Annotated in this window: 50 protein-coding genes and 1 pseudogene (1 of these 51 cut by a window edge); 34 read left to right on the top strand and 17 right to left on the bottom strand. The window is 73.0% G+C overall.

Going from position 1 to position 56,403, the window contains the following annotated elements:
* Nucleotides 1–1,309 carry the 5' portion of a DUF885 domain-containing protein gene (locus AWQ70_RS10060; protein ID WP_067173286.1) on the bottom strand. 287 nt of this gene lie to the left of the window's left edge, so the window shows 1,309 of its 1,596 coding nt (coding positions 1–1,309); it begins with the start codon at nt 1,307–1,309; the stop codon falls past the left edge of the window.
* A gap of 57 nt (nt 1,310–1,366) precedes the next feature.
* Between AWQ70_RS10060 and AWQ70_RS10055 the strand changes: the two genes are divergently transcribed.
* Nucleotides 1,367–2,599: a DUF4032 domain-containing protein gene (locus AWQ70_RS10055; protein ID WP_174552374.1), complete on the top strand. Its 1,233-nt coding sequence runs from the start codon at nt 1,367–1,369 to the stop codon at nt 2,597–2,599.
* Between the two features lie 9 nt (nt 2,600–2,608).
* Here AWQ70_RS10055 and AWQ70_RS10050 read toward each other — a convergent pair whose 3' ends face one another.
* Nucleotides 2,609–3,097, bottom strand: coding sequence for a 2-thiouracil desulfurase family protein (locus AWQ70_RS10050; protein ID WP_067173283.1), 489 nt, complete (start codon nt 3,095–3,097; stop codon nt 2,609–2,611).
* A gap of 215 nt (nt 3,098–3,312) precedes the next feature.
* Here AWQ70_RS10050 and AWQ70_RS10045 point away from each other — a divergent pair, with 215 nt between their 5' ends.
* The 6 genes from AWQ70_RS10045 (at nt 3,313) to AWQ70_RS10020 (ending at nt 7,332) form a co-directional block, all read left to right on the top strand.
* Nucleotides 3,313–3,684, top strand: a complete 372-nt coding sequence (locus AWQ70_RS10045; protein WP_067173279.1) for a hypothetical protein — start codon at nt 3,313–3,315, stop codon at nt 3,682–3,684.
* Between the two features lie 3 nt (nt 3,685–3,687).
* Nucleotides 3,688–4,566, top strand: a complete 879-nt coding sequence (locus AWQ70_RS10040) for a MarR family transcriptional regulator (RefSeq protein WP_067173276.1) — start codon at nt 3,688–3,690, stop codon at nt 4,564–4,566.
* A 65-nt stretch (nt 4,567–4,631) separates the two neighbouring features.
* Nucleotides 4,632–4,970: a roadblock/LC7 domain-containing protein gene (locus AWQ70_RS10035; protein WP_245646885.1), complete on the top strand. Its 339-nt coding sequence runs from the start codon at nt 4,632–4,634 to the stop codon at nt 4,968–4,970.
* 28 nt (nt 4,971–4,998) lie between these two features.
* Complete coding sequence (locus AWQ70_RS10030; protein ID WP_067173273.1) at nt 4,999–5,370, top strand: hypothetical protein; 372 nt, start codon at nt 4,999–5,001, stop codon at nt 5,368–5,370.
* Nucleotides 5,371–5,467: 97 nt separating this feature from the next.
* Nucleotides 5,468–6,886, top strand: coding sequence for an MFS transporter (locus AWQ70_RS10025; RefSeq protein ID WP_067173271.1), 1,419 nt, complete (start codon nt 5,468–5,470; stop codon nt 6,884–6,886).
* Nucleotides 6,883–7,332, top strand: a complete 450-nt coding sequence (locus AWQ70_RS10020) for a MarR family winged helix-turn-helix transcriptional regulator (protein ID WP_245646883.1) — start codon at nt 6,883–6,885, stop codon at nt 7,330–7,332. The genes AWQ70_RS10025 and AWQ70_RS10020 overlap by 4 nt, the downstream gene beginning before the upstream one ends.
* On the opposite strand, the gene AWQ70_RS10015 is transcribed toward AWQ70_RS10020, so the two are convergent.
* A complete protein-coding gene (locus AWQ70_RS10015) occupies nt 7,329–8,036 on the bottom strand; it encodes a type 1 glutamine amidotransferase (protein ID WP_067173269.1) in 708 nt (235 codons plus the stop codon). The two genes, AWQ70_RS10020 and AWQ70_RS10015, sit on opposite strands and share 4 nt — an antisense overlap.
* A 158-nt stretch (nt 8,037–8,194) precedes the next feature.
* Nucleotides 8,195–9,322 (bottom strand): YncE family protein, encoded by a 1,128-nt coding sequence (locus tag AWQ70_RS10010; RefSeq protein WP_245646881.1) that lies wholly within the window; start codon nt 9,320–9,322, stop codon nt 8,195–8,197.
* Nucleotides 9,323–9,782: 460 nt separating this feature from the next.
* On the opposite strand from AWQ70_RS10010, the gene AWQ70_RS10005 reads away from it, so the two are divergent.
* Nucleotides 9,783–10,634, top strand: coding sequence for a hypothetical protein (locus AWQ70_RS10005; protein WP_157529979.1), 852 nt, complete (start codon nt 9,783–9,785; stop codon nt 10,632–10,634).
* Between the two features lie 553 nt (nt 10,635–11,187).
* On the opposite strand, the gene AWQ70_RS10000 is transcribed toward AWQ70_RS10005, so the two are convergent.
* The 3 genes from AWQ70_RS10000 to AWQ70_RS09990 all read right to left on the bottom strand — a co-directional run bounded on the left by AWQ70_RS10000 (nt 11,188) and on the right by AWQ70_RS09990 (nt 14,305).
* The gene (locus AWQ70_RS10000; RefSeq protein WP_067173259.1) at nt 11,188–11,502 is read right to left on the bottom strand and encodes a hypothetical protein; all 315 of its coding nucleotides are present in this window, start codon (nt 11,500–11,502) and stop codon (nt 11,188–11,190) included.
* 190 nt (nt 11,503–11,692) lie between these two features.
* A complete protein-coding gene (locus tag AWQ70_RS09995) occupies nt 11,693–12,940 on the bottom strand; it encodes a cytochrome P450 (protein ID WP_067173257.1) in 1,248 nt (415 codons plus the stop codon).
* 27 nt (nt 12,941–12,967) lie between these two features.
* Nucleotides 12,968–14,305 carry a glutamine synthetase family protein gene (locus AWQ70_RS09990; protein ID WP_067173254.1) on the bottom strand — a complete coding sequence of 446 codons (1,338 nt, stop codon included), beginning with the start codon at nt 14,303–14,305 and terminating at the stop codon, nt 12,968–12,970.
* 179 nt (nt 14,306–14,484) lie between these two features.
* Here AWQ70_RS09990 and AWQ70_RS09985 point away from each other — a divergent pair, with 179 nt between their 5' ends.
* The gene (locus AWQ70_RS09985; protein WP_157529978.1) at nt 14,485–15,300 is read left to right on the top strand and encodes an acetoacetate decarboxylase family protein; all 816 of its coding nucleotides are present in this window, start codon (nt 14,485–14,487) and stop codon (nt 15,298–15,300) included.
* Nucleotides 15,301–15,372: 72 nt separating this feature from the next.
* On the opposite strand, the gene AWQ70_RS09980 is transcribed toward AWQ70_RS09985, so the two are convergent.
* Entirely contained in the window at nt 15,373–16,857 is a 1,485-nt protein-coding gene (locus AWQ70_RS09980; RefSeq protein WP_067173246.1) for an APC family permease, read from the bottom strand.
* 178 nt (nt 16,858–17,035) lie between these two features.
* On the opposite strand from AWQ70_RS09980, the gene AWQ70_RS09975 reads away from it, so the two are divergent.
* The gene (locus AWQ70_RS09975; RefSeq protein WP_067173244.1) at nt 17,036–17,608 is read left to right on the top strand and encodes a MarR family winged helix-turn-helix transcriptional regulator; all 573 of its coding nucleotides are present in this window, start codon (nt 17,036–17,038) and stop codon (nt 17,606–17,608) included.
* An 89-nt stretch (nt 17,609–17,697) separates the two neighbouring features.
* Here AWQ70_RS09975 and AWQ70_RS09970 read toward each other — a convergent pair whose 3' ends face one another.
* Complete coding sequence (locus tag AWQ70_RS09970) at nt 17,698–18,396, bottom strand: gamma-glutamyl-gamma-aminobutyrate hydrolase family protein (RefSeq protein ID WP_067173242.1); 699 nt, start codon at nt 18,394–18,396, stop codon at nt 17,698–17,700.
* Between the two features lie 104 nt (nt 18,397–18,500).
* Between AWQ70_RS09970 and AWQ70_RS09965 the strand changes: the two genes are divergently transcribed.
* From AWQ70_RS09965 to AWQ70_RS09945, 5 genes are read left to right on the top strand one after another with little or no spacing between them, the layout of a single operon-like run.
* Nucleotides 18,501–19,955: an aldehyde dehydrogenase gene (locus AWQ70_RS09965; protein ID WP_067173240.1), complete on the top strand. Its 1,455-nt coding sequence runs from the start codon at nt 18,501–18,503 to the stop codon at nt 19,953–19,955.
* Entirely contained in the window at nt 19,948–20,889 is a 942-nt protein-coding gene (locus tag AWQ70_RS09960; protein ID WP_067173236.1) for a DODA-type extradiol aromatic ring-opening family dioxygenase, read from the top strand. The genes AWQ70_RS09965 and AWQ70_RS09960 overlap by 8 nt, the downstream gene beginning before the upstream one ends.
* Entirely contained in the window at nt 20,889–21,734 is an 846-nt protein-coding gene (locus tag AWQ70_RS09955) for a fumarylacetoacetate hydrolase family protein (RefSeq protein WP_067173234.1), read from the top strand. The genes AWQ70_RS09960 and AWQ70_RS09955 overlap by 1 nt, the downstream gene beginning before the upstream one ends.
* 20 nt (nt 21,735–21,754) lie before the next feature.
* A complete protein-coding gene (locus AWQ70_RS09950) occupies nt 21,755–21,943 on the top strand; it encodes a ferredoxin (protein ID WP_067173231.1) in 189 nt (62 codons plus the stop codon).
* A gap of 5 nt (nt 21,944–21,948) precedes the next feature.
* Nucleotides 21,949–23,139: an NAD(P)/FAD-dependent oxidoreductase gene (locus AWQ70_RS09945; RefSeq protein ID WP_067173228.1), complete on the top strand. Its 1,191-nt coding sequence runs from the start codon at nt 21,949–21,951 to the stop codon at nt 23,137–23,139.
* A 7-nt stretch (nt 23,140–23,146) separates the two neighbouring features.
* On the opposite strand, the gene AWQ70_RS09940 is transcribed toward AWQ70_RS09945, so the two are convergent.
* Both AWQ70_RS09940 and AWQ70_RS09935 read right to left on the bottom strand, forming a co-directional pair.
* Nucleotides 23,147–24,448, bottom strand: coding sequence for a phosphoribosyltransferase (locus tag AWQ70_RS09940; RefSeq protein WP_067173226.1), 1,302 nt, complete (start codon nt 24,446–24,448; stop codon nt 23,147–23,149).
* Nucleotides 24,438–26,192 carry a RecQ family ATP-dependent DNA helicase gene (locus tag AWQ70_RS09935; protein ID WP_067173223.1) on the bottom strand — a complete coding sequence of 585 codons (1,755 nt, stop codon included), beginning with the start codon at nt 26,190–26,192 and terminating at the stop codon, nt 24,438–24,440. The genes AWQ70_RS09940 and AWQ70_RS09935 overlap by 11 nt, the downstream gene beginning before the upstream one ends.
* 82 nt (nt 26,193–26,274) lie before the next feature.
* Here AWQ70_RS09935 and AWQ70_RS09930 point away from each other — a divergent pair, with 82 nt between their 5' ends.
* Together AWQ70_RS09930 and AWQ70_RS09925 are read left to right on the top strand one after the other, a co-directional pair.
* A complete protein-coding gene (locus tag AWQ70_RS09930) occupies nt 26,275–27,654 on the top strand; it encodes an SWIM zinc finger family protein (protein WP_067173220.1) in 1,380 nt (459 codons plus the stop codon).
* Entirely contained in the window at nt 27,651–30,242 is a 2,592-nt protein-coding gene (locus tag AWQ70_RS09925) for a DUF6493 family protein (RefSeq protein ID WP_067173217.1), read from the top strand. Before AWQ70_RS09930 ends, AWQ70_RS09925 begins: the two co-directional genes overlap by 4 nt.
* A gap of 301 nt (nt 30,243–30,543) precedes the next feature.
* On the opposite strand, the gene AWQ70_RS09920 is transcribed toward AWQ70_RS09925, so the two are convergent.
* Nucleotides 30,544–31,386, bottom strand: coding sequence for an SDR family NAD(P)-dependent oxidoreductase (locus AWQ70_RS09920; RefSeq protein ID WP_245646879.1), 843 nt, complete (start codon nt 31,384–31,386; stop codon nt 30,544–30,546).
* A 46-nt stretch (nt 31,387–31,432) separates the two neighbouring features.
* On the opposite strand from AWQ70_RS09920, the gene AWQ70_RS09915 reads away from it, so the two are divergent.
* Complete coding sequence (locus AWQ70_RS09915) at nt 31,433–32,059, top strand: alpha-ketoglutarate-dependent dioxygenase AlkB (RefSeq protein WP_245646878.1); 627 nt, start codon at nt 31,433–31,435, stop codon at nt 32,057–32,059.
* Nucleotides 32,060–32,062: 3 nt separating this feature from the next.
* Here the strand turns inward: AWQ70_RS09915 and AWQ70_RS09910 are convergent, their stop codons facing one another.
* Entirely contained in the window at nt 32,063–33,589 is a 1,527-nt protein-coding gene (locus AWQ70_RS09910; protein ID WP_169808644.1) for an alpha/beta hydrolase, read from the bottom strand.
* 104 nt (nt 33,590–33,693) lie between these two features.
* Here AWQ70_RS09910 and AWQ70_RS09905 point away from each other — a divergent pair, with 104 nt between their 5' ends.
* The 9 genes from AWQ70_RS09905 (at nt 33,694) to AWQ70_RS37475 (ending at nt 41,877) form a co-directional block, all read left to right on the top strand.
* The gene (locus AWQ70_RS09905; protein WP_067173211.1) at nt 33,694–34,248 is read left to right on the top strand and encodes an RNA polymerase sigma factor; all 555 of its coding nucleotides are present in this window, start codon (nt 33,694–33,696) and stop codon (nt 34,246–34,248) included.
* Nucleotides 34,245–35,159, top strand: a complete 915-nt coding sequence (locus AWQ70_RS09900) for a cupin domain-containing protein (protein ID WP_067173209.1) — start codon at nt 34,245–34,247, stop codon at nt 35,157–35,159. The genes AWQ70_RS09905 and AWQ70_RS09900 overlap by 4 nt, the downstream gene beginning before the upstream one ends.
* Before the next feature lie 60 nt (nt 35,160–35,219).
* Nucleotides 35,220–35,903, top strand: coding sequence for a hypothetical protein (locus tag AWQ70_RS09895; protein WP_067173206.1), 684 nt, complete (start codon nt 35,220–35,222; stop codon nt 35,901–35,903).
* Nucleotides 35,900–36,691, top strand: coding sequence for an ABC transporter permease (locus AWQ70_RS09890; RefSeq protein WP_067173203.1), 792 nt, complete (start codon nt 35,900–35,902; stop codon nt 36,689–36,691). The genes AWQ70_RS09895 and AWQ70_RS09890 overlap by 4 nt, the downstream gene beginning before the upstream one ends.
* Before the next feature lie 20 nt (nt 36,692–36,711).
* Entirely contained in the window at nt 36,712–37,581 is an 870-nt protein-coding gene (locus tag AWQ70_RS09885) for an ATP-binding cassette domain-containing protein (RefSeq protein WP_067173200.1), read from the top strand.
* 140 nt (nt 37,582–37,721) lie between these two features.
* A complete protein-coding gene (locus AWQ70_RS09880) occupies nt 37,722–39,575 on the top strand; it encodes a sensor histidine kinase (protein ID WP_067173197.1) in 1,854 nt (617 codons plus the stop codon).
* On the top strand, nt 39,572–40,216 hold the full coding sequence (locus AWQ70_RS09875) for a response regulator (RefSeq protein ID WP_067173194.1): 645 nt from the start codon (nt 39,572–39,574) through the stop codon (nt 40,214–40,216). Before AWQ70_RS09880 ends, AWQ70_RS09875 begins: the two co-directional genes overlap by 4 nt.
* 81 nt (nt 40,217–40,297) lie before the next feature.
* On the top strand, nt 40,298–40,900 hold the full coding sequence (locus AWQ70_RS09870) for a hypothetical protein (protein ID WP_067173191.1): 603 nt from the start codon (nt 40,298–40,300) through the stop codon (nt 40,898–40,900).
* Nucleotides 40,901–40,944: 44 nt separating this feature from the next.
* The gene (locus tag AWQ70_RS37475) at nt 40,945–41,877 is read left to right on the top strand and encodes a DUF8757 domain-containing protein (protein WP_174552373.1); all 933 of its coding nucleotides are present in this window, start codon (nt 40,945–40,947) and stop codon (nt 41,875–41,877) included.
* Here AWQ70_RS37475 and AWQ70_RS09860 read toward each other — a convergent pair.
* From AWQ70_RS09860 to AWQ70_RS09850, 3 genes are all read right to left on the bottom strand, one after another.
* Nucleotides 41,786–42,241, bottom strand: coding sequence for a DUF488 domain-containing protein (locus AWQ70_RS09860; RefSeq protein WP_067173185.1), 456 nt, complete (start codon nt 42,239–42,241; stop codon nt 41,786–41,788). The genes AWQ70_RS37475 and AWQ70_RS09860 overlap by 92 nt on opposite strands.
* 92 nt (nt 42,242–42,333) lie before the next feature.
* Nucleotides 42,334–44,928, bottom strand: coding sequence for a DUF7824 domain-containing protein (locus AWQ70_RS09855; protein ID WP_067173182.1), 2,595 nt, complete (start codon nt 44,926–44,928; stop codon nt 42,334–42,336).
* Nucleotides 44,929–45,136: 208 nt separating this feature from the next.
* The gene (locus tag AWQ70_RS09850) at nt 45,137–46,201 is read right to left on the bottom strand and encodes a hypothetical protein (protein WP_067173179.1); all 1,065 of its coding nucleotides are present in this window, start codon (nt 46,199–46,201) and stop codon (nt 45,137–45,139) included.
* A 193-nt stretch (nt 46,202–46,394) separates the two neighbouring features.
* On the opposite strand from AWQ70_RS09850, the pseudogene AWQ70_RS41100 reads away from it, so the two are divergent.
* The 3 genes and pseudogenes from AWQ70_RS41100 to AWQ70_RS09840 all read left to right on the top strand — a co-directional run.
* A pseudogene (locus AWQ70_RS41100) lies at nt 46,395–46,772 on the top strand (GNAT family N-acetyltransferase); the annotation flags it as partial.
* 113 nt (nt 46,773–46,885) lie between these two features.
* Nucleotides 46,886–47,005, top strand: coding sequence for an NADAR domain-containing protein (locus AWQ70_RS40445; RefSeq protein WP_084516769.1), 120 nt, complete (start codon nt 46,886–46,888; stop codon nt 47,003–47,005).
* A gap of 22 nt (nt 47,006–47,027) precedes the next feature.
* Nucleotides 47,028–48,656, top strand: coding sequence for an ABC-F family ATP-binding cassette domain-containing protein (locus AWQ70_RS09840; RefSeq protein WP_067173177.1), 1,629 nt, complete (start codon nt 47,028–47,030; stop codon nt 48,654–48,656).
* 56 nt (nt 48,657–48,712) lie between these two features.
* Here the strand turns inward: AWQ70_RS09840 and AWQ70_RS09835 are convergent, their stop codons facing one another.
* Nucleotides 48,713–51,115: a M48 family metalloprotease gene (locus AWQ70_RS09835; protein ID WP_067173175.1), complete on the bottom strand. Its 2,403-nt coding sequence runs from the start codon at nt 51,113–51,115 to the stop codon at nt 48,713–48,715.
* 228 nt (nt 51,116–51,343) lie between these two features.
* On the opposite strand from AWQ70_RS09835, the gene AWQ70_RS09830 reads away from it, so the two are divergent.
* The 4 genes from AWQ70_RS09830 to AWQ70_RS39795 all read left to right on the top strand — a co-directional run.
* The gene (locus AWQ70_RS09830; protein ID WP_067173172.1) at nt 51,344–52,078 is read left to right on the top strand and encodes a Crp/Fnr family transcriptional regulator; all 735 of its coding nucleotides are present in this window, start codon (nt 51,344–51,346) and stop codon (nt 52,076–52,078) included.
* A 98-nt stretch (nt 52,079–52,176) separates the two neighbouring features.
* Entirely contained in the window at nt 52,177–52,914 is a 738-nt protein-coding gene (locus AWQ70_RS38705) for a hypothetical protein (RefSeq protein ID WP_067173169.1), read from the top strand.
* The gene (locus tag AWQ70_RS09820; protein WP_067173166.1) at nt 52,911–55,784 is read left to right on the top strand and encodes a CHAT domain-containing protein; all 2,874 of its coding nucleotides are present in this window, start codon (nt 52,911–52,913) and stop codon (nt 55,782–55,784) included. Before AWQ70_RS38705 ends, AWQ70_RS09820 begins: the two co-directional genes overlap by 4 nt.
* The coding region (locus AWQ70_RS39795) for a hypothetical protein (protein ID WP_169808642.1) at nt 55,781–56,403 on the top strand (623 nt) is incomplete at its 3' end. The genes AWQ70_RS09820 and AWQ70_RS39795, both read left to right, overlap by 4 nt.

The raw sequence follows: 56,403 nt of genomic DNA, 5'->3' as shown, positions 1-56,403 counted from the left end.
CGCGGAAGATCCGGCAGTCCAGGTGGGCCAGCTCGGTCGCCGGGGTGTCGAAGTACCCCTGCTCGTGCAGCACGCCCTCCACGTACAGCGCCCAGCCCTCCGTGAAGTACGGCGTGCGGAAGATCTTGCGCGCCTTCCGCGGGTTGGCCGCCATCCACGCCAGGTGCCAGTGGTGCCCCGGATACGCCTCGTGGACCGCGATCGACGGCATCTGCGCCCGGCAGTTGGTGCGCAGGCGCTGCCGTACCTGCTCGGGAGTGAAGCCGTCCGGCGTGAACGGCACGTAGAACACGCCCTCCCTGGACGCGCTGAGCGGCGGCGGCGCCAGATAGCTGGCCACCGAGAGGATCGGCCGCTGGAACTCCGGCGACGGCAGCACCTGGCACTCCTCCCCCTCGGGGAAGGTCACCAGGCCGCGCTCGCGGACGAAGTCGCGGGCGCGCAGCGTCTCGGCCTCGTACTCGGCGCGCATCGCCTCGAGCGTCTCGGGGTGGTCGTCCATGAGGGACTCCATCGCCGCCCGCCAGTCCTGGCCCCACTCTCCCGAGCCGACCCGCGGGGCGACCTCGCGCATCCGGGCGTCGATGTCGTCCCAGGCCCGGCGGCCCTTCTCGTGCAGCTCGGCCGCGCCGTACCCGAGCAGCTCCCGCTCGCGCAGCAGCGTGGAGTAGAGCTCCTCCCCCATGCGCCAGGTGCCGCCCGCGGTGAACCCTTCGAGGAAGGCGACGAACCCGTCGAACGCCGCCGCGGCCGGCTCGGCCGCCGCCGCCAGCCGCGCCCGCAGCGCCGGGTCGGCCACCAGGCCGGGGACGGTCTCGGTGAGGAACGCCCGCCCCGTGCGCGCCTGGCCCAGACCGCGCGCGACCAGCAGGTCGGCGGCGAGGTCGGGGGCGAGGTTCTCACGGCAGGCGGCGAGCACGCCGGGCACCTCGGCCAGCCGGGCGATCGCGTCCCCGACCAGCTCCGCCTCCGGCTTCAGCCGCTGCTGGAACGGCGTGAAGAGCGCCCCGAAGATCGTCCCCAGATAGGGCGCGGGATCGCGCCGCCACTCGGGCCAGCGGGCGCTCGCCACGGCCCCCCGCAGGTGGGAGACGACCAGCTCTCGGTCGATCTCGTCGTCGGCGGTCGCGGCGGGGTCCGCCTGCGCGGAGAGCCGCTCCAGCCAGCCCTCGGCGGCGCGCTCCCTGGCGGTGAAGGCGGCCTCGGAGAAGTCGCCCAGTGTGTGGTCGTACCCGTCGGCTCCGAGCAGCGCGGCCCGCACCGGGCTCTCCGCGAAGTACCAGCCGATGAACTCATCCAGCAGCGTCATGGTCTGTGACTCTATCCGCGAGACTGGATCACGAATCCCCTCGAAGAGGAGCGAACGGTGCCCCTGCAGATGATCGGCGCCCCCGGCGACCCCGACCTGATCCGGCTCCCCTGGGACGTCCCGCTGGAGGAGTGGCCCGACCACCACCTGGTCACCCTGCCGCGCGGCATCTCCCGGCACGTCGTCCGGTTCGCCCGGCTGTCCGGGCGCGTCTACGCCATCAAGGAGATCAGCGAGCGGTACGCCAAGCGGGAGTACAAGCTGCTGTGGGACCTCGCCCGGCTGGACGCCCCCGCCGTCGAACCGGTCGCGGTCGTCACCGGGCGCACGGCCGCGGACGGCACCGAGCTGGACTCCGCGCTCATCACCCGGCACCTGCAGTTCTCGCTCCCCTACCGGGCCGTGTTGTCGGGCGCGGTCCGGCCCGACACGCTGACCCGGCTGCTCGACGCCCTCGCCGTGCTGCTCGTGCGGCTGCACCTGACCGGCTTCTACTGGGGCGACTGCTCGCTGTCCAACACGCTGTTCCGCCGCGACGCCGGGGCCTTCGCCGCGTACCTGGTGGACGCGGAGACCGGCGAGCTGCACCCGATGATCAGCGAGGGGCAGCGGACCCACGACATCGACGTCGCGCACGTCAACATCTACGGCGAGCTGCTCGACCTGGAGGCGGGCGACCTGCTGCACCCGTCGATCGACCCGCTGGTCTTCGCCGAGCAGATCGTCGAACGGTACGAACGGCTGTGGAGCGAGCTCAACTCCGACGAGATCATCGAGGAGGTCGACTGGCACATCGTGGACCAGCGGATCAGGCGGCTGAACTCGCTCGGCTTCGACGTCGCGGAGATGATGGTCCGCAGGAAGGCGGGCACGGGGCGGCTCCTCGTGCGGCCCAAGGTCGTGGACGCCGGGCACCACCAGCGCCGCCTGCTGCGGCTGACCGGCCTGGACGTGGAGGAGAACCAGGCCAGGCGGCTGCTCAACGACCTCGACGCGTTCCGGGTGTCGAACGGCCTGCGCCACGAGGACGAGGCGATCGTGGCCCACCGCTGGCTGGCCGAGGTCTTCCACCCGGTGGTGAGCGGGATCCCGGCCGAGCTGCGGCGCAAGCTGGAGCCCGCGCAGCTCTTCCACGAGGTGCTCGACCACCGCTGGTTCCTGTCCGAGGCGGCCGGCGGCGACGTGGGACTCGACGTCGCCCTCCGGTCGTACGTCGAGAACGTCCTGGTGTTCAAGCCGGACGAGAACGCGGTGATCGTCGACTCCGGCGCCGACCCGCTGTCCCCCTGATCTCGGCGGTCATCTCTCCCCGAGGTGGCGGGCCGCCCCGGCTATGTCGTCCTCGTTGAAGACGCGGATGCCATGCTGTTCGAGGAGCGCCGTGGTCACGCCCCGGCCTGGCGTGCTGTTCCCGGAGAACGTGCCGTCGTAGACGCGCAGCGAGCCGCACGACGGGCTGCCCTCCTTGAGGATCGCGACCCGGGCGCCGGCGGCCCGCGCCGCGTCGAGCGCCCGCCGCGCGCCCGCCACGAACGCCTCGGTCACGTCGTCGCCGTCCGGCGTCAGGATGCGCGCGGTCCCGGCGAGCACGGCGTCGCCGCCCGCGCCGCCCTCGATCTCCGCCGGCGGCCGGGGCACGGGAAGCCCGCCCGCCACTTCCGGGCAGAACGGGATGACTCTCCCTTCGGAGCTCCAGGCGGCGAGCAACTCGTCCTCGCTCGTCTTGGCGCCGCCGTCGTAACGCACCCGGCGGCCGAGGAGACACGCGCTGACCAGGACTCGTTCCATAACTCCTATTCTCCCCTACCCGTAACCCAAAATATCCGAACAATCTTCACAATCACCCGTAAATACAAGTCTTCTATGTGGTTGGTGATTTCTCCTCCTTGAATGGCTAATCCTTATAACTCACCTCTAATCGGGATTGATCGTTAGGGCTGCGCGCGCGGCGGCTTCTCTAGTGTTGGCCGGGCCGTACCGACGACCCGGCGAGGGAGTTGCGCGTGATCGGGATAGAGGACTGCCTTTCCGAGGCCATGACGATCCCCGGCGCCCTTGACGCGATCCTCGTGGACCACACGAGCGGCATGGCCGTCGCCGCCGAGGGGGTCCCGTATCCGGAGGGGTCGGCCGCCGGGCTGAGCGAGGCGTTCCGGGCCACGCTCGACGGCCTCGCCCTCTCGACGCCCGATGGAACGATCCGCATCGAGGACGTGATCGTCACCACGGACCGGGCGTACCACCTGATCAAGCCCATGGAGACGATGTTCGACGGCCCGCTGCTCATCTGCCTCCGGCTGGACCCCGACCGGGCGAACCTCGCGCTCGCCCTGCGCCGGCTCCAGGCCATCTCCCACCGGCTGATCGCCTCGTGACCCATGGCCATCGCGACCCTCGACTCCGTACTCGCCGGACTCGCGCAGGACAGGGCCACCGGCTCCCTCCGGATCGGCCGCGCCGGCACGATCTTCCTCACCCGGGGGCGGGTGTCGTACGCCGAGTGCACCGGCACGCCGGGAGTGGAGGAGCTGCTGACCGCCTCCGGGCGGATCAGCGCGGGCGCGGTCAGGAAGGCGCGCCAGGCCGCGGTCGCGCGGACCGAGCCGCCCAGCGGCGGGGACACGCTGGTCGGCGACGGTGTCCTCACCCGGGGCGAGTTGGAGTTCTGCGTCCTGGGAGCCACCCTCGACGCCTCGTTCTTCCTGCTCGAACCGGCGCTCGCCCCGGCGCCCGGCGCGGCCGTGCCCCGGTCCCGCTTCAGGGACGGGGAGCGGCACTGGCTCGGCACGCACTGGTTCTTCGACGTGCCCGGCCTCTTCCAAGAGTGCCGGCGGAGGAAGGCCCGATTGGACCGAGCATGGCCGTCGAGCGAACTCGACACGCAACCGGTGATCCCCGTCCGGCGCATCCCCGGCAGGCACGTGGTGCTGACCGCCCTGCAGTGGGAGGTGCTGCTCGGCGCGGACACCACCGCCACACCCGCGGAACTGGCCCGCCGCCTCGGGCGTCCCGCCTACTCGACCCTGCTCGCCGTACGGGAACTGGGCGCGGCGGGGCTGCTCGCGACGCGGGCCGACTCCGCCGGGCAGCCCCGCCCGGCGCTGCCGAAACGCGCGGAACGGTCCGGCCCGCGGGCCGAGCTGCGCCCCGGAGCCGGACGAGACGCCGCGCAGCCGCACCTGCCGCAGGTCAGCGCCGACCCCACCGACGTGAACCTGCTCATCAGGCTGCGTGACGCACTGGAGGCGCTGCAGTGATCACCTGGCTCAAGCGGGCCGGAAAGGGCATTTCGATGGATCTACGCGGCGAAATACACGGGGAGATGCTCCTCCTCAGGGAACGCGCGCCCGAGATCACCGGCACGCTCACCTGCACGGTGGACGGCATGCTCGTGGCGACCGACATCGCCGGCCACACCGAGCAGACGGCGGCGCTCTCCTCGGCGCTCCTCTCGATGGCCCGCAGGATGACCGACCTCGTCCAGGTCGGTGCCCTCGAGGAGACCCTCATCTCCGGCACGCGCGGGCACGCCGCCTGCTACGCCGCGGGTCCCAAGCTCGTCCTCGCCGTTCTCGCCGGGCCGGGGGCCAACCTCGGCCTGCTCCGGATCGAGGGCCGCAAAACGGCGGCCAAGCTCGCCGCCATCGTCGAACGCGCATAGCCGTTCCAGCAGAACAGGAGAGACAGCGATGACGAACATCGACATCTCGCTCAAGGAGATGATGGGCATCGACGGCGCCCTCGGCGCGTGCGTCGTGGACTACGGCAGCGGCATGGCCCTCGGCACCCTCGGCGGGTCCAAGGACCTCGACCTCCAGGTCGCGGCCGCGGGCAACACCGAGGTCGTCAAGGCCAAGCTCCGCACGATGGAGTCGCTCCAGCTCAAGGACGCCATCGAGGACATCCTCATCACCCTCGGCACGCAGTACCACATCATCCGCCCGGTCACCGGCCGCAGCGGCAAGGGCCTCTTCCTCTACCTGGCCCTCGATCGCAACAGGTCCAATCTCGCGATGGCCCGCCATCACCTCCGGGCCATCGAGGAGCGCCTGGAGATCTGAGCACCCCCGGGAGGCCGCCGGCGCGGGCGGCCTCCCGCGCGGGGGCGCGGTTGGGCATCCGCTCTTCGTTGGGCGTACCGTTGTAATAGTGCAACTAATGAATCGCCGCCGGCGGATCCTGGTGCTGCTCATCTGCTGCACCAGCCTGCTGATCGTGTCCCTCGACAACACGATCGTGAACGTGGCGCTCCCCTCCCTCGGACGCGACCTGCGCGCCCCCGTCTCCGGGCTGCAGTGGACGATCGACGCGTACACGCTCACGCTCGCCAGCCTGCTGATGTTGTCGGGCTCCACCGGCGACCGCGTCGGGCGGCGGCGCGTCTTCCAGATCGGGCTGCTCGTCTTCACCGCCGCCTCACTGCTGTGCAGCCTCGCCCCCAGTCTGGAATGGCTGATCGCGTTCCGCGCCCTCCAGGCGGTCGGCGGGTCGATGCTCAACCCCGTGGCGATGTCGATCATCACCAACACCTTCACCGACCCGCGCGAACGCGCCCAGGCGATCGGGGTGTGGGGCGGCGTCGTGGGCATCAGCATGGCGCTCGGCCCCGTCGTCGGCGGCCTCCTCACCGACAGCGTCGGCTGGCGGTCCATCTTCTGGATCAACGTGCCGATCGGCCTGGTCGCCGTGCTCCTCACCTGGAGGTTCGTCCCCGAGTCCAGGTCCGACAGGCCTCGCAGGACCGATCCCCTGGGTCAGGCGCTCGTCATCGTCCTGCTGGCCTCCCTGACGTACGGGATCATCGAGGGGCCCGGCCTGGGCTGGACGTCCGGCCTGACCATCGGGTGCTTCGCCGTCGCCCTGCTCTCCCTCGTCGGGCTGATCGTGTACGAGTCGCGCCGCGCGGAGCCGCTCATCGACGTGCGTTTCTTCCACAGCGCCCCGTTCTCGGGGGCGGCGGCCATCGCGGTGGCGGGCTTCGCCGGGCTCGGCACCTTCCTCTTCGTCAACACGCTCTATCTGCAGGACATCCGCGGCCTGTCCGCCCTGCACGCCGGGCTCTGCATGCTGCCCACCGCGCTGGCGACGCTGATCTTCGGGCCGCTCTCCGGGCGGCTGGTCGGCGCGCGCGGCCCCCGCATGTCGCTCCTCGCGGGCGGCGCCTGCATCGCCGTGGCCGGCGTACTGCTCGCGCAGGTCACCGTCACCACGCCCATCCCGGTCCTGCTGGCGATCTACCTGATCTTCGGCTTCGGCTTCGCGGTGGTCAACCCGCCGATCACCAACACCGCCGTCTCCGGGATGCCGCTTTCGCAGGCCGGGGTCGCCGCCGCCGTCGCCTCGACCAGCCGCCAGGTGGGGCAGTCGCTCGGAGTCGCCATCGCCGGGTCGGTGGTCGCCTCCGCCGTCCACATCCCCGACTTCACCCGGGCCAGCCACGTCGCCTGGTGGATCGTCGCCGCGTACGGCCTGCTCGTCCTGGTCCTCGCCCTCGTCAGCACCAGCGCCTGGGCCAGGGCCACCGCCGAACGGACCGCCGCGCGCCTGGCGTCGTACGAGCCGGTGAGGTCGCGATGAACGAGCTTCCTCCCATGGATCCGGTCGCGGAACGGCTCGATCAGAACGTGGCGGCGCGCGTGTGGCGGGGAATGCGCGGCCTGGTGCTCGACCGGTACGAGCGGCGCAAAGAGGTGTGCGACACGCTCGGCATGAGCTTCATCCGGGTGAAGGCCCTGCGCCTCGTCGCCGCGGAACCGCTGACGCTGCGGCGGCTCGCCGAGCGGCTCACCACAGACGCCCCGTACACCACGATCGTGGTCGCGGACCTGGAACGGCGCGGGCTGGTCGAGCGCGCTCCCCACCCGGACGACCGGCGAGCCAAGATCGTCTCGGTCACTCCCGAAGGCGTGCGCGCCGCCGACGTCGCCGAACGCATTCTCGGCGCGCCACCCCCGGCGCTGCTCGCGCTGGATCCCGCGGACCTCGACGCACTCGACCGTGTCATCGCCCGCCTTCTGGCCTAGGAACGTCCTTCCTTGACCAAGGTGGCGAAACGGGCGGCCACCTCACTCCAGGCGGCCCGCGAGAGCGGGTCGTCGCTCACGGCGGCGGCGTACAACTCGTCGAGGTCGAGACCCCGTCGGCGGGTGTACTCGACATCCCACTGCCGGATGCGTTCGGCCCCCACCTCGGGGTGGAACTGCACGCCCCAGGCGCGGTCGCCCAGCCGGAATGCCTGGTAGGGGCAACGTTCGGTCTCGGCCAGCCAGACCGCGCCCGGCGGCAGGGCCGTGATGGCGTCGATGTGGTTCTCGATCGCCGGGACGGCGGCGGGCAGCCCGCCGAAGAGCACGTCGTCCGCCGTCTCGGCCCTCATGGTGATGGACGTGCTGCCGTGCTCGGGTGCCCCGGCGTCGCCCTGGACCTTCCCGCCGCCGACCGAGGCCAGCATCTGCCCGCCGAGGCAGATGCCGAAGAACGGCACCGACCGGGCGAGGGCCTGCTCGACGAGGGCGCGGGTGGCCGGCAGCCAGGGCGCCTTCTCGTCCTCGTCCGGCAGGTAACCGCCGCCGAGCACGATCAGGCCGTCGTGCTCCAACCGCGACGGGAGGGCGGACCCGTCGAAGGCGGTGACCACGTCGACGGCGACCCCGGCGGCGTCCAGCCATTCCCCGAACCGCCCGGGACCCCCGTTCGTGTGGTTCTGTACGGCAAGCACACGCGGCATTTCCGGCATGAGGCCCGACTCTACCGCTCCCGCCGCCGGGGAACTCCCGATCGTCAGACACGCCCCAGCGGACCCGCCGTTCCGTGATGGCTCGTCTCCGGCGCCCGGACACCCACGCCGTCTTGTACGTGGTGCGTACCGGGCGCGCGGTCACGGGCTCAGGTCACGGTGAAGGTGAGCGGGCCGGCCAGGGTGGTGTAGCCGTCGTTGTACAAGTACCAGGCCGCGTAACGGCCCGGCCCGGGCACCCCGCCGGTGTCCAAGGTGACGCTGCCGGCGGCGTTGGGCGCGTACGCCCAGACGAAGGAATTCTTTTTCCCTATGGTTGCGCCGCCGTCGTCGGGGTAGACGCCGACCCAGTTCGTGCTCCTGACATTGCCCGGCACGGTGGAGTAGCGCACTTTGAGGGGCGCGCCCTTGACCACAGTGGGCGTGTCGGTGCGGAGGGGAACCCCCGGGCCGAACGCGACGCTGCACGGATTGGGACCGACGGCGACCGTGCCGGTCACCGTGTTGCCGGCCACGTTGATGACCGACAACGTGTGCTTCGAATAGTCGGGGACGTAGACGAACGTGCCGTCCGGGGAGACCGCCAGCGCGCCAGCGTCCCAGACCGGGATGGTGGCCACGACCTTGTTGCCGACGGAGTCGATCAATGACACCGGGCCCTCTTCACACCCGACGTAGACGCCCGCTCCGTCGGGGGTGACCGCCACACCGGTAGGGGGCGACCCCACCCCGATGGAGCGGCTGATCGTGTTGGTGGCGGTGTTGATGACGGACACGATTTGGGCTTCGTTGTCGGCCACGTACACACGGGTGCCGTCGGGGTGCACCGCCAATCCGTAGCAGCCACCGGTTGTGGGCACGACGGCGACAACCCTGTTGGTCGCCGTGTCGATCACCGACACGCCGTGCTCACTCCAATGGGAGACGTAGACGCGGCTGCCGTCGGGAGTGACGGCTATGCCCTGGTAACCGGCGACCGGAATCCTGGCGCTGACGGTGTTGGTCGCGGTGTCGATCACCGTAACCGACCCCGCACCCTGGCCGGTGACATACACCTTCCTCCCGTCGGGGGAGACGACGAGCGTTGTGCCAGGCGCCGCGACCGTGGCGGTGACCGTGTTGGTCGCCGTGTCGATCACCGACACGGAGCCGAGGTCGGGGTTGGCGGTGTAGGCGCGGGTGCCGTCCGGGCTGACCACGACGTCCGATGGACTGGACCAACCACTCCCAACAACCCGGATATTCGCAGTAGTGGCGCCCGTCGCGGTGTCGATCACCGATACCGTGCGGTTACCGCGGTTGGCAGTGTAGGCCAGCCCCCTGGGGCCCGTTGCCGCTATTGGAAACGCCATTGACTTCTTCGCCTTCCTCTACGCGTCCATGCAGTCCGGCACGCCGTCACGAATCCGGATCTGCATACAGAGCTACAACAAGGAAAACAACGACCGGCCATCGCAGACCACACCAAATCTGAGACAGTCGCACCAAAGCATACGTTGACGAATGGAAATGATCCACCGCTCCCTCACGGCGAAACCAACGACGGAACCGCACGCCGGCGCCTTCCGCTTTTAACGGTCGGCCCAAAATCATGCGAACGTCGGATTTTTCCTCAGATTTCACGAGTGCAGCGGATTCAACCCGCATTCCGAGCCGATTCCGTTACTTGACCGTTCTTAACGCGCGGCTCATACTCCGCGCAGGACTCGTCCCTCGGGAAATTAAAGGAGTGCCGCGATGACGGCCAGGAAACCGACCGTAATGCTGTCCATATCCGTATTGGCGCTCGCGGCCCTGGCGGCGCCCGCACCCCCGGGCTTCGCGCAGTCCATCGCGCCGACCACGGCCACTCCCGACGACCCGTCGCCCGATGACGGAACGGCAGTGGAGGATCCGGAGGACACGCTCGCCGATCTCACATTCGCGAACGGCGTGCGGGTCGTGTTCTCCCACAGCCCGTCCTCGGAAGATTACGGGCTCCTCCAGAAAGGACACGGAGGGCAGAACGCGCCGGTCGTGCCGCTTCCGCTGGACAACATGCTCGACGCCTACCTGGAGGTGACACCGCGGAGCCTGCCGGTTCCCCGGTTGTTGCTGGACGAGCCCCGAGACGACTCGACTCCGCCGCCGGACCTCCAGGGCCGAACGGTCACCGCCTCTCCCATCGTCGCCCGCCAGCTCGCGGTGCCCGGGTCCGCCTCCAGTGCCTCGGAGGCGCCCACATGCAATTCGGGATACTTCTGGCATCCGGACTGGAGCGATTCCGCCATACCCGGCAGGAAGCCCAAAGCGTACTATTCGGCGGACTTCGGCGGCAAAGAACGCTATACAAATAGTTTCGTGTACAACTGCACCCCTGCGGGGTCGCCGAGCTCCCTGAACGCAAGACACCGGATCTATTACATGAACGCCTTCGGCAACTACGTCAAACAGTACGACGGCCAGGTGCCGCCGGATGACTGGGAAGTGAAGACCAAGGGATCCGTAATGCGTTATCGGATGGTCGCGTACAGCGACGGCTGGAATTCGGACCCCACATGCGGCGGCGGCACCTGCAAATACCACCGGGAGGGCTTCTTCGGTTCCTGACGCGTCTGAATCAGGACCGAGCGGACGGAACGGCGGTGGCGTGCGCGTCCGCGGTCCGGCCGAGGACATCCCGCCCTTCGGAAGCGCTTCCTCCCGGGCGTGAACGCCCGGGGTTCCTCGCCAGATCACGCTGAACCGAGGCCGCGCCACAGCCGGAGGGGAATCAGCCGCGCGGGACTGGGAGCAGGACAAGGGGCGGCGGGGAAGCGGAGCGGAGGCGGGTGGGGCCTCCGGCGCGCGTAGGACCGTGCCCTGTACCACCGCGCCCGGAGCCGCGAAGCGGTTGCACCAGAGACCAGCTATCACGGCGCGCCGGAGCAGCCGCCCGCCGCAGCGCAGCGGTCATCATCCAGCAGAGCGAACCGGATACAGCTTCGATCCGCCGCTGCCACCATTTACGCCCGAGCAGCCGCCCGCCGCAGCGCAGCCGTCACCATCCAGCAGCGCGAACCACGCACGTCCCCCGCAGTCACGATTCCATTCCGTGGCAAGAACCGAGCACGCCGCGCGTAAAAGGGCCCGGGCCTCACGAAGAGGTCCGGGCCCGGGTGACTCAGCAGCCGTTCGTCACGTAGCAGCCCTTCACGTACCACTTGCCGCTGTAGTACGCGCTGCTGGTGACCTTGCTCGTGCCGCCCAGGGAGACCAGGGTGCCCGGTACGTAGGAGCAGGACGAGGTGGAGCAGAAGTAGCCGTAGACCCGGAAGTAGGTCTCAAGCCCGCTGGTGCACTTGACGCTCACCGAGTGGTCGCTGCTCGCGGTCTTGGAGCAGCTGCCCACCGCGGCGGCGGGGGAAGCGGTGCTGCCGACGAGGGCGGCAGCACCCAGAACGATGCCGGCGACGCTGGAAAGGATCTTTTTCGTCACGGGAACTCATGATCGCCCCCGGTGCCGACCTTTACAAGGGGGAGCATGATTTCCTGGCAGATCTCGTTCGGATCATGGCACGCCCCGGAGCATCGCACGCCCCGGACCTCGCACGCCCAGACCGTCGAGGCGCCCGGTCTCGGGCCGCGCTGTGCGAGCGACCGCCCCCTCCCCACCGCGCCGGTACGGATCAGGCCAGGGTGACGGTGACCGGGAGCTCCTTGATGCCGTTGACGAAGTTGGAGCGGACCCGGCGGACGTCGCCGGCGAGCTTGATGTCGGAGATGCGCGGCAGCAGCTCCTCGAACATGATCCGGATCTCCAGGCGGGCGAGCGCGTTGCCGAGGCAGAAGTGCGGGCTGCCCTTGCCGAAGGTGATGTGGTCGTTGTTCTGGCGGGTCACGTCGAAGGTGTAGGGCGACTCGAAGGCGCGCTCGTCCCTGTTGCCGGAGGCGAACCACATGACGACCTTGTCGCCTTCGGAGATCTTCTGCCCGTGCATCTCGACGTCCTGGGTCGCGGTGCGGCGGAAGTGGTAGACCGGGGAGGCCCAGCGCAGGAACTCCTCCACCGCGTTCGGCATGAGGGAGAGGTCCTGGCGGAGCTTCTCCGCCTGCTCGGGGTGCTCGATCAGGGCGCGCATCGTGTGGGAGATGGCGTGCCGGGTGGTCTCGTTGCCGGCGACCACGAGGAGCAGGAAGTAGTTGTCGAAGTCGGTCGGCGAGAGCGGCACGCCGTCGGCGGGGGTCTCGTTGACCAGCTTGCTGACGAGGTCGGTGCCGTCGCCGCCGCGGCGCTGCCTGGCCAGCTCGCGGCCGTACTCGAAGACCTCGATGGAGGCAGGGCTGCGGAAGGGGAGGTCGCGGTACTTCTCGCTCTCCTCGCTGTGCAGGAGGACGTCGGCGTAGTCGGGGTCGGTGTTGCCGATGATGCGGTTGCCCCAGTCGATAAGCTGCTGGGTGTCGTCGGCGGGCACGTCGAGCATCTTGGCCAGGACGTTGATCGGGAAGTCGGCGGCGACCTCCTTCACGAAGTCGAACGTGCCCTTGGCGAGCGCGGCGTCGAGGGTGCGGGCGGTGAGCCCGCGCAGGAAGACCTCGTACCCGGCGACGGCCCTGGGGGTGAACTCGCGCTGCAGGATGCGGCGGAGCACGCTGTGCCGGGGGCCGTCGGTCTCCAGGATGGAGCGCCGGATGGTGGCCTGCCGGTCGTCGACCTCCTCCAGGTTGGTGAACTTCGTGGAGGTGAAGGTGGCCGGGTCGCGGTCGACGCGGACGATGTCGGCGTGGCGGGTGACGGACCAGAAGCCGCTGCCGTGCTCGCCCTCGTCCTGCCAGTGAACCGGGGCCTGTTCGCGCAGCACGTCGAACATGCGCCACGGGGTGTCGCCGTCGAGAAACTTGTCGTTGTCCGCCAGGTCGACGTCTTCCAGGCGCATCGGATCCTCCAGAAAGGGTGGTGAGAACTACAGGTGGTAGGCGTACTCGCGGAACTCCCAGTCGGTGATGAACTGGGAGAAGCGCTCGACTTCGTTGCGCTTGTAGGCGAGGTAGGCGGTGATGAACTCCTTGCCGAGGACCTCGCCGAGGGCGGTGTCGGCGCTGAGGGCGTCCAGGGCGACGGGCAGCGACATGGGCAGGACGGGCGCCTTGGTGGTGTCGTAGCCGTAGCCGGAGAGGGGGGCGGGGGGTTCCACGCCGTCGCGGATGCCGAGGTAGACGGCGGCGAGCAGGCCGGCGATGCCGAGGTAGGGGTTGGCGGAGGCGTCGCCGAGCCGCACCTCGAGGCGGGCGCCGGCGCCGCGCTCCGGCGGGACGCGGAGCATGGCGCTGCGGTTGTCGAGGCCCCAGTCGATGAGCCAGGGGGCGAGCGTGTCGGGCCCGAACCGCTTGTACGAGTTGATCGTGGGGTTGAGCAGGGCGGCGAGCGCGGGCGCGTGCGCGAGGATCCCGCCGATGGCGTGCCTGGCGCGGTCCGACAGCCCGTACGCGCCCGAGGGGTCGTCGAAGATGTTGCGGCCGCTCTCGTCCATGCAGGAGATGTGGATGTGGAAGCCGGATCCGCCCTCGTCGTTGAACGGCTTGGCCATGAAGGTCGCCATCAGGCCGTCGCGGCGGGCGAGTTCCTTGATGGCGGATTTGAAGCGGAACGCCCGGTCGGCGGCGTCGACGGCCTCGGAGTGGTGCAGGTTGATCTCGAACTGGCCGCCGGAGAACTCGTGGTTGCCCATGGTGACGCCGAGTTCCATCCCGCGCAGGGTGCGCAGGGTGCGCAGCACGTGGGAGCCCTTGTCGCCCTTGGCGCCGACGACGTAGACGTTGCCGGGGGCGTCGTCGTAGCGCTTCCAGCCGTCGCCGTCGGGCTCCATGAGGAAGTACTCGAGCTCGGGGCCGACGACGCCGGTCAGTCCGAGCTCGGCCAGCCGGGCGGCGGCGGCGCGGACGACTTCGCGCGGCGACTCGGGGAAGGCCTCCCCTGTGGCGGGGTTGATCGCGTCGCCGAGACAGTAGGCGACGCCGGGCTCCCAGGCGAGCGGGACGAGCGTGGACAGGTCAGGACGGATCGAGATGTCGGGGAGGCCCGCGTCGAGTCCGCCGGGCACCGGGACGACGTCGGCCTGGGGCGAGGTGTAGTAGACGGCGCGGCAGAAGGCGACGCCGTTCTCGCACACGTCGGGAAGCCGCTCCACGAGCACGTCCTTGCCCCGGTCGGTGCCGATGAGGTCGGGATAGCCGATGCGGACGACGTCGACGCCCTGCTCCTTAAGGCGCTGAACGGTCCGTTCCGGGGACTCCGTGCTCACGTGGCCTCCTCGATAGTGCCAGGACGTGGGGGGTTCATTTGGACGCAAACAATACGCCCCAATTGGTGGGACAACAAGAGCCCATCAATCGAAGATATCCGGGGGCCATGGGTGACAACCCGCAGCTCAGCACATATCGTATGGATCCAAATGAACTGCTCTGCCCCCAAGGAGGCGCCGTGGCCAAGCTGCGCGGTTTCTACACGCCCAAGACGGTGACCGGCCGGTCCTCGCTGGTTCCGAGCCCGCCCTGGTACTACTCGGGCGACCTGCTGACCGTGGAGTATCGGACCGATCCCGCCAAGGTGGCCGCGCTGCTCCCCGAGTCGCTCTCGCTCGCGGAGGAGGACCCGGGCGCGGTGGCGGTGATCTGGGCGGACTGGCAGTCGTGCTCCGGCGGGCGGGAGGAGCTGCTCGACCCCGTCCGGTCGCAGTACAAGGAGTGCTTCGTCGTGGTGCGCTGCTCCTACGAGGGGCGGACGTACTCCCGCTGCGTCTACATCTGGGTGGACAAGGACTTCGCCATCGCGCGGGGCGTGCACCAGGGCTACCCCAAGAAGCTGGGCTCGATCCACATGACCCGGCCGCACCCGTTCGGCCAGGCAGCGCCGCAGATCGGCGAGGGAGGCCTCTTCGGCGCCACCCTCGCCGCCGCCGACCGGCGCCTCGCCCAGGCCGTCGTACGACTCCGCGAGCCGAGTGAGACGAACGGCTTCGTCAACGGCCACCCGATGGCGCACAACCGCTGGCTGCCGTCGATCGAGCCGGGCAAGGGACTGGCCCTGGACGAGCTGATCGTCACCGGCGGCGCGTCCTTCGAGGGCGGCCAGGCGTGGACCGGCGACGCGGAGATCGAGCTGTTCGACGCGCCGACGGAGGAGCTGGCCGACCTCACCCCGGACGAGATCATCGGCGGCTACTACCGCCAGGTCGGGGTCGTCTGGAACGGCGGCACCCTGCTGGAGTCGGGCGCCTCGGGCGCCCTCGCCGAGTAGCGGCCGGACGAGGAAGCGGGCCAAAGAAGAAGGGAGGGCCGGGTGAACCCCGGCCCTCCCTCTTTCTTGCCCTCAGGCCCCGTCCGCCGGGATGGCGCCGTGGCCGATCCGGGCGTACGTCTCGGGGTCGGCGGCCTTGATGCGCAGGCCGTAGCCGACTCCGACGAGACCGGCGAGCAGGACGAGGCCGGGGATCAGCCAGTTGAGCACGGAGTCCGGCGGGGTGCCGAGCAGGGCGTTGAAGTTGACGACGGCGAGCACGAGGATGACCGCCAGCGCCGCGCCGGCGAGCGTGGGGGCGATGACGCGGCTGAAGCCGTTCTCCCCGCGCGTGTCACGGCGGAAGAACCCGAGGACCGACACCGAGGTGACCACCAGCAGCAGGATCACGCCGAGCGCGCCGAGGTTGGTGAACCAGTTGAACAGCGTGCCGGTCGGGTCGCCGCCGAGGACGCCGAACCCGAGCACGACCACGAACGCGATGGCCGTTTGGGAGAGGGAGCCGACGTACGGGGAGCCGTGGCGGGGGTGGGAGTCGCCGAGGCGGGACGGGAGGACACCCTCGCGGCCGAGGGCGAAGAAGTAGCGGGCCACCGCGTTGTGGAAGGACAGCAGGGCGGCGAACACCGCGGTGACCATGAAGACGTTGGCCAGCGTGGAGAAGGCGGAGCCGAGGGTCGCCTCGCCGAGGATGAAGACGAGGTCGGTGCCGTTCTTCGCGGACTCGTCGACGATCTTGTCGACGCCGGTGCCCATGGACATCGCCCACGCGGTGAAGGCGTAGAAGACGCCGATCAGGGCGACGGCGATGTAGGTGGCACGGCTGACGGTGCGGCGGGGGTCGCGGCACTCCTCGCTGTAGATGGCACCGGACTCGAAGCCCATGAACGAGGCCATCACCCAGCAGAAGCCGGCGCCGACGGCGCCGGTGGTGACGGCGCTCCAGGTGAACGGCTCGGCGCTCAGGCCGGAGGGGGCGTTCCCGACCTGGGCGATGTCGAAGACCAGGACGGTGAGCCCCTCGCAGACCAGCAGGACGGCGAGGACCTTGGCGTTCAGGTCGATCCGGCGATAGCCGAGGAAGGCGATCAGCGCGAGGGCGACCAGCGAGCACACCCACCAGGGCACGTCCACGCCCAGGTGCGCGGAGACCAGCCCGCCGGCGGCCGCGCCGAACAGCCCGTACAGGCCGACCTGCATCGCGTTGTACGCGACGAGGGCGACGAACGAGGCGCCGACGCCGGTCACCCGGCCGAGTCCCTGGGCGATGTAGGAGTAGAACGCGCCCGCGTTGGAGATGTGCCGGCTCATCGCGGCGTAACCGGCGGAGAACACGGCGAGCACGGCCGCGAGGATCAGGTAGATGAGCGGGACCCCGGTCACCCCGGTGGTGCCGTAGCTCATCGGAAGGCCGCCCGCGGCGACGGTCAGCGGCGACGAGGCCGCCACCACGAAGAAGACGATGTCCGGTACGCCGATCCGCCGGCGGGAGAGGGTGTGCGTCGCGGATTGATCAGCGGCTGACAGCCGTCCAGTGGCGATCGCCTCATCGGCCATGGCAACCTTCCAATGTGGGGTGGAGCGGGGTGATTCCTTCGTGATCCGCCCGCTCACGAGTGCGACCACAGGACTTCACGAGAAACGCTAGATCGTTTGTATGCGTACGACCTGCTGTTTCGCGGATCGTACGTGTACAAATGAACCTGACGCAAGAGTTGACATGAAAGGAGCCGGGGTGCCCGCGCACTATTCGCTCTCGGAGACCGAGGAGGCGGTGAAGCGCCGCTTGGGCCCCATTCCGGTCCGCCGTGAGGCGCTCGCCGCGGTCTCCAACCTCTATCGCGCGGCCGCCGCCGTCCGGCAGCACCTGGAGAACTCGGCGCTGCGTTCCGCCGACCTGACCTGGAGCGCGTTCGTCGTGCTGTGGGTGGTGTGGATCTGGGAGGAGATCGAGACCCGGCACGCGGCCGCCGAGGCGGGCATCTCCAAGGGCACCCTCACGGGCATCATCAAGACCCTGGAGTCGCGCGGCCTGGCGGTGCGCCGCCAGCACCCCGACGACGGCCGGCTGGCGCTGCTGCGGCTCACCCCCGAGGGGCTCGCGCTGATGGAGAAGCTGTTCCCCGCCTTCAACGACGAGGAGTCGTTCGTGGTCGGCGCGCTGGACGACGAGGAGTCCCTGCACCTCGCCGACACGCTGCGCCGGATCATCACGCATCTGGAGGAGCACGGCGAGGAGCGCAGGGAGAACCTGCGACGGGAGTCCCCCGCGCCGCCGCGCCGCGGGGGACGCCGCCGGTCGAGCTGAGCCGGTCAGGCCGGGCCGGTCAAGCTGAGCCGGTCAAGCTGAGCGGGTCAGACTGAGCGGGTCGAGCCGGGCCGGTCAGAGCGAGCCGCTCAGGCCGACCTCGCCGCCTCGACCAGCGCGTCGAAGATCCGCTGGTTGACCGGGTCGGTCGCCGCGGTGTCCTCGGGGTGCCACTGGACGCCGAGGAACCAGCCGGCGCCCGCGGTGAGCTCCGCCGCTTCGATCGTGCCGTCCTCGGCGTGCGCGACGGCCGCCAGGCCCTCTCCCAGCGACGACGCGCACTGGTGGTGGTAGCAGGACGCCTCGACCTTCTCCCCGCCGGTCACCCCGGCCAGCAGCGTGCCGGGCCGTACGCGCACGGGGTGGACGACGTGGCGGTGGTCGGGCTCCATGTGCTGGAGCAGCCGCCCGCCGAGCGCGACGTTGACCACCTGGAGCCCCCGGCAGACGGCGAGGGTGGGCAGCCCGGCGCGCAGCGCGTGCCGCGCCGCCGCGAGGTCGAAGGCGTCCTGCTCGGCGTCCACGTCGTAGACACTCTCGTGCGCCGCGTCCTCGCCGTACGCGGAGGGGGCGAGGTCGCCCCCGCCGGGGAGCAGCAGGCCGTCCGCGACGGCCAGCCGGTCGGCCGCCTCGTCCGCGCCGACGGGATGCATGAGGAAGGGCTCGCCACCGGCGCGGTGGACGGCGTCGGCGAGCGCTCGGGCGGTGACCACCGCCGAGTAGCGGAGCGCGGACGTTGTCGCGGCGAACCGCGAGGGGATCGCGATGATCGGCCGGCGGTCGGGCATCCCAGCCTCCTTCAAGGTTGTTTGACTCCAAACGATACCGTCATATTGACTGCTCAGCAGAGGGCGACCTAAATTGTTTGGAACCAAACGACTTGGAGGAGCGGATGGCCACTGTCGGGGATGTCACGATTCAGGAGGATCACTGGATCGGGGGCGAACGAGTCTCCTCACCTGAGAAGTTCGACGACGTATCGCCGATCGACGGACAGGTGATCGCGCGCGTCGCACGCGGCGGCGCGAAGGAGGCGGACGAGGCGGTCCGCGCCGCGACCAAAGCGTTCCCCGCGTGGGCGCGCACGAGCCGTGAGGAGCGGGCGCGTCTGCTGCACGCGATCGCCGACGGAGTCGAGAAGCGGCTGGACCAGCTCGCGATCGTGGAGACGACCGACAACGGCGCTCTGCTGCGTTCGCACCTGCGTGGCGTGATGCCCCGTGTGGCGCACAACTTCCGCTTCTTCGCCGACTGGCTGCTCAAGCTCGGGCACGACGACTTCGAGACCCGCGGGCACCGCAACCACGTCTCCTGGGACCCGGCCGGCGTCTGCGCCCTGATCACCCCGTGGAACGCGCCGCTCATGCTGGCCACCTGGAAGATCGCCCCCGCCCTCGCGGCCGGCGACACGGTCGTCCTCAAGCCGGCCGAGTGGTCGCCGCTCACCGCGTCGCTGCTCGCCGAGATCACGGTCGAGGCCGGGCTGCCCGACGGCGTCTTCAACGTCGTCCAGGGGTACGGCGAGGAGGTCGGCGCGCCGCTGGTCGCCCACCCCGACGTGCGCCGGATCAGCTTCACCGGCTCGGTGCCGACCGCCCGGCACATCGCCCGCGCGGCGGCGGCCAACCTGACCCCGCTGTCCCTGGAGCTCGGCGGCAAGTCCCCGCTGATCGTCTTCGCCGACGCCGACCTCGACCTGGCCGTGGACCTCGCGGTCGAGCAGTACGACAACGCCGGGCAGGTCTGCCTGGCCGGGACCCGGCTGCTGGTCGAGGAGAGCGTCGCCGCCGAGTTCACCGAGCGTTTCGTCGCCAAGGCGAGCCGCCTGCGCCAGGGCGACCCGCGCGACCTCGCCACCGACATCGGCCCCAACATCCACCGCGAGCACTTCGAGCGGGTCGACGGGTTCGTCCGGCGCGCGATCGCGGCCGGGGCCACCCCCGTCATCGGCGGCGGCCCCAACACCGACCTCGGCGGGCTGTACTACCGGCCGACGCTGTTCACCGGCGTCGCCCCGGACAGCGAGATCGTCAACGAGGAGGTCTTCGGGCCGGTCCTCACGCTCCAGACGTTCCGCACCGAGGACGAGGCCGTCGAGATGGCCAACTCCACCAGGTTCGGCCTGTCCGCCACCCTCGCCACCGGCTCCCGCGAGCGGGCCGACCGGGTCACCGAGCGGCTGGTCGCCGGCACCGTCTGGGTCAACTGCTTCTTCGTCCGCGACCTCCAGGCCCCGTTCGGCGGCTCCCGCCAGTCCGGCGTCGGCCGTGAGGGCGGCGACTGGAGCTTCGACTTCTACTGCGACGTCAAGAACACCGTCACCGCGCCGGGAGGCTGGAATGGGTGAAATCGTCGGCGCGGGCATCCTCGCCCACGCCCCGACGGTCATGCTGCCCCTGGAGATCCGCAAGGAGCTCAACGAGGGCAAGGAGATCAGCATCGTCCCCGGGCTGCGCCGCCTGCGCGAGGAGGTCTTCGACACGGTCGACTACGACACCGTGATCGTCTTCGACTCCCACTGGGCGACCACGTTCGAGTTCGTGGTGACCGCGCAGGACCGCCGCTCCGGCCTCTTCACCTCCGAGGAGCTGCCGCGCGGCATGTGCCGGATCCCGTACGACTTCCCCGGCGACCCCGAGCTGGCCCGCCTGATCGCGTCGTACCAGGACAAGCACGCCACCTGGATCACCGCCATCGACGACCACCACCTGCCGATCTTCTACGCGACCGTCAACCTGTGGAAGTACCTCGGCCGGCCGGACAAGCGGTGGATCACCATCGGCATGTGCCAGACCGCCGAGACCGAGGACAACCTGCGGCTCGGCCGCGCGGTCGGCGAGGCCGTCGCGGCGAGCGACCGCAAGGTGCTGCTGATCGCCTCCGGCGCGCTCTCGCACATGTTCTGGCCGCTGCGCCACGTGCGCGCCCACGAGTCGAGCGACCCCCGGCACGTCCGCACCCCCGAGGCGCGGGCCGCCGACGAGGAGCGCATCGCGTGGATGCTCGCGGGCGACCACGCCCGCGTGCTCGACACGATGGAGGACTTCTACCGCTTCAAGCCGGAGGCGCGGTTCGGCCACTACCTGATGATGGCCGGGGCCCTCGGCGAGCACGACCTCACCGCGCCCGGCCGGCAGTACAGCGACTACGAGAACGCCACGGGCACCGGCCAGGTGCACATCTGGTTCGACCGGCCGGAGGGCGGCTTCGCCGCTCCCCGGGCGACCGACAGCTCGGGCGACCCGTACCCGTACCCGTTCACCCTCGAAGGGACCCGTTGATGCCCGAGTACCGCAGGATCCTCCTGGACGGCGCCGCCACCCAGGTGCGCCGCGAGGGTGACGAGCTGGTCAGCGCCGACGGCCGCGTGGTGGGCGTCGAGGACGCCGTCCACCTGCCGCCGAGCGTGCCCAGCAAGATCATCGCCGTGCACCTGAACCACCGCAGCCGGGTCGAGGAGTTCATGACCTCGCTGCCCCCGGCGCCGACGTACTTCCACAAGCCGACCTCGGCGCTGAACGGGCACAAGGGCGCGATCGTCCGCCCCGAGCGGTGCAAGTACCTCAACTACGAGGGCGAGGTGGCGATCGTCATCGGCCGCACCGCGCGCAACATCTCGCCGCAGGAGGCCGGGGACTACATCGCCGGCTACACCGTGGGCAACGACTACGGCCTGCACGACTTCCGCGACACCGACGCCGGCTCGATGCTGCGGGTCAAGGGCTCCGACACGCTCTGCCCGCTCGGCCCCGGCCTCGTCACCGACTGGGACTTCCGCGGCAAGCGGCTGCGCACGTACGTGAACGGCGAGGTCGCGCAGGACGGCTCCACCGACGAGATGGAGTGGGACATGCACTACCTCGTCGCCGACATCGCCCGCACGATCACGCTCTACCCCGGCGACGTGCTGCTGTCGGGCACCCCGGCCAACTCGCGGCCGGTCCAGCCGGGCGACGTGGTCGACGTCGAGGTCGAGGGCCTCGGCACGCTGCGCAACCACATCGTCCAGGGGCCCGCCCCGATCCGCGAGGACTGCGGCGCCCAGCCGACCGAGTCGGAGGAGGTCATCTCGACCACCTTCGGCGGCGACTGGGAGTTCCGGGGCATCCGCGCCCCGAAGCGTTAACCATCACAAGGAGTCTCACCATGAAGGTCATCGTCGACATGGACGTCTGCAAGGACCACGGGCAGTGCGTCTTCTCCGCCCCCGAGGTCTTCCAGATCAACGAGAACGGCCGGCTCGTCTACGAGGCCGAGCCCGACGAGTCGCTGCGCGACGCCGTCGAGGAGGCCGCCGACGTCTGCCCGCTCCAGGCCATCACGATCGAGGGCTGAGCACGATGACCCGGCGCATCCTGATCGCGGGCGCTTCGATGGGCGGCCTGCGCGCGGCCGAGCGGCTGCGCGCCTCCGGATTCATGGGAGAAATCGTCGCCGTCGGCGACGAGACCCACATGCCGTACAACCGGCCGCCGCTCTCCAAGGAGGCCCTCGCCTCCGAGGTGACCCATGAGGCGGTCGCGTTCCGGCTGCGCCCGGCCGTCGCGGACGTGACCTGGCGGCTCGGCGTCCCGATCGCCTCCGCCGACCTGAGCGCGGGAGCCGTACGGCTGGCCGACGGCGCCGAGCTGGCCTACGACGGCCTGGTGGTCGCGACCGGGATGCGGCCGCGGCGGCTGCCCACGCCCGGCCCCGCCCGGGGCAGGCACGTGGTGCGCACCCTCGAGGACGCCCGCGCGCTGCGCGGCGAGCTGGGCCCGGACGCCCGGGTCCTGGTGATCGGGGCCGGGTTCATCGGCTGCGAGGTCGCCGCGACGGCGCGGCTCCTCGGCGCCGACGTGACCGTGGTCGCGCCCGAGGCGGTGCCGATGCGCCGCCCCCTCGGGGACGACCTCGGGGCCGCGCTCCAGCGCCGGCACGAGGAGCGGGGCGTGCGGTTCCTGCTGGGCCGCACCGTCGCGGCCTTCCTCGGCGAGGACCGGATCACCGGGGCCGAACTGTCCGACGGCACCCGCCTCGACGCCGACGTCGTCGTCGAGGCGGTCGGCTCCGCCTCCAACACCGAGTGGCTGGGCGGCAACGACCTCGACCTGTCCGACGGCGTCCTGTGCGACAACGCGCTGCGCGTCGAGGGGCGGGCCGGCGTGGTGGCGGTGGGCGACGTGGCCCGCTTCCCCAACCCGCGCTACGACGGCGTGGCGCGGCGGGTCGAGCACTGGAGCATCCCGACCGACACGGCCAAGCGGGCCGCCGTGACGCTGCTGTCCGACCTCGGCCTGTGCGCGTGCGACGAGACGCCGTTCGCGCCGCTGCCCACCTTCTGGAGCGACCAGTACGACCTGCGGATCCAGTCGTTCGGCGCCCCGGCGCTCGGCGCGGGCGACATCCGGGTCCTCGAAGGCGACCTCGACGGTGAGGTCGTCGTCGGCTACCACGACGGCGGCGCGCTCGTCGGCGTCGTGCTGATCGGCCTGCCGACCGCCGTCGTGCGCTACCGCGCCGAGCTGATGCGCGCCCCCGTGGCCGCCTGACGCCCGATCAGCCACGCGTGACGTGCCCGGCGAAGTGCTGGGTGAAGTGCTCGGCGAACCAGGCGCCGGCCAGCTCGGCCACCGCCTCCAGGGCGCCCGGCTCCTCGAACAGGTGGGTCGCGCCCGGCACGATCCGTAGCACGTTCTCGCAGCGCAGCCGCTGCTGCGCGGCCTGGTTGAGGCTGAGCACCACGTGGTCGTCGCCCCCGACGATGAGGAGCGTCGCCGCCCGCACGGCCGACAGCCGCTCCCCGGCGAGGTCCGGCCGCCCGCCGCGGGACACGATCGCCGCGACGTCGCCGTCCGGTTCCGCCGCCGCCCACAGGGCGGCGGCGGCGCCCGTGCTCGCCCCGAAGTAGCCCAGAGGAAGGCCCTCGGCCTCCGGGCGGTCCCGCAGCCAGCCGGTCACCGCGACCAGCCGTTCGGCCAGCAGCCGGATGTCGAACACGTTCGCCCGGTCGATCTCCTCGTCGGAGGTGAGCAGGTCGAACAGCAGCGTGCCGAGGCCCTCCCGGTTGAGCGCCGCCGCCACGTAGCGGTTGCGCGGGCTGTGCCGTCCGCTGCCGCTGCCGTGCACGAACACGACGACGCCCCGCGCCCCCTCCGGCACGGTCAGCCGACCCGCCAGCGGGACGCCCCCGGCGTCCACCTCGACCTCGCCGCTGAACCCCGGAGGCTGCACGGCCCGGTGCAGCAGCTCCACCACCTGCTCGTCGCTCGTCTGCGGGAAGTCGGAGTACCAGGCCCCGATCGCGTACAGATCGCGCGGCGACTGGAGGCACACCACCTCGTCGGCGTCGTCCCGCAGCCCGGCGACGGTGTCCGGCGCGCCGACCGGCACCGCCAGCACGACCCGTCGCGCGCCCTGGGCGCGGGCCACCCGGCACGCCGCCCGCGCCGTCCCGCCGGTGGCCACGCCGTCGTCCACCACGACCACCGTGCGCCCGGCCAGCCCGACCCGGGGCCTGCCCCCTCGGAACCGGTCGGCGCGGCGGGTCAGCTCCTCGCGTTCGGCCTGCTCCACCCGCGCCATCTGCTCCTTCGTCACACCGGCCAGCCGTACGATGTCGGGGTTCAGGACGCGCACGTCGCCCTCCCCGACGGCCCCGAAGCCCAGCTCCGGCTGGTACGGCACGCCGAGCTTGCGCACCACGATCACGTCGAGCGGGGCGCCCAGCGCCCTGGCCACCTCGTACGCGACCACGACGCCGCCCCGGGGCAGCCCCACGACGACCGCGTCGGCGCCGCCGAGCCGGTCCCTGAGCCGCTCGCCCAGGCGGATCCCGGCGTCGCGCCGGTCAGCGAACACGACCGCTCACCTCCTCCGCGTGAGGGTCCTCCCGTCCTGAGTCCTTATGTCCTGAGTCCTTATGCCCTGAGTCCTTGCGTCCTGAGTCCTCCCGTCCCGGGTCCCCTGTCCCGGGGCCGCCCTCCCTAACCAGCAGCCCCTGCTCGACCACCGGGCCGAGCGCCAGCTCGCGATATCCGGCCTCGTCGAAGAGCACGGTCAGCCGGTCCTCCTCACGCCGGATGACCTCGCCCGACCCCCACTGCTCGTGCCGTACGCGGGTGTGGACGGGGAACGGCCCCCCGGCCGGGGCGGCCTCCTCCCCCGCGACGCCCGCCCGGCAGTTGGCGCAGTCGCCGCACGGCTCCGCCCGCTCCTCCCCGAAGTAGGCCAGCAGGAAGACCCGGAGGCAGTCCCCGGTCTCCGCGTAGCGGCGCGTCATCTCCAGGCGGGTGCGGTCCACGTCCCGGAAGCGCTCGGCGGCGGCGCGGGCCCGCGCGGCGGCCTCGGCCGGCGGCGGGGCGTCCGGCAGCGCGGTGGCCCGGCGCGTCCCCACCCGCAGCGCCCCGGTCCCCTCCAGCAGGTTGAGCAGCGACGTCAGGTGCCGCGGCGACAACCCGGTCCGCTCGCGCAGCCGGGCACGGGTCACACCGTCCCCGCCCCCCTCTGCCACCGCGGCGGCCACTCGGGCCAGGCTCTCCTCGTCGGACACCCCTCCCGTGAAGAACTTCTGCAGGTGGAGGTCCTCCGGCCGGTAGCAGAGCACGGCCACGGCCGGCTCGCCGTCCCGCCCCGCCCGGCCGATCTCCTGGTAGTACGCGTCGAGCGAGCCCGGCACGTCGGCGTGGATCACGAACCGCACGTCGGGCTTGTCGATGCCCATGCCGAACGCGCTCGTCGCCACCACCGCGTCCAGATCGCCGGTCATGAAGCGGCGCTGCACCTCGTCGCGCTCCCGGCGCGGCATCCCCGCGTGGTAGGCGGCCGCGCGCATCCCCTCCCCGGCCAGCCGTGCGGCGAGGTCGCCGGTGCGGCGGCGGGTCGCCACGTAGACGATGCCCGGCCCGCCCGCCTCCCGTGCCGCCTCCACGGCCTGGTCGTCCTTGCGCCCGGCGTCCATCGTCCGGCGGACCTCCAGCCGGATGTTCGGCCGGTCGAACCCGCGCACCACCTGCACCGGGTCGCGCATGCCGAGCCGCTCGACGATCTCCTCCCGCACCGGCGGGGCGGCCGTCGCGGTGAGCGCGGCCACGACCGGGTGCCCGAGCGCCTCGATCACCGCGCCGAGCCGCAGGTAGTCGGGCCGGAAGTCGTGCCCCCACGCCGAGACGCAGTGCGCCTCGTCCACCACGACCAGCGACGGGCCGGCCTCGCGCAGCTCGTCCAGCACCTCGGGGCGGGCGAGCTGCTCCGGCGCGCAGAACAGGAACTCCGCCTCCCCCTCCTGGAGGGCCTCGAACGACTCCGCCCGCTGCGTCTCGCTCTTGCCCGCGTCCACGCTCACCGCGTCCTCGTCGTGCCGGCGCAACGCGCGCACCTGGTCGCGCTGGAGGGCGATCAACGGCGACACCACCAGCGTCGGGCCGGGCAGGAGCGCGGCCGGCACCTGGTAGATCGCCGATTTGCCGCCGCCGGACGACATGACCGCCAGCGTGTCCCTGCCGTCCGCCAGCGCGACCATGGCGGGAAGCTGCCCGGGGCGCAGATCGGACAGCCCGAGGTGGTCGCGCGCGGCGCGCCGCACGCGCTCGGCCGTGTCGGTCACGACCCGCTCCGCTGCCCGGGCCCGACGAGGCGAAACGCCGCAGCCCCCGGATTTGTCGTACGCGATCTCTAATCTCGCCGCCATGACGAATGCCGTGCAGGCGTATTCCTACGCCGGTCCCTCCACGCTCAGCGAGGGCCACCTGGGGTTTTCGACGTCCGGTGGGCGCACCACGCGGGGGCTGCTCGAGCACCCCCGGTTCTTCAGCGGCCTGATCACCCAGGCGGCCCCGGCGGCGGCCGGGCTGCTCGCCGTCGCCGACGTGGCGCTGACCCGCTATCACCAGCCGCGTCCCGGCTGGACCCGCGACCCGGTGGTGACGTGCGACGGGGACCGGCTCAGGTTCGAGTCGTTCTCCGCGTGCGGGGGCGTCTACGCGCGGCTCGACATGCTCGGCCCCGCCCTCGACGGCGAGGTGGTCGACCGGGGCACGACCAACGTGGACGTCAACCTGCCGCTGCGCGAGGCGCTGGCCCGGGTGGGCGCCCGCGACCCGCTGCACCTCGGCGTCGGCCACGACGAGCTGACCGTCACCACGCTCGACGGCGCCGTGGTGGAGAAGAAGGTGCCGCTGCCCGAGCGCTGGCTGCGCGGCTTCGCCGAGGTGCAGGTCATCGCCTCGGGGTTCGATCTGCGCGCCGAACTGGCCGGCCCGCACGCCGTACGGTTCCTGCGCGGCCTGCCCAAGAAGGCGAACACCACGGTCTGGGCGGTCCCGGCGGGGCGCGAGCTGCGGCTCACCTCCGCGCCCGCGCCCGGCGCCGTCTGCGTGACCGGCCCGCACCGGCTCGCCACGATGTTGCCGCTGCTGCGTTTCGCCCGGTCCCTGCGGGCGTACGGCCCGGCCACGACGGCCGGTTCCACCTGGGGCGGCACCCCGGTGGCGCCGAGCGCCTGGGAGCTGGAGCTGCCCGGCATGCGCTACACCCTGGCGATCTCGCCGGAGACGTGGCGCGGTTTCTCGGGAGAGGGCGCCGTGCTCACCGACCTGGCGACCGACGAGGCGGCCGGGGACGCCGACGTGATCGGCATGCTGCTCAACTTCGAGCCAATCGTCGAGCTCGGGCTGCTCGCCGAGCGGTCCGGCCTCCCGCCCGCCCGTGTCAGGGCCGCCCTCACCCAGCTCGGCGTCGCCGGGCGAGTGGGCTACGACCTGGCCGAGGCCGCCCACTTCCACCGCGAGCTGCCCTACGACCGCGATCACGTGCGCGCGCTCAACCCCCGCCTGATCTCCGCCCGCGCCCTCGTCGAGGCCGGCGCCGTACGGGTGACCGGGGACACCGCCGAGGTGACCTCGAACGGGAGCGTCCGCCAGGTGCGGCTCGGTGAGGACTCCTGCACCTGCGACTGGTGGTACGACCACCGGGGCTCGCGCGGCCCGTGCAAGCACGTCCTCGCCGCCCGGATCGTGGCCGCCCGCAACGTCGCCGACCTGGACGTGGACCTCGGAGCGCCGGCGTGACCCTCTGGGCCGAGATCCACGAGCTGATCACGGCGAGTGCCCCCATGCCGCTCGTCACTCGGCTCGCCGCCCTCGACGACGCCGGGCGCCGGGAGATCGCGCGAGAGCTGCCCGGCGCGATCCCGGTGCTGCGGGCGGGCGCCGAGGCCGGTCGGCGCGACTGGCACGGAGGGACCGGGCGGCAGAGGCGCTGGTCCCACTGGGGCGAGATGTTGCGCATCGCGGGGGCCGCCACGATCGGCGGCCCCGCCGCGGTGGCCGCCTGGCTCAACCGCCGGGACCTGACCACGGGCTGGCCGACCACCGGGTTCGGCCGCTGGGCGACCGCCGACCTCGGGCCGCTCGTCCGGGCGCTCGGCCACCGCCCCGCGTCCTGGCAGGCCGACCTGTGCGCGCGGCTGGTGGGAAAGCTGCGCACCGGGGCCGAGCCGGTCGCGCCGCTCGCTCTGGAACTGCTCCGGCGGACCGGGACGCCGCCGCCGGGGAACGACGCGCTCGTTCTGGCCTGGGTGACCGAGCGGACGGGCGGCGACCGGCTCCGCGCCCTGCGCGCGGACCCGCTGCTCGACCCGCTGCTCCCCCGCCTGTTCGAGGCCGAGGGGGTGGGCCGGGCCCTGCGCGACGACTCGTTCTGGCTCTCGGCGCTTCCCCTGCTCACCGCCGAGGGCCGGGTGCGGCGCGAGACGTTGCTCGACGGCTGCGTCGGCCGGTTCCTGCGCGGCGGGTCCGGCGCCGACCTGCGGTTCTTCGTCCGGCTGCACGAGACGCTGGCGCCGGCCGCCGAGGAGAGCGCGCCGCGGGCCCGCGACCACCTACGGCTGCTCCCCTCCGCGCCCGGGCCGGTCGCCGCGCTGGCCCTCGGGCAGGTTCGGCACCTGCCGCTGGATCCGGACGACGTCGCCGAGGCGCTGGAGGGCCTGCTGTTCCGCGCCGAGACCACCCTCGTCCGGACGGGTCTGTCCTGGCTGGACGAGTCCCTGCGCCGGCACCCGGGCGGCCGCTTCGCCCCCGCGCTGCGCCTGGCCCTCACCCACGAGTCGTCCGCCGTACGGGAGCGCGCGGCGCGGATCGCGCTCAAGCACGCCGCGGCCTTGCCGGAGGAGGAGCGCGAGGGCCTCTCGGAGGTCACCGCCGCGCTGCCCCCAGACCTCGGCGCGCGGTTCGCCGGCGTCTTCGGCGGCGAAGCCGCACCGGCCCGGGAACGGCACGTGTTCGTGCCGCCCCCGCTGCCCCCGGTCACGGCGGCGGAGCCGTTCCCGGAGACCCCGGCCGCGCCGTACGAGCTGATCCCGCTGATCCGCCGCGCCGACGACTGGCGGACGGGCGAGCGCTGGCTGGCCGGCTTCGTCCGGATGGCCCGGGAGGACCGCGCCGCGCTGCGCATGGAGCTGGGATTGCGGCTGGGCGGCGGCATCCCCGACCTCTACCGGACCGAGCACTGGCGCTCGCCCGTGCTGTGGGTGGTCGCCATGGTCCGGGAGCTGATCACACCGGGATCGGAACCGGGCGACGAGGACCGGCTGCCCCACCCGAGTCACGTCTTCCCGCCGCATCTGTTCCTGCTGCGCCGTCTCGCCGAGGTGTACGCCGCGCTGAAGGCGGACGCCCTGCCCCCGGTGCTGCTCGCCACTCCGACGAGCGAGACCGGTCACCTCGATCCCGCCGAGCTGGTCGCCAGGATCGAGATCTGCGAGGCGGCGGGCGTGGAACCGCTCGCCGCCGACCTGCAGCAGGCGCTGCTCCGGCTGCCGCGCGTGATCGATCCGGCGGTCGCCGGCCGTGCCGGGCTGCTGACCTCCGAGGCGGGCCGGGCCGTGGCGCGCTGGGCGGCCGGGGGCGGTCTGCCCGACCCGGTGACCGAGGTGCTCTGGACGGAGTCCGGCGCGAACGTCCGCCCGGTCCCCCAAATCCTGGCCGGGCCGACCGGGTTCCCGCTGATCGACGAGCTGCTCCGAGGGCCGCGCCAGCCGGGGCCGGTCGACCGGGACGCGTACGTGGGCTGGTGGCCAGCGATGTTCCCCTCGCATCGTGAGGTGGCCGCGCTGTTCCTGGCCCCCTTCCTCGGCTCGCCGTCGAGCTCGGCGGTGTATCCGCGTCACCTCGGCCTCATCGCCCGTGCGGAGGGGCCGGTGGGAGACGGGACGGCCCTGCTGCTCGGCCGCTTCCTCCTCGGGAAGGACCCGTCCGAGGGGGCCGCCGCGCTGCTGACGATCGCGGCGCGCGGGGAGCCGTCCGGGGCGGCGCTCGGCAGGCAGGCGGCCCTGCTCCTGGTCCGGACCCCGTGCGATCCGAGCCGCCTGATCTCCGGCCTGCGGCACGCCGCCCTGCGGGGAGCCCACCGCGAGGTGTGGGAGGTGTTGTGCCACGTGTTGCCGATGTTCCTTCCCGCTCCCGGTGAGCGGGCGTTGCCCCCGCAGACCGAGGCGGTCGCCCTGGCCGCCGACGTCGCGGAGTGGTGCGGGGCGCGGGGCGAGATCCCGGCGGTCGCCGAGGCGGCCGCGCGGCACCGCACCAGCCGTCTGGGTAAGGAGTGCCGACGCCTCCACACCGCGCTGACCCGCCCGGAGGTCACGTCCCCGGCGGCCTGACGCGGCGGTCGGCGCCCCGGCCCGCCTCGAGGCGCGCGGTGCCGCCAGGCCGTGGGCGTCCAGGCGGGTCTGCACCAGGTCGATCGTGGTGAGGCCGCTGGCGACGGCCTCCCCGATGATCCGCCCGCCGCCGGGGCCGAGCGGGTTGCGCTTGAGCCACAGCCCGCGTACGACTCCGGGTGAGGCGACGAGACGGTCGGCGACGGCACAGGCGCCCCCGGGGCCGATGCCGTTGCATCCGAGGTAGAGGGTCTCCGCCCCGGACGCGGTGGCCGCGGCGGCGGCCGTGGCGGCGCCCGTGTCACCGAGCCCGTCCGTGCCCATCAGCAGGTGGCGGGCCGGACCGGCGGTCGGCAGCGCCTCGGCGACCAGCCTGGCGCCGATCGGCCCGAGGGCCTGCTTGCACAGGTCGACGCGGCCGTCCGGCATCGCCGTGCCCACCGTGAAGTCCGTACGGCGCCTCCTCCTGACGTACGGCGGGGTGCTCGCCGGGGACCGGGGAGAACCCGGGCGGCGCCCACGCGCCCGCAGGAAGCCCGGCCCTCTCCTCCTGAAGCAGGGCCGCGTACACCGAGGGAGGGCGGCGGAGCGTCTGCGCGGCGTTGTTCACCAGGATGTCCAGCGGTTCACCCGCCCGCAGGAGGTGGTCGGTGAGCGCGACGACCTGGCGGGGGTCGCGCAGGTCGATCCCGACGATCCGCAGGCGGTCCGGCCAGTCGCCGGCCTCGGCGAACCGGCGGGCCGCGTCCCGGGGGAAGCGGGTGGTCACCGTGACGTGGGCGCCGTCGCGGAGCATCTTCAGTGCGACGTGGTGGCCGATCTTGACCCGCCCGCCGGTGAGCAGCGCCCGGCGCCCGGACAGGTCGGCGCGGGCCGTGCGCCGGGCCCTGTTGAGCGCGGCGCAGGAGGGGCAGAGCAGGTGATAGAGGCCGCCCACCTGTACGAATCCCGCCTTGCAGACGTAGCACACGCGGGTCCGGCGGAGCCGTCCTCCGGTCTCGGGGCCGGGACCCACGGGAATGTCGACCACCCGGTCCGGCGCGCCCATCGGGGTCGCCGCCAGCACCGCCGCGTCGGCGGCCGCGGCCTCCTGCCTGCGCGCCCGCCTGCGGCGGCGCTGGCCGTCCCCTACCCGAAAGATCAACACAAGGCCAGGCATGATCGAACAGGCGTTTGATTAGACTGGTGGGGTGATTTTCCAGAGCTCGCTGCTGGACTGCGGCGACGAGATCGGGCCCGGCCCGCTCGGGTCGACGGTGAAGCGGACAGTCCTGGACCACGGGGCGTGGATCGACGTCCGCCCGGGGTGGATCTCCGGCGCCGACACACTGTTCGAGCGGCTGCTGCACGCCGTGCCCTGGCACGCGGAGCGGCGACACATGTACGACCGGGTCGTCGACGTGCCGAGGCTGCTCTGCTTCTACGACGAGGGCCGCCCCCTGCCCGATCCCGCGCTCGACGAGGCGCGCCGGGCCCTGGACGCGCACTACGCCGCCGAGCTGGGCGAGCCGTTCCGCACGGCCGGGCTGTGCCTGTACCGCGACGGCAGGGACAGCGTGGCGTGGCACGGCGACACGCTGGGTCGCGGGAGCACCGAGGACACGATGGTCGCGATCGTCTCGATCGGGACGCCGCGCTCCCTGCTGCTGCGCCCGCGCGGCGGTGGCGGGCCGACGCTGCGCCACGACCTCGGCCACGGCGACCTGATCGTGATGGGCGGAAGCTGCCAGCGCACGTGGGAGCACGCGATCCCGAAGACCGCGCGGGCGGTGGGACCACGGATCAGCGTCCAGTTCCGCCCGCGCGGCGTCCGCTGAGCCTCAGGACCCCGCGCCCGTCACGGCCTGGTCCGCCGGGCAGGTCGTCGAGGCCGGCGGGGTGAGGTCGGTCAGGTAGGTCACGGCCGCCCTCATGGCGCACCTGTTGTGCGCCGGCCACGCCGCGTGCCCGTCGCCGTCCCAGCGCACCAGCGTGCTTCCGGGGAGCCCCCTGTGCACGGACTCGGCCCATCGGCGCGGCGTGGCCACGTCGTGCGCACCGGAAAGGAGCAGTGGCGTGACCGTCGCCGGCACCCGCCACGCGTGCGGGGTCCAGCGGGACGGCCCCGGCCACCCCGCGCACCCCGAAACGATGTCCCACATCTCCGATGCGCCCCGCAGCACGGGCCCCCGCCTCCCGGCGGCGTCGGCCAGCCCGACCAACGCCGTCGCGCGGGCTCGGGGCACGTCCTGGCAGATGATGGCGCGATAGCGCGCGTACTCGCTCCACGCTTGATAGCGCGACAACGAGGTGAGCGCCGTCCCGTCCCCCCTGTCCACCGCGTCCCGGATACCGGCGGCGAGCATGCCGTCGGCGAGGGGCGTGTTCAGCCCGTCGTTGACGGCGAGCCGGAGCTCCTCGGCGGTCACCGCCCGGCCGCCCGCGCGCACCTCGCCCCGCTCCGCCCGCGCGTCCATGCGGCGGAGCTCGGCGGTGACGTCCTTGCCGCGCAGGACGCACGCCTCGGTCGCCGCGCATCTGGCGGCGAAGCGGGCCAGGCCGTCCTGGACGGCGGCCGCTCCGTCGAGGACGAGCCGCGCGGGCGGCAGGGAGCGGTCCACGACGCCGTCGAGGACGAGGGCGCGGACCCGGCTCGGATAACGCTCGGCGTACGCCTGGGCGAGCATCGTGCCGTACGAGACGCCGAGGAAGCTGATCGTGGGCTCGCCGAGCGCCGCGCGAACCGCGTCGAGATCCCTGGCGACGATGTCCGTGTCGAGGTGGGCGGCGAGCGGGCCGGTCCCCTTGAGGCAAGACGCGGCGAACGCCGAGTTCGCCTCGGACAGGCGGCGGGCCTCGGCCGGGGTACGGGGGAAGCGCGACACCTCGGGATCCACCGGGTCGGCGCACACGACCGGCGTGCTGCCCGGCACACCGCGCGGGTCCACACCGACGACGTCGAACCGGTCGAGCAGTTCCGAGGGGAACCAGAACTCCGCCCAGTCCTCGCGTGCCGCGATGTCGGCCGCGCCCGCTCCTGGCCCGCCGGGGTTGAACATCAGCACCCCGACGCGGCGGGCCCGGTCGCGGGCCGGCCGTACCGCGATCCGTACCTGGGCGGAGCCGGACGCGGACGGGTGATCCCAGTTGACCGGGACGGCGACGGAGCCGCACCGGGCGCCCTCGTCCGGCGGGTCGCAGGGAACCCAGGAGACGGCCCGGGCGCCCGGCGGTGACGGGGCTGCCGGTGCCGGGGCTGCCGGTGACGGGTCGGCCGCAGCGGGGAGCGCGGGCAGGCAGAGCAGCGCGGCGAGAGCGGCGAGCGAGATCCGGCGGCCCCGGACGCGGAGTGCGGAGGCAATCGTCATGCCCATGGGTGCCGGGCCCGCCGGGCGGGTTCAGTGTGACATGGATCACATACAAAGCATCGGTTTTGCGGTGAACCCCGGCGTCCGGAACAGTACCCACGACGATGGACACCACGGATCTGGAGCTGTTGCGGCTGGTCACGAGGGGTGACGAGCACGCCTTCGAGCAGTTGTACGCCCGGCACGCGCGGGCGCTCCTGGCGTACGCCGAAGGGCTCCTCGGCGAGCGCGGGCCGGCCGAGGAGGCGCTCCAGGAGACGTTCATCGCCGTGTGGCGCGGCGCGGGCGCGTTCGAGGAGCGGTCGCTGGTGCGCACCTGGCTGTTCGGCATCTGCCGCCGCCAGGCGTTCAAGCGGATGCGCGGCCACCTGTCCGCGGCGCGGTCCCTCGACGACGCGCTCGACCTGCCGTCGCCGGAGCCGGGGCCGCAGGCGGTGGCGCTCGCGCGTGCGGACGCCGCCGCGGTCGCCGGCGCGCTGCGGACGCTGGCCCCGCTCCACCGCGAGGTCCTCGACCTCGCGTTCGCCACCGAGATGTCCCACGCGGAGATCGCCGAGGTGCTGGGCGTCCCGGTCGGCACGGTGAAGAGCCGCCTGTTCAACGCCCGGGCCGCGCTGGCCCGCGCCCTGCCCGTCGAGGTCGAGGAGGCCGGCCGATGAACCATCCCACCGAGCTGCTGCCCGACTACGCCGCCGGAGTCCTCCCGGACCCGGCCGCCGTGGAGGCCCACGTACGGGTATGCGCCGAATGCGCGACCGAGGTCGAGTCGTGGGGGAAGGTCCGCTCGGCCGTCGCGGAGCGGACCGCCGCGGTGGCCGCGCCCGCGCCGTCGATCCTCGCCGCGATCCGGGAGCGGATCGGAGCGGCCGGGGCGCGGGCGCAGGCCCGTCCGCACCCCGTCCCCCGGTACGCGGGCGAGGTGGGGCGGCGGCCATGGCGGCGGGCCCTCGGCCTGTTCACCCGCCAGCGGACCCTGATCAGGTGGCCGGTCTGGGTGGTTTCCCTGGCCGCCATCGTGGTCGGCGGCGTGATCGCCGCCCAGGTCTCGTCGGCGGGGCTGGCGCCGCGGGTGCTCGCCGTCGTGATCCCGCTCGCCGCGGCGCTCGCGGTGGCGGGGGCGTGCGGATCGGATCGGGAGCCGGTCGGCGAGCTGGTCGCGGCGACTCCCACATCGCCCAGGGTGGTGCTGCTCGCCCGGCTCACGCTGGTGCTCGGCGTGATCGGCGCGGGGGGTGCGCTCGTCACGCTCGCGCTCGCCCCGCTGGAGCCGGTCGCGGGCCTTCTCGGCCTCGCGGCGGCGTGGTTCGGCCCGCTGGTGCCGCTGTCCGCGCTCAGCTTCACGTTGTCGGTGCTGTGGCGGCCGTCCGTCGGCGTGGGGGCGGCCATGGCGCTGTGGCTGCTCCGGCTCCTCTCCATGACGGGCGAGATCGACCGGGTGGTGGCCGCCACGGTCGAGCGGTTGTGGACGCCCGGCGCCGGCGTCCTCACCGGCGCGGCCGTACTCGTCGTGGTGACGGTGCTGCTGTCGCCGCGCCTCCCGCACGGGCGGGCGCACCGGGCCGGTTTCTGAACCGGAACAAGATTCCGGTGAACCGGCCCGGCCCGGCCGGTACCCACTCGTGTGAAATCAATGTCCTTGTGGCGGTACGAGGCACGGCGCGCGGGATGGCCGGCCTGCCTGGCCGCTCCGGCGTCGCTGCTGGCGGCCCTCGCCCTCGCGGCGGCGAGCGCCGGCTTCGGCGCATCCCCGCCGTCCGTCCACGGAGTGCTCCTCTCGGGCGTCGAGGCGCTCGTCCCCCTGGCCGCCGCGATGGCGGCGGTCACGGTGGTCAGCGTGGACCGCTGCCGCGAGTTGCAGCTCGCGCTCCCGGCCGGCTATTCGGTTACGCTCGGCCGCCGGCTCGGCGTCGTCGCGGGGATCGGCGCCGCGTTGTCGGTGCTCTTCTCGGCCGCGCTGCGGCTCACCGGCTCGTGGACCGGGCCGGAGTCGGCCCTCGCGTCCGCCCTGGTCTGGGCGTCGCCGCTGCTGGGGCTCACCGGCCTGGCCCTGCTCGTGGCCGTCCTGGGTCGCAGCGTCGTGCTCGCGACCACGACGGTCGCCGTGGTGTGGCTGTGCCAGCAGCTCTTCGCCTCGGCGCTGGCGGCCGGCGTGTGGTCGCGTCCGTTCTTCCTGTTCATGACCAGCCGGGTGGGGGTCGCCGACGGCTGGGGGACGAACCGCGCGGTGCTCGCCGCCTGTGGCGTCCTGTTCATCACGACCGCGCTCCTGCTGCTGCGCCGGCCGGAGCGTCTCCTGACGGAGGAAGAGGTATGAGGTCGCGTTTCGCCGCCGTGTGCCGGTACGAGTTCCGCATGCAGGTCCGCAAGCGTTCCCTGTGGGTGAGCACGGTCGGCCTGGCCGTGCTGATCGCCGTCGCGCAGGGCGACCGGGGGCCGCGCCACCTGCCGGCCGGCACGAGCGCCGCCGAGGTCATGGGCTCGTGGGCGCTGCTGTTCTCCATGCTGCTGCCGATCGGGTTCGGCATGGTGCTGGCCGACCGGCTGGTGCGCGACCACCGGATCGGCGCCGCGTCGCTGCTCGCGAGCCTGCCGACGCGGCCGGGCGCGCTGGTGGCCGGGAAGTACGCCGGGTCCGTCGCCGCGACCGCGGTCCCCGGCCTGCTGGTGCTCCTCGTCACCGCCGCGGGCGAGTTCGCCCACCGCGGTGATCTCACGCTGTTCGGCTGGGCGGTCGCGGCGTTCGCCGTCGTTCTGCTGCCGGGCCTGGCGTTCGTGGCCGCGTTCGCGCTCGTCTGCCCGCTGGTGGTCTCGGCGCCGCTGTTCCGGGTGCTGTTCGCGGGCTACTGGTTCTGGGGGAACATGCTCGGCCCGGCCTACCTGCCCTCGCTGACGGGGACCCTGCTGACGCCGATCGGCGACTACCCGGCGAGCTGGCTCATGGGCGAGAAGGCCCTCTACGCGGGCGACTCCGGCTGGCTCTCCTTCCTGCGTCCCGAGCCGGGCGGCGGCGCGGCGCTCCTCAGCGTCGTCCTGCTGGCCGTGCTCGCGTCCCTGCCCCTCGCGTTCGCGGGCCCCCTGATCGCCCGCCGTACCTCGTCCTGAAACGGAGACCAAGGAAGACCATGGACATCATGATCAGCGGGCTGCGCAGGCGGTTCGGACGCGTCGAGGCGCTGCGCGGCGTCGATCTCGAGGTCCCCGGGGGGATGTTCGGCCTGCTCGGCACGAACGGCGCGGGCAAGACCACCTTGATGCGCATCCTGGCCGGGGTGCTGTCCCCGACCGGCGGGCGGGTGCTGGTGGGCGGCCACGACCTCACCACCCGGGCGGGACGGCTGGCCGTACAGCGGCGGCTGGGCTACCTGCCGCAGGACCTCGGCCTCTATCCCGACCTCACGACCCAGGAGTTCCTGGACTACATCGGGCTGCTCAAGGGCCTGGACGACGACACGGCCCGGCGGCGCCAGATCGGCGAGCTGCTCGACATGGTGGGGCTGGCCGACGTCGCCGGGCGCAGGCTCAAGGGCTTCTCCGGCGGTATGCGGCGGCGCGTCGGCATCGCCCAGGCGCTGCTCGGCGACCCCGCGCTGGTCGTCGTGGACGAGCCGACGGCCGGGCTCGACCCCGAGGAGCGCATCCGCTTCCGCACGCTCCTCGCCGGCATCGCCGGGCACCGGACCGTGCTGCTGAGCACCCACATCGTGGAGGACGTGGCGCAGACCTGCCAGGAGGCGGCCGTCATGGCGGCGGGCCGGGTGGTCTTCACCGGCCCGGTGACCGGCATCATCGACCGCGCCCAGGGCGCGACGTGGGAGGTCGTCACCCAGGGGCCGCCCCCGGCCACCGGCGTGGTCGTGTCGGCGGTCGGCCGGCCGGGCGGCACGCACTATCGCGTGGTCAGCCCGACCAGGCCGGATCCGGCGGCGGTCCCGGTCCAGCCGTCACTGGAGGAGGGCTACGTCGCGCTCATGCGCGAGGCCGTCCCGAGCTGACCCCCGGCCGTCCCCGAGCCGAACCGATGCCCGGCCGTCCCCGAGCCGATCCCCGGCGGGCCGGGCAGTTCCTCCCGTGACGGCGGGACACGCGATGTGCGTCAATGGGGCGATCCGTCCCCCTCTTCTCAGGAGCATCCGTGCGCGTCGGTCTCGCCTGGGGCGTCTTCGGCCTGGCCTGCGTCCTCGCCGTCGCCGGAGGCCCGCTCACCGCGAGGACCGCCCAGGACGTGGCCATCGCGCTGAGCTTCACCCCGCTCGGCGCGTACCTGGTCGCCCGGCGGGCGGGCGGCGCGGTCGGCCCGCTGTGCCTGATGGCGGCGCTCGGCGCGGTCGCGCACGCCGCCGAGCGGTACGGCGGGCACGCCGACGTGCTCCGCTGGCTCGCCCGGTGGGTGTGGGCGCCGCCGCTGCTGTCCATCGGGAGCGTGCTGCTGCTCCTCGTCCCGGAGGGGCGCCTGCCGAGCCCGCGCTGGCGGCCGGTCGCCGCGGTCGCCGTCGCGGGCATCACCGTATTCACCGTCCTGCTCGCGTTCGTCCCCGGCCCCGTGGGCAACCCGTACGCCGTGAAGGCGCTGCGGCCGCTCGAGTTGGGCCTGCCGATCGCGCTCGGCGTGCTCGCCCTGATCTCGATCTCGTGCATGGCCGGGCTGGTCGTGCGGACGGTGCGCGCGACCGGGCAGCCGCGGCTGCAACTCCTGTGGATCTGCTCGGGCGGCGTCGCGTTCGCCGTCGGCTCCTTCTCCGATTCGGTGCTCCCGGGAGCGGTGGCCGTCCCGCTGACCGCGGCCGGGACGTTCGCGCTGCCGGCGGGCATCGCGCTGGCCATGCTCAGGCACGACCTCTACGAGACCGGGCCGCTGCTGCGCGCCTTCCTGACCTACGGACTGCTCGCGCTGGTGCTGGCCGGCGTGTTCGCGCTGCTCGCGCCCATCCCGGGGGACGCGAACGCCGTGGCGGCGGCCGGTGTGGCGCTCGCGGCGGAGCCGACGCGGCGCTTCCTCGGCCGGACCACCGGCCGGATCCTGTACGGCGGACGCGCCGACCCGCGGGAGGCGGCCGCGCGGCTGGCCGAACGGCTGGCCGCCACCTCGGTCCCGGACGAGATCGTCGCCGCGCTCGCGGAAGCGGTCACCGACGTGACCCGCACGCCGTACCTGCGGGTGCGTCTCGGCCCGGAGGACGACCCGCTGAAGGTCATCGAGCGCGGTGAGCCGCGCCCGGTCGCCCTCACGGTCCCGCTCTCCTTCCAGGGGGAGGCGCTCGGGTCGCTCGACGTCGCCCAGGGCAGCCCGTGGATGTTGCGCCGGCTGGCGCTCCAGGCGGGCGCGGCGCTGGCCGCCGCCCACCGGCAGATGGCCCTCCAGCACTCCCGGCTGCTGCTGGTCACCGCCCGTGAGGAGGAGCGGCGCCGGATCAGCCGGGACCTGCACGACGGGCTCGGGCCGGTGCTCGCCGGCATCGGCTTCTCCGTCGACGCCGCCGGGAACGCCCTGCGCGACGACCCCGACCGCGCGCGGTCGCTGCTCGCGCACATCAGGGGCCAGGTGGGCGAGGCGGGGACGAGCGTGCGCCGCCTGGTGCGCGGGCTGCGCCCTCCGGAGCTGGCCCAGCTCGGGCTCGGCCCCGCGATCGAGTACTCGTCCGCGTCGCTGCACGCCTCGGGCGTGGCCGTCGAGGTCGGCGTCTGCGACACCTCCGGGCTGGGCGCGGCGGTCGAGACCGCCGCCTACCTGGTGACCAGGGAGGCGCTCACCAACGCGATCAGGCACTCCGCCGCCCGCCGCTGCTCGGTGCGGCTGAGCCGTAGCGCGACCGCGCTCACCGTCACCGTGGCCGACGACGGCACCGGCCTGCCCGAACCGGTCACCCCTGGCGTCGGCCTGTCGTCCATGCGCGAACGCGTGGCCGAGCTGGGCGGTACGCTCACGTTCACCTCCGGCGATCCCGGCACCACCGTGATCGCCTCGATCCCCCTCGGCGAGGAACGATGACGATCCGCGTCATGGTCGTGGACGACCACCCACTTTTCCGGGACGGGCTGCGGGCGATGTTGTCCACCGTTCCCGGCCTCGTCGTGGCGGCGGTCGCCGAGGACGGCGCGAAGGCGCTGGCGGCGGCCCGCGAGCACTCGCCCGACGTGGTGCTCATGGACATCGTGATGCCGGTCATGGACGGCATCGAGGCCACCCGGCGGCTCACCGCGCAGCCCGGCTCGCCAGTGGTGATCATGCTGACCATGTCGGACGACGACCTGTCGATGCTCGCCGCCATCCGCGCCGGGGCCAGGGGCTACCTGCTGAAGACCGCCACCCAGGACGACGTCGTCAGCGCGGTCAGGGGCGCGGTCCTCGGGCAGGCCGTCTTCGGGCCCGGAGCCGCGGAAGCGGTCATCGCGCTGCTGCACGCGCCGCCGCGCACCTCCTCCCGCCCGTTTCCGCACCTCACCGAGCGCGAGTACGAGATCCTCGACCTGGTCGCGCGCGGGCTCGGCAACCAGGCCGTCGCCGCCCGGCTCCAGTTGAGCCCCAAGACCATCGCCAACGCGGTCTCCGCGATCCTCGTCAAGCTCGCCGTACGGGACAGGGCCGGCGCCATCGCGGCCGCCCGCGAGGCCGGCCTCGGCGCGTCCTGATCCTCCCTCCCGGGATCGGCTCCCGGGGTCCGGGACGACCGGCACTGCCGTACGGGACGGGACCGGGCCGACCCTCGGGGCATGAAGAGAACACCCGAACCGGCCGCGTTCCCGTTCGCCGCCGCGGCCGCCGCCGTCATGTTGTGGACGATCGAGACGGTGGCCGAACGGCAGCACATCCCGTTCACCACGTTCGCCGACTATCTGATCGAGGCGGCGTTCGCCCTCACGCTGGCCACCGGCGTGCTCGCCGTGGTCGCGCTGCGCGCGGCGCACGCGCCCGCCCCGGGCTGGGGCCGCCTGGGCGAGGCCGGAGCCCTGCTGTACGGCCTGGGCCAGGCGACCGTCCTGGTCCCGGCGACGGTCACGCTCGTCACCGCCGACGAGCTTCCCCTGCCGCAGGCGCTGTTCCTCCCGGGCTTCGCGCTCTGGGCGGCGGGGACGGCGCTGGTCTCGGTCGGCGCCTACCGCGCCGCGGTGCTGCCCCGCCCCCTGGCGGTCCTGCTGCCCGCGTCGTTCGTGCTGATGTTCGTCCTCGGCGATGCGGGCGAACTGGCGACCGCGGCCACCTGGGCGGTGGTCGGCGTACGGCTCCGCGCGGCGCGGCGGCGCGACCGGGCGGCCGCAGATCATCCGGCCCGCCCCGAAGCCCTTTCCGAAACCCCCTCGTCAAAGGACGAGTAAAGCTAGCCTTGGAGCTCCACGATGCGGTCGGCACGGAGGACCCCATGGGAGAGCAGCCGTCCCTGTTCGGACCCGATCTGGGAACGTTCCATCAAAAACCACCAGAAATCGGGTTTCAGCGCCTCCGAGTATTGATCACTGTCAAGGCCGCGCCGAATCCTTCGGCGACATACGGGGAGACCGTGTGCATAGCGGCCATACGGCTAGATATCGGACACGCGGGGTGGATACGGCTCTATCCCATCAATTTCCGAGAGCTGGACAGCGACCGCCAATTCCGGAAATACGACGTGGTGACGCTGGAGGCCAAGCCTGCTGCGAACGATCCACGAGCGGAGAGTTGGCGGCCGCGGGCGGACAGTTTCGTCGTGGAACGGCATCTCGACGGCTGGCCGAAAAGAATGGCGTACCTCGACGACTACATCGAGACGTCGATGTGCGACCTCGTCTCGGCCGTCCGGCAGCGGCCCGCCGCCCGATCACTCGCCGCCATCAGGCCGAGAAAGATCCTCTCGCTGGAGATCGAGCGCCATCCCGGCTGGACGGCCGCCGAGCAGAGGAAGATCGACCAGTACGTGCGACAACTCGGCCTCTTCGAGTCGGCACCCCGTACGGCGCTCCAAGCGCCCAGGTTCAAGGCGTGGTACCGCTATCGGTGCCACGCCCCTCACTGCAACACGCATCGGCAGGGCATCTACGACTGGGAGTTGGCGGCTCTGCAACGAAGCGTCGACAGACGTGACGACGCAGGCGTCGAACAGGCCGTCCGCGAGAAGTACTGGGATCTGATGTGCGCGTCCGATCGCGACACCATCTTCTACGTCGGAAACCAGCAGGCCCATCCGCAGAGTTTCATCGTGCTCGGCGTCGTCTATCCCCGGCGTCTCATGCCCCGACGGCCAGGCGGAACCGCTCTCGAACCGCTTCCAGCACCAGGTCACGGTGACAACGCCGTTCGTCCGCCTCGAAACACATGACCGCCACCGTCTGCCGCCGGGCCGCCTCGGCGATCCGCTCGATGCACTCGCGCGCACCGTCCTCCGCCATCTGCCCGGCGTAGATCCGCCGCGCGGCTCGCAACTCCGGGGCGGCGCCCCCGAACCCCGCCCTGTTCCACTTGGGATTACCGAGCGCCCGCATGTGCTCGTACGCGATGCCGGCGTCGGCGAGAGCGCCGGACAGCGCGGTCTTGCTGAAGCCACGCTTGCGCGAGATGGGATTCAACCGGACGTCCACCAGCAGCGTCACGCTCTCGCGGTGAAGTTCCCGGATGAACCCGTCGAGGTCGGTCCCTTCGTAGCCGACACCGGTCAATCGCACCAGCGGCTGGATCGTAAGCATGGTTCGCACTCTCTCACGCCTGCTTCCGCCCGTCACAAGGATCCGGCGAGCGTCGTGCCGTCCTTCCACATGCCCTCGGCATGGCGGTCGTCTCATGAGGTGAGGCGGCGGTGGAGGCGGCGGGCTTCGAGGACGAACCTGCTCGTCCCCTCCCGCTCCGCGACGGCGGCGAGCCCGGGGACGGCCGTGCGGGCGCCGGCCGGCTCGGCGGCCCTGGCGCCGACGGCGAGCAGGTCCGCGAGGTTCGCCCGCGGCTTCTCCCCCGCCTCGGGCAGCAGTCCGGGCAGTGCCGCGGCGACGATCTCCCACACCTCCGCGTGGGCTCCCGCCCGGGCCGCGTCGTCCAGCACCGAGGTGACCCGGTTGAGTTTGACGAACCCGGCGCGGACCAGCTCGTCGACCGCCCGGCCGATCTCGGCGGCGGGCACGTCGCCGCGGGCGGCCAGCGCGATCAGGGCGTCGGTCGCCGCCGCACGCTGCACCGGGCGGGTGTGCCCCATCCCGACGACCAGCGCGTACGCGGTGCCCGCGCCGGTGGGGCCGTCCCCGTGGGCGAGCGGGGAGAGCGCCTCGACCTGGCCGTCGGTGCTCTCCATGTACGCCTGGAACACCTCGATCATGTGGGCCGCGGCAACCTCGCGATGCGAGGGCAGGACGGCGGGCCACCAGCCCACCGCCTCCGAGAGAGGCGCCCGCCGCCCGGCCGGATCCCGGGTGAACAGCTCGCCGACCGGCGGCGGCAGGTCCGCTCCCGGCGGGACGATCCGGGCGCGCACCTCGCCGTACCACAACTCGCCGGAACGTTCCCGGTGCCGCTTGATCTCGCACGACACCACGGGATCGGGCAGGCCGCCCCGTTCGATCCAGACGGCCGGCTCGCGGCCGGACGGCGACGACAACCGCCTTGCCCGTACGGCTGCCGCCGGGTCGGCGGCGCGGGGCAGTCGCAGCAGTGCCTGCGCGAAGTCGGCGGGCAGCGGCTCGGCCCCCGCCGCCTCCAGCGACTCCAACCGGGCGACCAGGGTCCGCGGCGCGACGTGCCCGGTGCCCGACGTGGGCGTCGCCAGCAGGACGGGACGGGTGCCCCCGGCCTCGAACATCTCGGCGACCTCGCGCGCCCGGCGCATCAGGAAACCGTCGATCGGGTGCGGCGAATCACCGTACCGGCGGGCCCGGCCGGCGCGGCCGCGGCACTCCTCCGGCGCGGCGGCGGCCAGGGCCGCCCGGCAGAGCAGCGTGTACGCGCTCTCCCTGTAATACATGCCGGGGGAGCCGAAGGCGCGGACGGCGAGCCGTTCCCGCGAAGGGTCGAGCGCCTCCCTGACCGCGACGGGGTCGCGGTGCGTCCACTCGACGAGCCCGGCCAGGAGGCGTTCGAACCGCGCGGCGTCCACGGACCACGACAGATCGCCGATCTCGCGGACCAGCTCGGCGGGCGACGCGATCGGTGCGGGCGGGGCCGGAGGCGTGACCGCGACGAGGGCCGGCGGAGGCGGCGCGGCCTCCTTCACCGCCACCTCGCCGTACTCGGCCGCGATCTTCTCGCGCAGCTCGACCGGGAGGTCGGCGGCGGCCTCGCGGACGGCGGCCCGCTCCCGCTCCCCCGCGTACGACGCCAGGGTGAGAGCGGCGCGCACCGCCCGCTCCTGGAGAGGGAGCGCGTCCTGGCCGAAGACCGCGCACAGCGCGGCGAGCCCGGCGGCGGCCCGGTCCGGGACCCGGCGCACGGCGTCGACGATCCAGCCGGCGAGCGGAAGGACGATCTTGCGTTCGGCGCGGAACGCCAGCGCCTCCGCCGCCTCGGCGAACATGTCGACCTCCAGGCGTCCCTCGGCATCGAGCAGGCGCAACCGTGCCAGCGCCGTCTCGGCCACCACCGGCGGCGCGGCGGGGAGCAGCCGGACATAGTCGGTCGCACGCTCCGCCACCTCGTCGGGGGTGGGGGCGAGCCGGTCGTGCAGCTCGGCCAGCGCCGGGAGGGCCGAGGAACCGTCGGCGAGCAGCCGCCCGATCACGCGGTCGAGGATCTCGGCCCGGTCGAGCAGGCCCTCGTCGACCATCCGGCCGATGACGTCGATCTGCGCGCCGAAGAGGGCGGTGCCCAGGCCGTCGGCTTCGAAGACGCGCGGCAGGAGCAGACCGAACAATGGATCACCGGTGACACGCTCCAGGTCGTCCCTCCCCGCGCCGTGGCCGGTCGCGCCGAGGGAGCGCAGCCAGCCGATCACGAGGGCGTCGTTCGCGGGCGGCTCGATCCCGGTCTCACGGACCAGGCTCGCCGCGATCCGCCAGTGCGGGATCTCCGCGCCCACCTGCGGCGCCCGCAGCCGCTCCACCATCCGGCGGGCCAGCTCGGCACGCCACGGCTCGGGCCGCCGGCGCAGCACGCCGAGGATGCGCCCGGCGTCGGCGACATGGTCGTCCCGCCAGGAGAAGTCCCGCCGGTACAGCCAGTTCGCCACGGCGGTCGGACCCGGCAGGCAGACGGCTCCGGCCACCCGCAGGGCCGGGATCTGCTTGTGCCACTCCCACCAGCCGTCCCGGGTGCGCTTCAGCTCCGCCAGGTGGCGCGGCAGCTCGGCCGCCACGGCCCTCCTGCCTGCGGCGTCGAGCCCGGTCACGAGCCGGAGGGTGCCGGCGGCGTCCCCGGCGACGATCCGCGCCGCGACGTCCTGCCAGGGGGTCACCGGAGCACCTCCGGCCGCCGCCGTCCGGACCCGCCGCCCGTGACGGGTGGGACCACATGGTCCGACATCAGGTCGGACCCGAAAGAACGGACGCGCGACCGCGCCCGCACCGCATCAGCCATGGCCCGGACCCTAGTGATCACCCCCGACAAATCCCGGGGATTCCCTTCGCCCCTTCCGGTCCGCTGCCGAGAGGCCCGGCGGGAACTCAGCCCCACCCCCCGGAAGAGTCTCCGGAAAAGCCTCCGGAGTCGGAGCCGCCCGACGAATGGCCGCCGTCCCATCCGGAGTGCCCACCGCTCGAATGCCCACCGGACGAATGACCACCGGAATAGGTGCTGTCCGGCGTATGCCCGTGGTGGGAACCGGAGTCGGCGCCACTTGAGTGCTCGACGGGCCCGCCGCCGGAGCCGTCCGACCAGCCGCCGGAGCCGTCCGAATATCCGCCCGAGTCTCCCGAAGCGCCCGACTCTCCCGAAGTACCGGGGTCCTGCTCAGACGCGTCCTCGAAGGTCCATGTCGACGACCATTCGTGTCTGCCGGACTTCGCCTGCGCTTTTCGACGTCCGGGGCGGCCGGGTATGTCCACCCAGGTCGCCCACACGAAGAAGGAGACGTCACCGCAGGCGAGTTCCACCTCGGCGCACGCGGCGACGTCCCAGTGGATGCGCTTGATCCCCTCGTCACTTCTCAGTGAACGCAGTGTGGAGGCGAGCGTCCAACCGTCCACCGGCCGGGGCCGCGATCGGGAGGCGCGCTTGGGCAGTGGCACCTCCGGGCGCACGTCGTCGCGGTAGACGATCACCGAATCGGCCTTCACCGCGTAGCGCCAGACCTCACGCGCCGCCTCCGCGGCGAAGATCTCCTCCCTCTTGCGCCATTCCTCCGTCAACCTGCGCCGAATCTCGTCCTGAACGGGCCGGTACGCCTCGACCGCGGCCCTGATCCGCCGGTCGGCGCGGCGCCGGTGCCCTGCGAGCGGCACTCTCCGCGTCCACCGGACCCCCCTCCCGCTCGACGGGCCCCATCTCGCCCTGAACTCCCTCCGGGTCGCGGCGATCTCCTCCCGGCAGCGCCGGGCGGCCGTCTTCCACTGGGTGCGCTCGTCCTTCGTCCCCGGCACCCACTCGACGTCCTCGCGGTTGACACCGCCCGTCCCGGCGTTCCAGACGAAGCCGTCGAAGAGGACGAGCGCGCTCTGCCGCAGGAACCCGAGGTCCTCGGCGATCGTCCTGACCCTGATCCACCCGGTGCCGATCTCCTGCCCGCCCATGCCGCCCTCCGCATGTGGTTCCGCCCCGTCCGCCCATCGTGATCTTCCATGGCGCCGGAGTCCAGAGCCGGTATGGCCGGCCGGCCCGCCGGATCGAACGCGGCGAGTCGCACCGGGGGGCGGTGTCGTCCGGAATTCGCTTTGACCATCGCGACCTCCGCCGGGAAGGATCGGCGGGGTGAAGGGAGGCGACATGCTGATCAGAGCGGCGCGGGCGGACGATGCCGGGGCCCTGAGCGAGCTGGCGATCCGTTCCAAGGCGTACTGGGGCTACGACGAGGCGTTCATGGCGGCCTGCGCGGACGAGCTCACCCTCTCGCCCGACCGGGTCGAGGCCGTACGCGCCACTGTGGCCGAGCGGGACGGGCGGGTCGTCGGCTTCGGCACGCTGGAGGGCGAGCCGCCCGAGGGGGCGCTCGGGATGCTCTTCGTCGACCCGGACGCGATCGGCCGGGGCGTCGGCCGCCTGCTGTACGAGCACATCGTGTCCGGTGCACGCGAACTGGGCTTCGCCCGCCTGACCATCGACGCGGATCCGCACGCCGAGGCGTTCTACCTCGCCATGGGGGCCGTCCGGATCGGCGCCACGCCGTCCGGGTCCGTCCCGGGGCGCGTGCTGCCGCTGCTCGAGGTCACCCTGCCCGGCCCGTCCTCGCCGCCGCGTTCGCCGGCCCGCACGACAGGATCTGGGGCATCGGGCTGGTCGCGGACGACGAGCGGGCCGCGAGCGCGTCCACCTGGCGCGGGCTGAATCTGCTCGGCTTCGCCCTGATGGAGGCCCGCGACGCCCTCGACGGCCGATGACCTCGATAACCTTGGGACCCTGATGAGCGCCACCCTTGTCGTGAAAGACCTCGCCGCCGGTCACGGCGACCGCGTCCTGTTCACCGATCTCGATCTCGTCGTCGCCCCCGGGGACGTCGTCGGCCTGGTCGGTGTGAACGGCGCGGGCAAGTCCACGCTGCTTCGCCTGCTGGCCGGGCTCGACACCCCCGAGCACGGTGCCGTACGGCTCAGCCCGCCCACCGCCAACGTCGGCCACCTGCCGCAGGAACCCGACCGGCGCCCGGGCGAGACGGTCGCCGCGTTCCTCGCCCGGCGGACCGGCGTGACCGCCGCGCAGCGGGCCCTCGACGCGGCCACCGAGGCGCTCGTGGGCGGTGACCCCGGCGACGCGTACGCGGAGGCGCTCGAGCGCTGGCTCGCCCTCGGCGGCGCCGACCTGGAGGAGCGGGCCGCCGAGGTGGCCGCCGACCTCGGGCTCACGATCGACCTGGACCAGGAGATGACCGCCCTGTCCGGCGGGCAGGCGGCCCGCGCCGGGCTGGCGTCGCTGCTGCTCAGCCGCTATGACCTGTTCCTGCTCGACGAGCCGACCAACGACCTCGACCTCGACGGACTCGACCGGCTCGAACGCTTCGTGACCGGCCTGCGGGCCGGGGTCGTCGTGGTCAGCCACGACCGCGAGTTCCTCGCCCGTACGGTGAACCGGGTCGTCGAGCTCGACCTGGCCCAGCGGCAGGTCCGCGCGTACGGCGGCGGCTACGACGCTTATCTGGAGGAGCGCGAGGTCGCCCGCAGGCACGCGCGCGAGCAGTACGACGAGTACGCCGAGACCAGGGCGACGCTGGAGTCCCGCGCCCGGACGCAGCGCGCCTGGATGGAGAAGGGCGTCAAGAACGCCCGTCGCAAGGCGGGCGACAACGACAAGATCGGGCGGAACTTCCGCACCGAGGCCACCGAGAAGCAGGCCGCCAAGGCCCGGCAGACCGAGCGGCTGATCGAGCGGCTGGAGGTCGTCGAGGAGCCGCGCAAGGAGTGGGAGCTCCGGATGGAGATCGCGGCCGCTCCCCGCTCCGGCGCGGTGGTGGCGACGCTGCGCGGCGCGGTCGTACGGCGCGGCGGCTTCACGCTCGGCCCGGTCGACCTCCAGATCGACTGGGCGGAGCGCGTCGCGATCACCGGCGCGAACGGCTCGGGCAAGACCACGCTGCTCGGCGCGCTGCTCGGGCGGCTGCCGCTCGACGAGGGCGCGGCGGCGCTCGGCCCCGGCGTGGTCGTGGGCGAGGTGGACCAGGCGCGTGCGCTGTTCGAGGGGGACGAGCCGCTGCTGGACGCGTTCGGCGCGCTCGTCGAGCTGCCTCCGGCCGACGTCCGCACGCTGCTCGCCAAGTTCGGCCTGCGCGCCGACCACGTGCTGCGTCCGGCGGCCACCCTGTCCCCCGGCGAGCGGACCAGGGCGGCGCTCGCCCTCCTCCAGGCCCGCGGGGTCAACCTGCTCGTCCTCGACGAGCCGACCAACCACCTCGACCTGCCCGCGATCGAGCAGCTCGAAGCGGCGCTCGCCACGTACAAGGGGACGCTGCTGCTGGTCACCCACGACCGGCGGATGCTGGAGGCCGTCCACACCACCCGCCGCCTCCACGTCGCCACCGGCCGGGTCACGGAGAGCTGATCCGCCCACCGGAAGCGCCGCTCACGGAAAGCTGATCCGCCCACCGGACGCGCCGCTCACGGAGCGGCGTAGACGTCGAGCGTGACGACCATCCGCAACATCGGCGCCGACAGAAGGACGTCCACGTCCGTCCCGGCGACGCCGAACTTCGGAGCCCAGCTCGCGTCCATGACGGCGGGGCGGCGGGCCAGGTCGATCACACCCATGATCTCGGTGTCCGTCGTCCCGCCTCCCGTCTCCGTCCGGATCGGCAGCCAGAACTGCACCTGGTCGCCCTGCCGCAGCCACCCGCCGAGCCCCGGGCTGATCGCGGGATGCGGAGCCATCGTCGAGAAGGACAGCCGCCCGTCCCGCTCCACCCGCCAGGAGCCGGCGCCCAGCCACCCCCACGCGGTCGCCTTCCACTCGGGCGGGCCGCCCGTCTGTTCGAGCGTCGTGAACCCGCCGAACCGGAACTGGACCGGCGGCTCCGCGCCGCCCCAGGGGCGTACGTCGACCAGGGTCTCCCGTACGGACTCGGCGGCACTCGGGAGGGTGGGCCCGCCGGTCGGCCGCGCAGGCGCCGGGGAGGCCGGCGCCGGCGCCGCGGACGGCGGGCCGGGCGTGGCCGGGATGTCCACAGCCTGGGACTGGCCCGGCGCGGGCGACTCGTCCACCGCGACCGCGCCGCCCGCCACCAGGACGCCGGGGACGAGCGCCGACAGCAGGTACGGCGCGAACCGCTGCCGTGCCGCGGGCGCGGGTGTCCAGATCCGCGACCACAGCGGGGCGAGCAGCGGCCAGTTGACCAGCAGGACGGCCAGCTCGACCAGCGTGGCCCGCGCCTCGGCCAGCTTGGCCGGAAGCTCACCGGCCACCGCCGCCACGGCGTCGGGTGGCGGGGTGCCGTTCAGCGAGTACGCGAGCACCTCGAACAGGCAGATCGCGGCGAGCCGTACGACGATCGCGGACGGCCAAAGCGCGGCGAGCGCGGCGGCGCCGCGGGGACCTGACCGCAGCGCCCACAGCCGCGTCCGCACCGGCGGGTGGGTGAGGCCACCGAGGACGCGGCCGAACCTGCGGCCGGGCGTCCGGCCGGACGCCGCCGGGCCGAGCGCCCTGGCGAGCGCGGCGGCGCCCACCCTCCCGGCCGCGTACCGGTCCGCGCCGAGCTCGGCGACCCAGAGGCCGGCGACCGGCAGGATCAGCGCGATCGGCACGGCGGCGGCCCCCTTGAGCAGCGAGAGGAGCAGCGGCGCGGCGTCGGGTCCGCCCCACACGAGGTAGAGCACGATCGGCACCAGTCCGAGGGCGGCCAGGGCCGCCCCCCATGCCCTGACCATCCACGCGAACGGGCTGGCGAGCCCGACGATCAGGTGGTCGCCCTGCCGAAGGTGGGCGATCTCGTGGAGCAGCACGGCGTGAGCCGCCGGCCTGTCCTCCTGCCAGAGGCGGATCAGCGGGGGATACACGGCGATCCGGGCCTCCCGCCAGCCGACCGGGTAGACCCGCGCGAGCCGGTCGTGCCGTGCGCCGAGCCGCAGCTCGACGGCCGCGGCGTGCCGCCGGACGAAGGCCGTCATCTCCGCGACCACGGGATCGCCGCCGGGCCGCAGCCGATGCCGCCTCTCGGCCCATCGCCCGCGCGTACGCGGGAACAACACCCCGGCGGCTCCCGCGAGCAGCAGGACGGCCGGGAACATCTGGACGACTCCGGTGCCGGTCAGGATCGCCGTGGCGGGGAGCCGCACCCCCTCGGCCAGGTGGGCGACCAGCGTGCCGATGCCGTCGATGTCCTGTCCCAGGCTCTCCAGCAGGTACGGCACGCCCGGAGCGGTCACGCCGAGGAAGTAGAACCACAACCAGGGCGGCGGCATCCAGTCGCTCGCCTCACGTCCGGTGGCGGGCGGCCTGTCCCGGCCGGAACGGTCCATCCGGATCCGTCCCGCCGGCGGGCTGCCGGCGAGCGCCTGCAGGAAGGCCTCGATCTCCGCCTTGTCCCGATCCGGCTGGAACACCAGCTTGAGTGTGTCGTAGGTCAGCTCCTCGGCCCGGTCCGCGCTGACCTCCCGCGCCAGCAGCCGGTCGCGGAACGACGCGATCGCCTGGTCGAGGACGGGTTCCGGACGCGGATCCCCGGGGCCGTCCGCGGCCTCGTCCGCCGCGGGCGGGTGCGGCCCGGACGCGCCGCGGGCCCGGTTCAGCGCGACGAGCAGCAGCAGGTTGACGAGCGGCTGCGCGGAGAGCAGGCCGAGCAGATCGCCGGAGACGGCCCGCAGGCCGTCGAGGATGAACGGCAGCTCGCCGATCGGCGCGCCGGCCCCGAACCCGCCCGGCTCCGCGCCGGCCCCGCCGCCCAGCAGCTCGCGGCGGCGCCTGCCTCCGGCGACATAGGCGGCGCCCGTCAGCTCGGCGGAGGGCGCTTCGGCGGGGGTGATCTGCTCGGCGATGCGTCGCGACCATGAGGCGACGGCGACCATGGAGCCTCCATCGTGCTGGGGGGATCACGTGTGGGGTCCGGCGAGGATCGTGACATCTCCGACGCCTCGCATCCAAGGGGCGATGTGTTCCACTCTGCGGGAATTCGATATGCGATATCAATTGAGCGGCGACAGTCGGCATTGCACGGTCAGTGAGCTATAAACGTAGATCGCGGCAGTAAGAATAGAACGTGCCAATCGACCGGGGGTGGGAGGATTGGAATATCCATGTCACAACCCGGAAACGGACCCCGCCGTGTCGGCCCGTGGCCTCGCGGCAGCCTGCTGGCCGCGCTCGAACCCGAGATCCGCGACGAACTGCTGCGGCTCGGGACCTGGCAACAGTTCGCCAGCGGTGACTTCCTCCTCATGGAGGGCGACCGTTCGTCGAAACACGTCTTCCTCATCGCCGGCGGTTGCGTGAAGGTCGTCAGCCACACCGACGACGGCAAAACCGCCCTGCTGGCGATCCGGATGGACGGCGACGTGGTCGGCGAGCTGGCGAGCCTGGACGGCAGTCCCAGGGCCGCCACCGTGATCGCCGTCGGCTCCTGCGACGTGCGGCGGATCAGCCAGTCGGCCTTCCTCGCCTTCCTCTCCCGGCATCCGGCCGCCGCGCTCGCGATGAGCCGCACGGTCGCGGGAAAGCTGCGCCACGCCACCTGGCAGCGGGTCGCCTTCAGCACCTCGCCGGTGCCGGTCCGGCTGGCCCGGGTGCTGCTCTACCTCGCCGCCAGATTCGGCGAGCAGCGACCGGAGGGCGTGCTGATCCGCGTCCACCTCAGCCAGCCCGATCTCGCGGCGCTGGTCGGCGCGCGCGAACACAGCGTGCACAAGGGGCTGCGTGCCCTTCGAGAGAAAGGGGTGATCCATACCGGATACCGAAAAATTCTCATTATTGACATGAACGCCCTCAAGGAAGAGGCAGGCGACACCGGAATCCCGCCCGAATACGGGGTTTGAGCCACCGCGAGCCCGCAGAGTGTCGAGAGACCACGGATCGGTGAGCGGCGGCCTCCCGCCATGACCGATTTCCGGCGCATTGTCAGGCAGGAGGACGCATGGACGATTCTGACCCGGTACGGCGGCTGTGCGCGGTGGTGGAGGCCGAAGTCTCGGAGGGCGGCGAGGGCGGCGACCCGGTCCCGCCCGATCTCCTGGCCGACCTGACCGGCCTGGCGGAACACGCGAGCGAGGCCGCCGAACTGGACGGGGTCGCGTTGCAGACACTGGATCGATCGGAGGGCGTCCGCGAGGGCGTGCTTCTGGTGTTCCGCGCCGGGGTGAACGAGGGCCGTGTCGTCGCCCATCTCGTGCGGGAGCTGAACAACGCGCTGTGGCGCCACAACCGGCGGGTCCACGGCCGGCGCCGGCTCCGCTGCCGGATCTCCTTCCACCAGGGTCTCGTCCGGCTGACCGAAACGGGGTACGAGGGACCGGCCGTCACGGTCGTCACGCGGTTGTGCGCGAGCGCCGGGCCGCACATCGGAGGGGCGGGCGGCGACGCGCCCGATCTCGCCCTCGTCATCGAGGCGCGGCTGCTCGACGACCTCGCCTATCCCGAGACCCCCGACCTACACAAACGTGATTTCCGCCTGGTCACCGTGTCCGTTTCCGGCTCGCCCGTGCCGGTGTACGTGCACGTTGCGGGAGAGGGGCCCGTTCCCGCAGATGGGCCCGTTCCCGGAGAGGGGCCCGTTCCCAGAGAGGGGCCCGTTCCCGGAGAGGGGCCCGTCGCCGGAGAGGGCCGCGTCGCCGGAGAGGGGCGCGTCGCTGGAGAGAAGGGAAGGAGCGGGTGACGCCCGCGGGGCTCCGGCTCACCGGGCTCGCCCCGGTGGTCGAGGTCGCCGAGCCGGTCTACACGCCGGACGGGGCGCTCTCCCGCTGGCGGCGCGTCCCGCCACGACGCCGCGACTCCCATCTCTCCCGCCTCTTCGCCGCCCCCGAGGCCCGCCTGCGCACCGGCGGGGTTCTCGAACTCGACCTGGGCTCCATGACGCTCGCCGGCGGATGGCGCACCGCCGGAGACTCCCTGCTCCTGACGGCCCGGTACGACAACGCCCGCGGCGCCGTCCCGGCCACGTTGGACGGCTACCTCCGGCCGGCGGGCGACGGCTGGTCCCTCGAGGCCGTCTACGTCGGCCCGGGGCGTATCGGAGACGTCGTCGCGCATGTCCGGCAGCGCTTCGCGGCGCTGCCCGCCCACGGCGCGCCGCCGCCCCCGGCCCGCGAGGAAGCGCCCGGCCAGGAGAAGGCGTCCGGCCGGGAGAAGGCGTCCGGCCGGGACGAGGCATCCGCCCACGAGGTCCCGCCGGGCCCAGGGCTCCGCGGCCGGTGGCGGGGTGTGCTCGGCGAGCTGGCGGCGTGGGAGGCTCCCGCCCGGCAGGCCGGGGCATGGGCGGCCGTGGGGGACGCCGGGCCGACGCGTCCGGGAGGCCCGCCCGGCCCGCGGGGGTTCGTCCGGCTGGCGCACGGCCCCGACGTCGCCGTCGGCCTGCTGCCCGCCGACGGGAGGCACGGCTGGAACCTCGTGGTCCTGGCCCGGGACGGCGATCCGCCGGCCGCCGGTCCGCGGAGCCCCGCGGAGCTGCGCCGCCTGGGCGTCGACCTGCTCACCGAGGGACGGTACGGCGGCGCGTGGCCCCTCCTCGACGAGGCGGCCCGGGCGTACGCGGCCGAAGAGCCGGAGCGGGCGCCGGCCGGGCACCTGCTCGACCGTCTCACCCTGGTGGACGCCCGGCTCAGGTGCGCGTTCTCCCGAGGCGACGTCGGCCGGCTGCCGGAACTGCTCGTCACGGCGGTGGACCTGCGGCGCGGGATCACGCTGGGCGACCGGTCGCTGAGCCCGTGGCCGGACGCCTGCGCGTTCGTCCGCTCGTCGGTGGAGGCGCTGCACGAGCGTCTGGCGCGGGTCGCCGGTCTCAGCGCGGCGCATCCCGTGCCCGAGGCGTCGCGCGCGGCGGCGCTGGCGGCGGCGGCCGGTGGGGCGCTGCTGGACGACGTACGCACCCTGTGCCGGCCGCTCGACGAGCCCGCCGCGCTCGACGCCGGGGTGCGCGCCCTCGACGCCGCGCTCGAAGCGGCGGCCGGCGCGCTGCGCGCCGCCGCGGCCTTCCCGGACGCCGCCGACAGGGAAGATCCCGATCCGGCCCGCGAGATCGTCGTCATGACGGCTCTCGGCGGCGCCGAGGAGATCGAGCTGCTCCGCCGCCACCTGGCGCGGTCCGACCCCGCGGGCTCGGCGCGCACGATCCGCGACCGGACCCGCCAGGCCGCCGACATCATGGCGGCGCACGTGGAGCTGTGGCGCGGGCTCCTGGACGACCATTGGGAGAAGATCCTCTCCACCGATCTGGCGGTCCCCTTCTACGAGCGCCTGGTCCGGCTGCTGCTCGAACTGGACACCCCCGAACACGCTCTGGCCGCTTCCGAGATGTCCCGCGCCCGCGCGTTCGCCGACATGCTGCGCGAGGGCGACACGGGCACGCGCGACACGGGCACGCGCGACACGGGCACGGGCGACACAGGCAACGCGGGCGACACGGCCGGCGCCGAGGTCGTCGACACGTCCCGCCTCGCGGAGATCCTCGCGGGCCACGACGCCACCGTCGTCGAGTACTTCCTCTCCGATGACCTGCTCGTCGTCTGGGTCGTCCCGCCGGGCGGCCCGGTGCACGTGGTCACCTGCCTCGTCGACCGGGCGGAGCTGGCCCGGGCCGTCGCCGACTTCAACCGCCTCGCCCGGTCGCACCGGCTGGAGGCGAGGTCCCGCGCCGCCATGGCCGCCGCGCTGCGCCTGCTCGGCGCGACCCTCTGGGACGTCGTCCCGCGCGAACTGCTGCCCGCCGATCCGGACGCGCCCGTCACCGTCGTCCCGTACGGCGAGCTGTTCCGGGTGCCGTTCGGCGCGTTGCGGGACGAGGCGGGGACGTACCTGGCGCAGCGGCACGCGATCCGGGTGCTGCCCGCTCTCGCGATCCTGCCCGACCTGTCCGCCCGCGGGAAGACGCGCGGGAAGACGCCGCCCTCGCTGGTGGCGCTGGTCAACCCGGCGCCCCTCCCCGAAGGGGAGCCGCTGACGCTCACCGAACGGTGCTTCGACGAGATCGCCGAGCTGTACGGCCCGGGGGCGTACCAGGTGCACACCGGCTCGCGGGCCTGCCTGGCGACGCTGCGCGAAGTGGCGGGTGAGGGGAGCGTGCTGTATTTCGCGACCCATGCCAGGGCGGTGACCGGCCTCGACGACGACCCGCTGTCGTCGTTCCTCGCGCTCGCGCCGTCCCCCGGGCACGACGGCCTGCTGCGCGCACGCGAGGTGCCCGGCCTGGGCCTGCGCGCCGACCTGGTGATCCTCGCCGCCTGCGAGACCGGCTCCGGAGCGGTCACCGCCGACGGCGTCATCGGGCTCAGCCGGGCGTTCCTGGGGTCCGGGCCGACCGCGCTGATCACGACCCTCTATCCGGTGGGCGAACGGGCGACCCTCGACCTGATGACCGAGTTCCACGAGTTCTGGCTGCTGGACGGGATGGCCCCGGTCAGCGCGTTACGACGCGCGCAGGCGGGTTTCGCCGCCGCGCAGCCCGCCGCCGCCCAGGAACCGCATATCTGGGCGGCGTTCACCTACTTCGGGCTGGGCCCGACACACGACGAGGAGGTCCGCCGGCCATGACCGACCAGACGCCCCCGCTGCCCGAGTCGGAGGTGCTCGCCCGGCCCGACCTGTACGGCGCCGAGCAGCTTCTCGGCCCGGGAGCGCGACGGCCGAGGGAGTCCGGAGTCACCGTCGCCCGGCCGTACGCGTGCCCGGTGCCGGAGGAGCTGCTCTCCCCCATGGTCCGCGCCAGGGCGCGGGCCGCGAACGTCCGCCACTACGAGGTGCTGTTCGCCTTCGACCTCGAGGAGCCGCCGCCGGGCCGGTACTACTCGGAGGTCGGGTTCGAGGTGCGCCTGGCCGACGACGACGCCGTGGCGCTGCGGGTGAGCGCGGACGACGGCGCGATCGAGGAGATCATCGGAGTGGTCCCGGACGCCGCCGCCCACGACGGCGCCCGCGCCACCGGGCGGCGCGCCCGGCTCCTGGGCCGGCTGCGCGCCGCGCCCGGCGCCCCCGTGCCCCGCGTCTTCGGTACGCGGCGCGGCGGCTTCGGCTTCACCGTGGCCTCGGACGGGGACCGGCCGCTGCCGCGCCTGTCGTACGGCCTGCGCGTCCTGCTCGAACTTCCGGCGAACATCCCGGACCTCGCGGGGAGCCTCACCGTCACGACCACGATCAGACGGGTACGGCGGGC

It is taken from the genome of Microtetraspora niveoalba, assembly GCF_001570405.1.
Lineage (GTDB): Bacteria > Actinomycetota > Actinomycetes > Streptosporangiales > Streptosporangiaceae > Microtetraspora > Microtetraspora niveoalba.
Note: the sequence above shows the minus strand (reverse complement) of the source record. Positions and strands in the feature narration are given on the sequence as shown.

Excerpts from the sequence above, each read along its gene's own strand:
- AWQ70_RS10030 (WP_067173273.1), top strand. The coding sequence starts at position 4,999 with ATGACGAACATCGACATCTCGCTCAAGGAGATGATGGGCATCGACGGC.
- AWQ70_RS10015 (WP_067173269.1), bottom strand. The coding sequence starts at position 8,036 with ATGCCGCGTGTGCTTGCCGTACAGAACCACACGAACGGGGGTCCCGGG.
- AWQ70_RS09995 (WP_067173257.1), bottom strand. The coding sequence starts at position 12,940 with ATGCGCCTGGAAGACGTCGACCTGGCGGACAACGACAAGTTTCTCGAC.
- AWQ70_RS09840 (WP_067173177.1), top strand. The coding sequence starts at position 47,028 with ATGAGCGCCACCCTTGTCGTGAAAGACCTCGCCGCCGGTCACGGCGAC.
- AWQ70_RS09930 (WP_067173220.1), top strand. The coding sequence starts at position 26,275 with ATGACGAATGCCGTGCAGGCGTATTCCTACGCCGGTCCCTCCACGCTC.
- AWQ70_RS09885 (WP_067173200.1), top strand. The coding sequence starts at position 36,712 with ATGGACATCATGATCAGCGGGCTGCGCAGGCGGTTCGGACGCGTCGAG.
- AWQ70_RS09970 (WP_067173242.1), bottom strand. The coding sequence starts at position 18,396 with ATGCCCGACCGCCGGCCGATCATCGCGATCCCCTCGCGGTTCGCCGCG.
- AWQ70_RS09870 (WP_067173191.1), top strand. The coding sequence starts at position 40,298 with ATGAAGAGAACACCCGAACCGGCCGCGTTCCCGTTCGCCGCCGCGGCC.
- AWQ70_RS10020 (WP_245646883.1), top strand. The coding sequence starts at position 6,883 with ATGAACGAGCTTCCTCCCATGGATCCGGTCGCGGAACGGCTCGATCAG.
- AWQ70_RS09905 (WP_067173211.1), top strand. The coding sequence starts at position 33,694 with ATGGACACCACGGATCTGGAGCTGTTGCGGCTGGTCACGAGGGGTGAC.
- AWQ70_RS09895 (WP_067173206.1), top strand. The coding sequence starts at position 35,220 with ATGTCCTTGTGGCGGTACGAGGCACGGCGCGCGGGATGGCCGGCCTGC.
- AWQ70_RS09875 (WP_067173194.1), top strand. The coding sequence starts at position 39,572 with ATGACGATCCGCGTCATGGTCGTGGACGACCACCCACTTTTCCGGGAC.
- AWQ70_RS37475 (WP_174552373.1), top strand. The coding sequence starts at position 40,945 with ATGGGAGAGCAGCCGTCCCTGTTCGGACCCGATCTGGGAACGTTCCAT.
- AWQ70_RS10050 (WP_067173283.1), bottom strand. The coding sequence starts at position 3,097 with ATGGAACGAGTCCTGGTCAGCGCGTGTCTCCTCGGCCGCCGGGTGCGT.
- AWQ70_RS09830 (WP_067173172.1), top strand. The coding sequence starts at position 51,344 with ATGTCACAACCCGGAAACGGACCCCGCCGTGTCGGCCCGTGGCCTCGC.
- AWQ70_RS10025 (WP_067173271.1), top strand. The coding sequence starts at position 5,468 with ATGAATCGCCGCCGGCGGATCCTGGTGCTGCTCATCTGCTGCACCAGC.
- AWQ70_RS09910 (WP_169808644.1), bottom strand. The coding sequence starts at position 33,589 with ATGACGATTGCCTCCGCACTCCGCGTCCGGGGCCGCCGGATCTCGCTC.
- AWQ70_RS09980 (WP_067173246.1), bottom strand. The coding sequence starts at position 16,857 with ATGGCCGATGAGGCGATCGCCACTGGACGGCTGTCAGCCGCTGATCAA.
- AWQ70_RS09945 (WP_067173228.1), top strand. The coding sequence starts at position 21,949 with ATGACCCGGCGCATCCTGATCGCGGGCGCTTCGATGGGCGGCCTGCGC.
- AWQ70_RS09955 (WP_067173234.1), top strand. The coding sequence starts at position 20,889 with ATGCCCGAGTACCGCAGGATCCTCCTGGACGGCGCCGCCACCCAGGTG.
- AWQ70_RS10035 (WP_245646885.1), top strand. The coding sequence starts at position 4,632 with ATGCTCCTCCTCAGGGAACGCGCGCCCGAGATCACCGGCACGCTCACC.
- AWQ70_RS09950 (WP_067173231.1), top strand. The coding sequence starts at position 21,755 with ATGAAGGTCATCGTCGACATGGACGTCTGCAAGGACCACGGGCAGTGC.
- AWQ70_RS09860 (WP_067173185.1), bottom strand. The coding sequence starts at position 42,241 with ATGCTTACGATCCAGCCGCTGGTGCGATTGACCGGTGTCGGCTACGAA.
- AWQ70_RS10005 (WP_157529979.1), top strand. The coding sequence starts at position 9,783 with ATGACGGCCAGGAAACCGACCGTAATGCTGTCCATATCCGTATTGGCG.
- AWQ70_RS09965 (WP_067173240.1), top strand. The coding sequence starts at position 18,501 with ATGGCCACTGTCGGGGATGTCACGATTCAGGAGGATCACTGGATCGGG.
- AWQ70_RS09850 (WP_067173179.1), bottom strand. The coding sequence starts at position 46,201 with ATGGGCGGGCAGGAGATCGGCACCGGGTGGATCAGGGTCAGGACGATC.
- AWQ70_RS10040 (WP_067173276.1), top strand. The coding sequence starts at position 3,688 with ATGGCCATCGCGACCCTCGACTCCGTACTCGCCGGACTCGCGCAGGAC.
- AWQ70_RS09960 (WP_067173236.1), top strand. The coding sequence starts at position 19,948 with ATGGGTGAAATCGTCGGCGCGGGCATCCTCGCCCACGCCCCGACGGTC.
- AWQ70_RS09835 (WP_067173175.1), bottom strand. The coding sequence starts at position 51,115 with ATGGTCGCCGTCGCCTCATGGTCGCGACGCATCGCCGAGCAGATCACC.
- AWQ70_RS09890 (WP_067173203.1), top strand. The coding sequence starts at position 35,900 with ATGAGGTCGCGTTTCGCCGCCGTGTGCCGGTACGAGTTCCGCATGCAG.
- AWQ70_RS38705 (WP_067173169.1), top strand. The coding sequence starts at position 52,177 with ATGGACGATTCTGACCCGGTACGGCGGCTGTGCGCGGTGGTGGAGGCC.
- AWQ70_RS09900 (WP_067173209.1), top strand. The coding sequence starts at position 34,245 with ATGAACCATCCCACCGAGCTGCTGCCCGACTACGCCGCCGGAGTCCTC.